This is a genomic window from Clostridium sp. KLE 1755 (assembly GCF_000466465.2).
Lineage (GTDB): Bacteria > Bacillota > Clostridia > Lachnospirales > Lachnospiraceae > Eisenbergiella > Eisenbergiella porci.
Map to the genome: position 1 here is coordinate 1 of NZ_KE992684.1, position 42,664 is coordinate 42,664.

Consider the following 42,664-nt stretch of genomic DNA (forward strand, 5'->3'; position numbering starts at 1 on the left):
GACAGCGGTGAAGCATCGGATAATGGCGGGACACCAGATGGCGGGGAAGACAACACCGGCGGCGGTTCCGGCCCTGCGGCAGATCCTGAACGGGAGCGGCTGGAGGAAGCGCTGAAGGCGGCTGAAGCCAGGAGAGAAAGCGCGGAAAGAAGAGTTAAAAGCATAGAAGAGGAGCTGGCGAAGGGAAATGTGGATACAAAGACCAAGCCGGACTATGCAAACGAAGATTCTGCATGGGAAAACTGGGAGAGTACAAAGAAAAGCCTGGAGGATTCCGTAGACAGTGCAAAGCAGAATCAGGAAAACAGCGTTTGGGATAAGCTGGACGCCATGCTTGAGGCAAAACGGAAGGTAGAGGACTCAACGCTTGCAGCGAATCCGGATCTGACTCTGGAAATGAACCAGATGGAGATTGCTTACCGGAATGAAATCCTGCAGAAGTACGTGCAGCTCCAAAAAGCAGACGGACAGGTATTCAGCGAGGATAACGGCATCGTAACCAAAATCAAAATATCCTCCGGCGAAAGAGTGCCGGACGGCGCTTCCGTGGTTCTGGCCGATCTGGATGAAAGCTTTAAATTCCGGACTACGCTCACCAGGGAGGAGAAGAAGTATGTGGATATCAATGATACGGTTTCCCTGAAGCTGGGTAACAGCGGCAGAACTGTGGAAGGACAGGTTGCCTATCTGGCGGAAAGCGAAAGCACGCCGGGCAGCTATGACGCCATAGTTTACCTGCCCCCCGGCGAAGGCGCGGTAGGACAGAGCGGAACCATGACGGCTTCCTCCCAGTCACAAAGCTATCCCCTGACTATTCCGGCAAAGGCGGTTTATACTGATAACGGCATTTCTTATGTTTTTGTACTCAGAAAACAGCAGGGAATTTTGGGGGAAGAACTTGCCGCAAGCCGCGTTAACGTAAATGTACTGGACAAGAACAATAAATTTGCCTCCATTGAAGAAGGAACAATAGATGCGGATACGGAAATTATAGTAGATACGACAAAAGCCCTTGAAGAGGGGGCGGTGGTACGTTACGGCAGCAGGAAGGAATAGCGGTTATTTTTTACTGTTAATTTGAAGGGCAACCGTCTATCAGCAGCACCTATATAATATAATCATGGCACTGCCTTGCCTGATTTGCAATATTTTCAGGAAACAAGATTAAAAAAATATGCAGAAAAAAATACGGGAAACCCTTTGACAAAGCCAAAGGCGCCTGTTATTATAGGGGCAGTGACTGAAGCTGTGTCATTCGGACATGTGTAAAGCTTCAGTTACAGAAAGAAAGAGAGGAAAATGTATGTTAATTGCAGCCAATGTGAGGAAGACAGGCGAATAGCGTGTTAAGGCAGAGACGGGGTTTTTGCGTCGTTCCCTCTGGGAGTCTGCCCTGATGAGTTCCGAACAGGTTGCGTAGACACATACTTTAAAAGTATAGAAGGCATAATCCTGATTGCGGGGTTATGTCTTTTTTTGCATTATTTTGCATTTGAAAGAATGTAAAGCAGGCATTGTCATAAGAATACTGCAGCAAAGTCAGATTTCCCACAGTAGCTGCAGGACATCCCGTCCTTTTGGCAGCCGCCAGAAAGGCGCGCCCATATGACTTGCCGTCCGCGATAATAAAGAAAAACGTCCCGGTTCAGGAACTACGTCCGTTTAGCGTCTCTCAAGTATAGTGAGCCGCCGGTGAATATGAAGGAATGAAACAGCTGCCGCTATACAACCTTGTCTTCCCACAAATCTGAAAAACAATTGAAAGAAACAAAAACAGGCGGCGGTTCAGCCGTCTGAACTGTAAGAAAAATGGGGAGAATCAATATTATGAACGAAAACAACGATATGAATGAAATGCTGGAATTTCGCAGAATAAAGGAAATGCTGGTAAAAAATGCAATGACGGAAAAGGCCGCGCAGCGGTTTGAACAAATGGAGCCTTTCCTGGATCAGGCCAGGGCGGAGGCCGCCCTGCAGGAGACGACAGAGGCCAGGAAGGTTCTGGATGCACTGGGAACCCCGCCCTTTTCGGATACGGCAGGAGTAAGGGAAGCCGCCCAGGAGGCAAAAGCGGGAAGGATGCTGACCCCGGATCAGCTGGAGAGCGTCAGGCAGTTTGCCGTACTTTCCCTGCGGCTGACCCGATACCTGGGCCGATGCAGGGATCTTGCCCCCGGTATGGCCGGATTTGCTGCCGGCTTCCAGGACTTAAGCGCGCTTCAGGAAGAGATCGAACGCTGTATCCGGGGCGGCCGTGTGGATGATTATGCCAGTAAGACACTGCGCAGCATACGTCAGAAAAAGGAACAGGCGGAGGGGCAGATCAGGACGAAGCTGGACACCATGCTCCGCAGCAGCCGGAAGTATTTTTCGGAAAGCTTTGTTTCCATGAGAAACGGCAGGTTCACATTGCCTGTAAAAAAAGAATACAAAAGCCAGGTCCCCGGAACCGTAGTGGATGCTTCGTCCACAGGCGCCACCTTTTTTATAGAGCCAACCGCGGTATCAAAGCTCCGCGAGGAGCTTGGCCTTCTTGAAACGGCGGAGGAAAACGAGGAAAAAATCATACTCTATACCCTGTCGGCCCTGGTAGGGGATAATCTGGATGCCGTTTCCGTAAATCTGGAATATATGGAGGAGCTGGATTTTATTTTTGCAAAGGGTAAGCTGAGCGCGGATATGCAGGCCAGACAGCCTTCTTTAAATACCCGGCGTGTTATCCGTATTGTGAACGGAAGGCACCCTCTTCTTACCAGCGAAAACCCGGTGCCATTGAATGTGGAGTTTGGGGGAAAGACCCAGGGCGTCATAATTACAGGACCCAATACCGGAGGAAAAACAGTGGCACTGAAAACGGTGGGACTGCTCTCCGTCATGGCCTGCTGCGGACTTCATATACCCTGTGAGGAAGCGGATTTGGCTATGAATGCGGATATTTTTTGCGATATCGGGGACGGGCAGAGCATTTCGGAAAATCTCTCCACCTTCTCCGCCCATATTAAAAATATTATACGCATCCTCCAGAAAGCCGACAGGGAAAGCCTGGTGCTGCTGGATGAGCTTGGATCCGGAACTGATCCGGCGGAAGGTATGGGAATTGCGGTGGCGGTTTTGGAAGAACTGAGAAAACGGGGCTGCCTGTTCCTGGTAACCACCCATTATCCGGAGGTAAAAGAATACGGCGAACGAACAGCGGGCGTGATCAATGCCAGAATGGCCTTTGATAAAGAAAGCCTGAAGCCGCTGTACCGGCTGGAACTGGGCGAAGCGGGAGAAAGCTGTGCTTTTTATATCGCCAGGCGCCTGGGGATGGCAGAAGAAACCCTGGAGACAGCCTGGAAGGCCGCCTATGGAAGCGGTGAAAAAAACAAACGCTCCCTGCCCGACCTCATAGAAACGTCCGGACCACAGGCGATGGAGGGCGGCAGCCTGGATAAATCAAAAAAAAGACCGCAGAAGTCCCGGATCAGGTCGAAGGAGGATGCGCAGAATTCCTGCAAAGTAAAGGCTGAAGAGATAAAAGGACGTTTCTCCATGGGAGACAGCGTCATGGTATATCCCCAGAGAAAGCTGGGAATCGTGTATGAGCCGGCGGATGATAAGGGCGATGTGGGAGTGCAGATCCAGAAGAAAAAAATGAGAATCAATTACAAAAGGCTTCAGCTGAAGGTAGCCGCGGCGGAAATGTACCCGGCGGATTACGATTTCTCCATTATTTTTGATACCGTGGAAAACCGGAAGGCCAGGCATCAGATGGACCGGAAATTCGTACCCGGCCTGGAAATAAGATATGAAAAGGAAGAGGACGGAAAATAGTACCATATATCTCACAGCAGGCCTCACCTTCCGTAGGGAAGGGAAGCCTGCCTTCTTTTTACAGCTTCTGCACAGGAAGAGAGATACATCCGCCCGTCCTGGTATCCGCGCCGAAGTTAAAGGCGGGAGCCAGCTTTGGAGCATAGCGGTACCCAAAGCGTTCCGGCTGATATGTCTCGCTTGCCTGGAAGACAAGCTCGATGGCGGTACAGTAATCCTCTTCATTTTCATAGGGAGGAGACTGGAAGTAAAGATAATCACAGGGAGGAAGCTCGATAAGGCTGCAGCCCTCAGGAATTTTGACAACCGCATCCGCATCCAGCTCCACGCCTGCGGCGGTTTCCGTACTGCCTTCCGGTATCAGGGACGGCGGAAGCGTTATCAGGGCTGCCGTCTCCAGTCGGCTGGGAATGCTGTTAAAAAGCCCCTCCCACTCACAGCCCACCTCCTCACAGAACGAAAAATAATCATGTGCTTTCTTCGCATACATTACAAGAAGCTTCCGTGCGGGCTTGCTGATAACCGTAACGGTGCAGAGGGAGGGAGACGCCTTGGTCTCATTGTTCAGATTGTTTTCATTTTCCATTTGTTTCTTCTCCTTTTGCCTCAGATAGGAGTAATAATGCTTTATGGGATATTGGATAAAGAGCGGAATCGGAGTCTGGCCGTTGCGGTAGCACGAAGGCGTGGTGCCGAACAGCTTTTCAAAGGCCCGTGTATATCCCTCATGGCTTTCATAGTCCGTATCCAGGGCGATGTCAAGAATGTTGGCATCCGTTTTAATCAGAGATTCCGCGCTTGCCGTCATCTGTACGGCCCGTACATATTCCTCCGGCGTCTTATAAAGAAGCTCCTTGAAAATACGGCAGGCGTGCCTTTTGGAATAACCGGTGGACGCATACAGCGCATCCATGCTGAAATCTTCGTCCATACAGTGTTCACGGATGTAATTCTGCATCCTGGAGGCCAGCTCTATTTTGTCCCATTGCATGTTTTGTTCTCCTTCATTTATCAGAATAACAGCGTGGCTGTTAAAAATCTTGACATGGATGGACATGGTGAAATGCTTTGCGGAAAATAATAATGTTCTTCATTAGTATATCATATCCGCTCCGTGGATATAGGCCTTAGGCGGAATTCAGTGTCTGGATTTCTGCGACCAGATTGGAGAATGGTGTGATGCTCATAATGTGGAATATATCGGCCATGTAATTGAGGACTGCGGCACTCACGCCAGGCTTGGCCTGGGAACCGGACATTTTTTCAAAGCGCTGTGGGGACAGCATATGTCCGGAATTGATGTGGTGCTGCAGCAGATCCGCCCCGGCTATGATAGGAATGAATTTTACAATATCGGGGGAAAAGGGACATATAACGGTACCTTCTTTCACTATGGCCTTGCAAAAATGGGGGCTTCTCTGGGCCATCTGGATCCGAAGAAAAAGGGAAGAACCATGTGCGAGGTTTATGGCGCCTATGGCTGGAGTGAAGGGCTGAAGCTGATGAAGTGGCTGACGGATCACATGCTCGTAAGAGGGATCAACTGGTTCGTCCCACACGCATTTACAGGCGGAGATTTCCCGGATCCGGACTGCCCGCCGCATTTTTACGCATGGGGAAATAATCCCCAGTATCCCTGGTTTTCCTGCCTTTGCAGATATATGAACCGGATGAGCCACCTGCTTAACGGAGGAAGGCATTCGGCCGGCATCGCACTGCTTTACACCGCGGAAATGGAGTGGCTGGGAGCTTATCAACCCTTTGAGGAGACCGGCCGGCTGCTGGCGGAAAACCAGCTGGATTATGAAGTAATCCCCCTGGGCCTTCTGGAAACCAGCAGAATCAGCAGCGGAAAAATGTTGGTGGGGAAGGAAGAATTTGAGACGCTGGTGATCCCGGAATGCGCATATATCCCGGAGGAACTGGCAGAATGGCTTCTTGATGCGGCTTCGGAGGGCTTCCCTGTTATTTTTGCCGGTTCTCTGCCGACAGCGGTAGAAAGCGGCTGGAGAGAGGCGGAGCGGTTTTACGGATGGAAAAACGAGGGGGCCCGGACGGATAAACAGGACAAAATGGCTGGAGAATGCCTGAAAAAAGGGTCTGCCGCAGAATGGAACCATCTGGTGAAGGTGGAGGAAGCGCATATGTCCGATGATTCCGGCAGCTTTTATTCCTGCGCCTGCGGTGAGGAAAGCAGGCTGCTCGCTTATCTGGATGCGGTGATGGAACGGGATATTTTCTGTGAAAATACGTCCCCTTATTTGAGATATTACCATTATAAACACCAGAATGGGGATTTTATTTTCTTTTTTAATGAAGCGCCGTTTCTTTCCGTGGAAAGCGTCATAACCCTGAAGGGATATGCGCCGGGAACGGAGAATGCCTGCTGGTATGATGCGTTTGACAACCGTCTGGGGCCGGTACAGAGGGATAACGACGGAAAAATTATGCTGCGGCTTGCGCCCGGCGAAGCGTCGGTGCTTTATCTGGGAGAGCCGCAGGAGCATCTGCCGGCGCTGCTTCCGGCAGGCTGTACAATATCACAGCAGCGGAAGGCATGGAGGAATTTGCGGGAACAATCAGATATGAGGCGGATTTTATGTGGGATCCGGATCGCGATGGGGAAATGCTTTCGATTGATTTCGGAGCTGTCTATGAAACGCTGGAGGTATGGCTGAACGGCGAAAAGAAGGCCGTACGTATTGCGCCGCCCTACAGCTGCAGCATCACCGGAGTCGTGAAGGGCAAAAACCGGCTGACAGTATATGTCACCAATACGCTCGTACACAAATACCACGATTTCTTCTCCGTGACCATGCCTGTGGAAGGAAGCGGCCTGCTGGGACCGGTCCGCGCGGAAGGATATTGGGAGTAAAATATCCCTCCGCCGATCCAGAAAGCATACGGGCTTTATACCCTTCTGTAAAGCCCGTTTTCGGTCAGTTCATAAACTGCCGACACCACTTCCCCAATATATTTCCGGTCGTGGGAAATACTGATTATCGCGCCGTCGAAGCTTTTGAGCACCTGACGGATTACCGGACCGGAAAGCGGGGAAAAATTCCGTGTAGGTTCATCCAGTATCAATACATTGCAGCCGTCCAGACTCATTTTCAGGAACAAAAGCTTTGCTTTCTGCCCGCCGGAAAGCTCCCGGATACAATGGGACATTTCATCTGCCGTATACCGCATGCTGCCCAGATAGGTGCGGATCATGGTCTGCTCCGCCTTATCGCCCTTATCGGAAAGAAATTCCACGGGATTCTGATCCATATTTAAAAGCTCTTCATAATCCTGGGGCATATAGGCGGCTTTTAAATCCGGACGGGACAGAAGCAGGGAGGCTATCTGTTTCAAAAGCGTTGTTTTTCCCGCGCCGTTTCTTCCTACAATACATATTTTTTCGGGGCCTGCAATCCGGAGTGAAATGTGGGAGGCAAGAACCCGGCCGCCCGCAGACAGCGTTTCCTGCGTATAATCCAGTACAATTTTACCGTTAGGTATCCTGGTTTCCGGCGTTATTTTTACAAAAATCGCCTTTTCCATATCAGGAGCCTGCGTCATATCCTCTTTTTCCCGTTCAAAACGATGCTCCTGGGATTTGACAGCCTTCATTTTTTTCTTAAGCAGGCGGCCGCCATGGGGATCCTGGCGGCTGATTCCGTTCTGCATTGCTTCCACGCGCTGCTCGATCTGGCGGAAGCGTTCCATTTGCTTATGGTATTCCCGGCGTTCATTCTGCGCCAGCTGCTCCTGGCGCTCAAATGCCGCTTCGCGGCTGCTGATGTATTTCCGGTAGGGCATTCTGACAATGGTATGGCGTGGCTTGGTCTTACGCATGATCTGCTCCAGGTGTATGATAACGTTGGCGGTATTTTCAATCAGAGTCTCATCGTGGGAGACAAAAAGCACCGGTTTTCCGCAGCTGTTGATGAAATGCTCCAGCCATTCCAGCGTTTCAATATCAATATCGTTTGAAGGCTCGTCCAGAAGATAGATATCAGGACTGCCCATCTGCAGCGCAGCAATCTGCAGCTTAACCTTTTCTCCGCCGGAAAGCGTTCCGCAAAGCTGGTCAGAGTAAAAAAAGTCAGCGGGAAGCATAAGCTGTGAAGCGATAGCTGCCAGCTCCTTCGGGGATAAATCAGTAAAGGCAGGCGTTCCGACACAATAGCTGTATATGGTTTCTTTTTTCCAGGCATCGGGAAATTCCTGGGGAAGATATCCAAGCAGTGTTCCCTGGGTGAGTATCTGGCCGGTATATTCCACATAGTCAGAGACAAGTGAGGCATCATAAATCAGCTTCAGCAAGGTGGATTTTCCGTTGCCCTCCTCACTGATAATTACCGCCCTGTCCCCCGTGTTCAGTGTAAAATTAAAATCCTCCAGAAGAGGACGGAGGTCCTTTTTGTGTGTGATTGTCAGATTCTTTATCTGCAGCATTCAGCATCAGCTCCTTTTCAACGCAGTATGTAAATTTACCGGGAAAATACGCCTGCTGAAAGGATATAAAAAAATCCACGTTCCGTCTGCCGCCGGATGTGGATTTTAATGTTATTTACATAATGGACAACGCTGCCGGTGCCACAAAAAAACACCGCCCGGCCTTCCGGAACACACGGAAAGGGCCTGGATTATGCGCTGAAATCTATTATGAAAATGCTGAAAATCCGAAAATGGCAACAAACGAAAGCAGGCGCGTTCGTGTCTAAAACCTCTGTAATCCCGCGTCTCACTATTGTTTACTGTTAACCTGGTTTTATAACCAGTTACCTGGAGTATGTTTGAAAATTCATTCCTGCAGTCCGCCGCCTGCGATAGCAGGCTCTCTGCTTTACGTGGCAGGTCCCCCTGGTTAATCCCCCAGGCTTGCTGCGCTTCATGGATAGCAGGCTAATACCTCATGAATGGTACTGCTCATCCTGCAGAAAGCAATTTCAAAATACACTCCCATACCAAATTCAGATTATTTCCGCATTTCTTCTCCTGTCTGCCTGTTATGTCAGGCTGTCAATTCAAAACACTGCTAAATGATGATGGTTATTCTTCAGCCGTTGTCTTTTTCTCTTTTTTGAACTCAGCAACGCTGATTCCCCATCAATATAACATGTTCATTTCGCTTTGTCCAGCCCTAAAATGACAGGCCTGAATGCGGATCAGCTGTCAGCTCAGGCCTGTTATTTTAGAGTTGGACAAAGCGCGGCCTCAGATAATGCCAAACCTGACAAGCTGGATGCGGAGCGCCTCAGCTTCCTCTGCGACCCTGGGAACGATTGGATACACATGGGCATCGTGATAATGCATCAGCTCTGTGAATAATTCATAGAAGCAGTTTTTTAATGCAAAGTTTTCACTGAGCCGTACTCTTTGACTGTATTGCTCCAGCAGCCCGTAATCCCTGCCGTTGGCATTGTCCAGCTGGTACAGATCCATCTCGGCATCGGCAAAGCAGCAGTTAAAGGGATCAATCACCCCGGACACCCGGGAAAGATCCTCGCTGAGGAGCAGGTTCCAGGTATTGTAATCCCCATGAATCAGGGATGCCTTTGTGACAGGAAGGTAAAAAATGTCATCTATCCTCTCATAGGCCCTGTCCATCAGGGAAAATACATCCTTTTCCAGCTTTCCGCTTCGGTAAAGGATCTCTGCCTTTTTCAAATCCTCCCCGGCCTTCCTGCGGTAACAGGACAACCAGTCCTTCTCAGGGGAGGGGGCATTGATCTTCCCAAAACCTTCGGGATTGCAGGTATTGTGCCAGGTGATAAGGTTATCAATCATCACGGCACCCAGTTTTTTCATATCCTCTTTGGAAAGCCTTATTTCACCTCCCGCATTGATTCCCTCCAGGAACTCCATGGCAAGTGCGTCATAGGGGATGAGGCTGTCATTTACACGGACAAAATAGACCTTCGGCATGGGCAGAAGTGCGGTGCGGTGCAGCAGATTCAGCTGCGTTTCCTCCTGCAGGGCCAGCCCGGGATAAAGATAGAGCTTAATTACCACCCGAAACGGAGCTTCAGGCAGCACTGCCAGAAAGACCCTTCCATAAAACCCGCCGCCGAGGGCTCTGACGGAGAGGGGCAGAGTGTGATAATGTTCTTCGATTACTGCACTTACATAAGCTTCCATTTGAATTCTCCTGTCTGTATATGCGTCTGCATATGCCCGGACTGCATATGAAAATTGACTTAAAAATATAAAGTAATATAAACAAAAATATTAAAAAATGAAGAAAAATATCGAAAATATCCGATTATTTTCCTGGATCTATCTGTTAACTACCTTCTCAGCTGCTGTCATCATCCACCCAGAATTGTCTTTGGAAATGGATTCTTCCAGCTCTGTTTTCTCTGCTTATGGCCGGCGCATTAAATGTTCAGCTGTGCTGAAAATGGGGAAACATTACCCCGGATGCCTGTCATCAGAAAAACCATGCTGTGGGAAGTAAAAACAGATAAGGGGCGGTAAATACGGCAAGGGAAAGCGCAAGCTTCTTCCGTATGGCCGTATCCGGCACAGCCTTCTTCAACGCCAGCCTGAAGTTCAACTGATAAATGCAGATACCGCTGATAAGGATACAGGCCGCCGTCCACAGGAATGCGGGCAGAGTTTCAAAAGGATCAAGCGCCACGGCATTTGTCATATTTTCGTACCACCATGCCCCCAGCGGAGACTGGTAATCCAGGAAGGAATCTATGAGTACAGCACAAATCATCACTACGGTGCCGATAAAATCAGAAACAAACCCGGAAACCCATACTTTCAGAACAGCCTTTTTGGCGATTTCCTTTCTGCCGTCCAGCTTAAGGCAGCGCATGGTCAGTGAAAGGACAAGCAGATCAATCAACAGGTTCGCCGGAAGCACCACGATCCAGGTCACGGGAAAAATCCACAGCAGCCACAGAGGGAAAATCATATTATGAAGAACTATGCCATGTTTTTTCTTCGGACAGCAATTCTTTAAATTATTAAGAAAATCTACAAGATATGTTTTCATTTTTAATAATTTTCTCCATTTCTACAAAAAATACAAATAAATTTAAAATATACCTGCAACTGCATCAAACACTGCAGCAAAGAGCAAGGCCGGCAGCATGTTTCCTACGCGGAATTTTTTGCCGAAGGCAAGATTCACGCCCACACAGAAAATCAGCACATTTCCGGTAAAGGAAAGATCGGAAACAATTTGCGGTGTGAGGACAGGTTCCAGAAACCCGGCAAAAATTGTGATGCCGCCCTGCCACAGTCCCACCGGAAGTGCGGAAAATACCGCGCCCTTTCCATAGGAAGAGGCAAAAACCATTACGATTACCGCATCCAAAACCGCCTTGGCGGCAAGCATGGAGTAGTCGCCCCGCATACCATCCTCCAAAGCGCCCACAATGGCCATGGCTCCTACGCAGATGACAAGGGAAGCGGAAACAAAGCCTTCCACAAACTGGCTGTCATTTTTTCCGCCCACCTTTTCACGAAGCCATTCGCCGAAACGATCCATCCATTTTTCTATCTGAATCCATTCCCCGAGAAGAGAACCTGTCACCAGGGACGCGATGAGAAGCATGGTGCCCGTAGTTTCCAGTGTGCCGTTCTCCACGCGGAGCATGCCCTTCAACGCTCCTGATATGCCGATAAAAATGGTGCATACCCCAAGGGCCTGCATGAGTATCTGTTGAAAACGTTCCTTCAGCCCTCCCTTCAAAAGCATGCCAAGGCCGCCGCCTAATATGACGGCCGCCACATTGATAATTGTACCTAAACCCCTCATGTCTGTCTCCTGTAATAAATATTTGCCGGTAAGGGCATTTGCGAAGCATATCCATTTACCGCCCGCCCTGTCAGCTGCTGCGGTGCAGCCGGATTAGTTCTGGAGCGGTATTGAAAATTGCCCTAGAAATACTTTATCATACCGGAAGCAATTCTTCTATTATAAATAGATATAAATAGAAATAAAATGAACCGGAATGCCGCAGAAAAAGAGCAGGCCGTATGAAACGACCTGCCCGATAAAATCTGTCAGAATTTTATTGCTACTTTGAAATCCCCATGCTTTCCCGATGCGTATTCAAATGCGGTTTCCCACTCCTCAAGCGGGAACATGCTGGATACAACACCGTCCGTTTTCAGGTTTCCATTACTGATGTTCTCAATGACAAACGGATAGCAGTAGGGGCTTAAATGTGAGCCCAATAGATCCAGCTCCTTTCTGTCTCCGATAATAGACCAGTCTGCAGTAGTGGGCTCACCGAAAACACTGAATTCCACAAAACGTCCCAGCTTTCTTATCATTTTCAGTCCCTGGATAACACTGGAGGGATGGCCGGTTGCTTCAATGTAAATGTCGCAGCCATATCCGTCGGTCAGATCCAGAACCTTCTGCACCACATCCTCTTTGCCGGGATTGAGCGTCAGATCCGCACCGAATTCCTTCGCCTTTTCCAGGCGGTTATCCGCCATATCCAGGGAAATCAGCCTGGCGGGATTTTTCATTCTGGCGTAGGTAATCATACCCAGACCCAGGGTGCCGGCTCCGGAGATGACAACCACATCTTCGTTCCCTATCTGCGCCCGATCCACGGCATGCTTGGAGCAGCCATAGGGCTCTATCAGCAGCGCCTTATCCAGTGGCAGAGCCTCAGGAACTCTGGAGATGACGGAGGTCTTCGGATACCTTACATATTCCGCCATACCGCCGTTGTTGGTTCCCTGGAAGCCGAAAATGGAGTGGGGCTGGCACATCCAGTACCTTCCGCTTCTGCAGAAACGGCATTCCCCGCAGGGAACGATCTGATCTGCTGTAATACGTTCGCCGAGGCTGAAATTATTCACGTTTGCCCCCAGCTTTACAATATGTCCTAAAAATTCGTGGCCGGGAATAAACGGCGGTTTTACCCAGGGCGCTTCTTTTTCATCGCCCCAGAACATGGCTGCACCATGCTGGCATTTCAAATCCCCTGCACAGATACCACAGGCTTCTGTTTTAATAATAATATCATCCTCCCCGCATTCGGGAACGGGAAAGTCGGTTTCCAGACGGTAGTCGCCTTTAGCGTAAGCGACCAGGGCCTTCATTGTTTTGGGTAAATCAGACATGGTCTATTCTCCTTTTTACTGTACAAAGCCTTTAAGCATAGCTGCTCCGTTTGTTTACAGTCATTATTAATCGTTCAATATGACGTCTACGGAATCACTGAAGGTTTTCAAGGATTCATCAATATCCTGATTATCAAGCATAATAGCCTGGATACAGGTTCTGAATTCTGCTATAACGGGAGTCAGGTTGGCAATACGATAGCTGTCGTCACCATCTGCAAGCGCATCATAAGCAATTTTATAATTGTCGCTTTCCTTCCAGAGCTGCTGAATAGCGTCAGACTGTGCCATGGTTTTGGTAAAAGGAAGATAACCGGAGCCGATTACGAAGGCAAGACCACCCTTTTCATCCTCAATAAACCATTTTACGAATTTCCAGGCCGCTTCCTGTTCCTTGCTGGCAGCCAGGATGCCGAAGCCGTTTCCGCCGGTAGGCATGGAAGCTATTTTGCCCTTTACAAGAGGGGCTACTACATATTCAAAGGAATCACCAATGGTATCCCGTCTTGAAGTAATGGCGCCTGAGGAATTGATGGTCATGGCCGCCATGCCTGAGGTAAACATCTGATTGTCCTGGTCATTGGCCGGATCGTTGTAATACAGCGCGCCGGAATCCTGTAAATCCTTCATGAAGCTGAAGGCTTCCTTAGCGGTTCCATCATCGATACATCCAAGGGCAGTTGCATCCTCGTTGAAAAACTTGCCGCCCGCCTGCTGGATCAGGGCAAAGAACTCCCACTGATCAAAGGGAACGGATAAGCCGTAACGTTTGGTTTCCCCATTTTCAATAACGGTACATTTATTGGCAACATCCTTCAGCTCTTCCCATGTGGTAGGAATTTCACAACCCATCTCATCCAGTACTGTCTTGTTGATGTGGAGAATCTGGGCCGAACGGCCAAAAGGCACAACCACCAGTTTGCCATCATAATAAGCATCGTTTACAAAAGCGTCCACAAAATCCTTATCATCAAAGCCGTCCTTCTGCATAAATGGAAGGAGATCAGCAAATGCGCCGTTTACAGCAAGTCTCCCCACGTTATCCTGGGCAACCTGAAGAATGTCAGGAGCATTTCCGGCAAAAATGGCCTGCTCCGCTTTGGCTGCCGCTTCTGCATAGCTTCCCTGGAAGGTAGCGACCACCTCAACCTCATCCTGTGAACTGTTGAAATCAGATACCATCTGATTGATTAAATCACCATTGGTTCCGGACATACAATGCCAGAACTGTACAGTCGTTTTTCCGCCGCCGGAAGTCTGCTGCGCAGTCTCCGCAGGCGTTGACTCGGCAGATGCGGCGGGTGTCTCGGCCGCAGGAGCGGCTGGAGCGCTTTCCGTTGATGCAGGCTTCTGCCCGCAGCCTGCCAATGTGGCAGCGAGAACAGATACTCCAATTAAAATACTTAACATTTTCTTTTTCATAAAAAAACCCCTTTCCCTTTTCTTGGTTTATTTGATTCCTGAGTATGCAAAGGACTTCATGATTTGCTTTGAGGCAAACAGGTATACAAGCAGTACAGGGAGGACAAGTATTGCATTTCCTGCCATTACGATCTGCCAGTTTGCCATACCCTCCATTTCCTTCAGCTGGGCAATTGCGATGGGAAGCGTTCTGTACATGTCCGAATTTGTCATAACCAGCGGCCAGAAATATTCATTCCACTGTCCGACAAAGCTGAACAGAACAATAGATGCGATTGCCGGCTTGGACATTGGCATCATTATTTGTAATATCACCCTCCATTCCGATGCACCGTCCAGTTTTGCAGCCTCTATCAGTTCATCCTCTACCTGCATAAAATATTGCCTGAGTAAAAAGATGGCAAATGCATTTGTGATAAACGGCAGTATCTGAGGAAGTAGGGAATTAATCAGTCCCCATTTTGACATCATCAGATATACGGGAAGAAATGTGATCTGTGTGGGCATCATCAAGGCGATCAAAATGCTGCCAAACATAATTTTCTTTCCCTTAAATTCATATTTTGCAAATGCATAGGATGCAGGCACCACCACAAGTATCTGCAGCAGTATAACGCTGACAACTACAATCAACGAGTTTTTCAGGTAAATCCACATGCTTCCGTCCGGCCCGGAATGCCAGGCGTCCAGGTAGTTATGGAACTGCAGGACTGCGGGAAAAAACGTGGGAGTAACACGGTTTACTTCATCAATCGTCTGCAGTGAAGTGGAAAGCATCCAGAAAAATGGCCAGCCGAATATAAACAACAGCAGTAATTTCATAAATATGCCGCCGGCTTTTATCAGTCTTTTTTTCGTTTTCATAATTCCCCTCCCGCACCTATTGGTAATGTACCTTCCTGGAGAAGCCCCAGAAATATATAATGGTAAGAATGCTTACAATAATCAGCAGAATCACTCCAATGGCCGCGCTGTAACCGATGCGCAAATTCAGCAGGGCTTCGGTATAGATGCTGTATACAAGGGTGGTGGTAGCATTGTTCGGGCCGCCCTGTGTCAGGATCCGTACCGTGTCAAAGACCTTAAAGGAGCTGATGGTACGTATAATCAGCGTAAAAAACAGCTGCGGGGATATCATGGGAAGCGTGATTTTGAAAAACATAACCGTTTTGTTGGCGTGATCCAGCCTGGCGGCCTCATAAAGAGAAACGGGAACGCCCTGCAGGGCGGCCAGGAAAATCAGCGTATCATAGCCGACGGCTTTCCAGACCGACACGAGAATTACGGAAGGCATGGCGGTGGAGGAGCCTGACAGCCAGGAGCAAGTAGGAAGGCCTACTTTCTTAAGTACAAAGTTGAACAGACCGAAATTCGGTTCCATCATCCACAGCCAAATCAAAGCGATGGAGACGATGGATACTACATGAGGGCAGAAAACGGCGGCCTGAACCACCCGGTTCAGCCAGGTATCCTTCTCGTGCAGCCATACAGCAAGAAGAAGTGCTATCACCGTTATCAGGAGCACTACCGCGATGGTATAAACGACGGTGTTGCTCAGTGATTTCTGGAAATCGGGCCTGCTAAGAACCTTTCTGTAATTGTCCAGCCCAATAAATCTGCTTTGTGACGGATTGAGCATGTTAGTATTCATAAGGCTTAACTGAACCAGCTTGATGACCGGATAAATCGTAAAAAGAATGATTCCGGCAAGGGCCGGGGCCGTCATAATGTAAGGCCTTATTTTCGCTGCAAATTTTTTCTTATTCATTCGGATATCACCTCTTTGGAACAGTAAATTTCTTTGCCCTGCACAACATTTACCCCTCTGTCTCTCAGCTGCTCCACAAAATCCTTCGGAGTCCGCCAATCCGTGACAATACCGTCCAAATCGGAAATGGAAGCGATGAGCCCAAGGGAATCATCGCCGAATTTGCTGTAATCCAGGGCGATGTAATGCTCCTTGCACGATGCCATCATGAGCCTTTTCATCCGCGCCTCCTGAAGGTCCGGAGTGGTGAAACCGTGTTCCAGGGTAAGATGGTTCCCGCTGATGAAACCTTTGTCAAAGAAAAGGTTTTTCATCATATCCTCGGCATAGGCGCCTACGCAGGAAAGGATTCTGTGCCGGAAATTACCACCAATAACAATGACGGAAATATCCTCGGCCTCGGAAAGCTCCATGGCGATATTGATTGCATTGGTTCCTACAAGAATTTTCCGTTTTGATCCGCTGCGGATAACTCTCGCAAGCTGTGTGGTGGTGGTTCCACAGTCCAGGAATACGGCGTCCCCGTCACTGATGCATTCATAAGCGGCATACGCGATGGAAAGTTTTTCTTCCGTATGCTTCCACTCCTTTTCCTTATGGGAAAATTCATTCAGGGAACCGTAAGCGCTGATGGCGCCGCCCCACGTACGTTTTACCAGTCCTTCCTGTTCCATGGCGGCCAGAAGCTTCCGGACGGACACATCCGATATCCTGAAGATTTCGCTGAGCTGTGAAACTGTGACAGAGGAATGAGTATCGAGCATGTTGATTATCAGGTTTTTCTTTTCTTGTGTTGTCATTTTGCGTTCTCCTGAAAATGAAACATAAATCATAAATAAGTTACGATTTTCGTAAGAATTTATTTTGATTTTAGCATCAGCGTGTTTCAATGTCAATTATTTACATGTAAAATATTATTTTCGTAAATATTTAATATATTTTTACCTATAAAACTGTTACTATTTTCGATTGACTTACAAAATAATCCACAATATACTTGTCTTATAATTCTGAATATCAGTAAAAACGTTAAGGATTTGGTTTCGAATTTAATGCTTAAAACGAAACACCATTCGTAATATAATGAAAAGGAGAAGAAACATGATTCCGTATGACATCAAGGTGCTGGCTTTTGATCTGGATGGAACGCTTACACAGCATAAGTCTCCATTATCATCAGAATACAAACAGCTTCTTACACAGCTGAAAACAAGATACACATTGCTTATGGTAGGAGCCGGCTCCTGCGCCCGTATATTTTCTCAGATGCGCCGCTTCCCAATTGAAATCATAGGAAACTACGGTATGCAGTATGCACGGGCGAAAGAGACGGGAGACCGGATAAAGCTGGAACTGTGCAGGGATGACAGGGCGGAGGTGGATGTACCTCTGGCAATCCGCAGAGCGGATGAGCTGAGAAAAAAGCTGGGGTATACTTCGTTTGAAGGGGATACTTTAGAAATACATGAAAGCGGGATGCTTACCTTTCCCATATTGGGAACGCAGGCTCCTATACAGGACAAGCTTTCCTATGATCCGGACCGTTCCAAAAGACGGGCGGTTTATACTCAGGTTGTGGAAATGTTTCCGGAGTATAAGGTATATATCGGAGGCTCATCATCCTTTGATATTGTACCCCATCCCTATGCGAAGCTGTATGCGCTTGATTTGTACTGCGCGGGATTTGGGCTGAAGCATGAGGAAATTCTGTATTTCGGGGATGACTACGGAATCGGGGGAAATGATGAAGATGTTTTTTTATCAGACATTCCATTTCAATGCATTGATGATTACCGGACTATTCCACGGTATTTGGTACCCTTGCTGACTGACGATAGAACAGGAGAGGAGAAGCGCTATGAGCTGGAATCAATCGGAAAATAATATCTGGGTGGCGGGCCACAGAGGAAATCCCCAGGAATGCCCCCAAAATACTATGGCTTCTTTTAAAAGCGCCATGGAGGCAGGCGTGGACATGATTGAACTGGATATCCAGATGTCTGCGGACGGCGAACTTGTCATCATGCATAATTTTACCGTTGATGAGACAACGGATGGAAGCGGCAGAATCAGGGATATGACACTGAAGGAAATCCGTTCCCTGGATGCGGGAAGCTGGTTTGATAAGAAATTCCGGGGAGAGAGGGTTCCCTTATTTGAAGAATTTTTGGATCTGGGAAAAGAATATCCTAATATGTATTACGATTTTGAATTGAAGGAATATCCGGAAAATGGAAACGAAAGCAGGGCCTATGAAACCGCCGACAGGGTAATTGCCATGATTGAAGAATGCAAGCTGGCCGATAAATGCGTCCTGAATGCCTTCAGTGCCCGTCTGCTCTGGTACATTCATGATAAATACGAAGGCAGATATAAGCTTCACGGCTATTATCCCAAGAACCTGCTGGGAGAATATGATCGGGATCCCTATGATATTTTGTACTGTGCATGTGTATGCGAAGATTTTACCAGGGAAAATTTTGAACGGTTGAAGCAGAGGGGAATCGACACATGGGCGGGGACACGCTTCCGTACAAGGGAAATGATTGAAACAGCAAGGGAATGCGGCGCTACGCTGATTACCTGCGACAATCCCCGGGAGGTAATGCAGATTCTGAGGGATATGGGGCTTCACAGGTAAAAGTATATGTGAAAGTAAGATAAGAAGACAGAAATAGAAGAAAGCTTTACGCAGAAGCAGAGAAACGATGCCTTATGCGTAAAGTTTTTTTATTTTCATATTATTGCATTTATTTAATATAAACATTCCAATGTAAAGTAAAAAAATATTGCATTGCACCCGCTAATACACTATAATTAAAATACTTTTAAAAAGTAATAAACAATATTGGGAGGGAAACAGGATGGCAAGTACGCTTACCGTTAAGGATATGAACCAGGAAATTGTGAGAGACTGCATGAAAGGGCTGGGACCCGTGAGCAAAAGCGTTCTCTCCCGGAAAACAGGCCTGAGTTTTCCCACAGTCAGTAAAACCGTGGATCTTCTCTGTGAAACCGGAGAGGTGGAGGAAGCCGGAACGGAGAAATCAGGCGGCGGCAGATGTGCCGCACTGTACAGACTGAATCCGGTATTTTCCCTTTATCTGCTCCTTACTGTGGAAAACGATACAATCCACTGGTCGTTGAAGGATCTGGAGGGAAACAGCCTGAAGGAGGAAACCTCCGAAGAAAATTTTCCCATTCTTACTGCCATGGAAGCAAAAGTAGAAAGCATCCGAACGCAGTTTCCCTGTCTGAAGGGGATTGTAATCGGAGCGGCGGGCATGGTTTCCGGAGGGAAGGTTGTTCTCACCGCGGGAGGAAGTGAACTGACAGGGGTAAACCTGCAGGAGCATTTTTCAAGGAAATTCGGAATTCCCGTAAGAGCGGTAAATGATATGAATGCTGTGGCGGCGGGCAGATGGAGCCTGGCCGGCCGCAGCGACGGCTGCTGTGTCTGTATTTATCTGGGCAAAAACGGCATGGGGGCCGGCATAGTAATCAATGGAAAGGTATGGCAGGGCGCCAGCGATTTTGCAGGGGAACTGGGCTTCCTGCCGGATATGCCCGGAAAGCTCAGGCCCGCAGACAAGAATTTTGCCCCGTCCCGCATGCTGGAAATATACTGTAAAATCATACAAATCTATGCCTCGGTGCTCAATCCGGAAAGAGTGGTGCTGTACAGAAACCCATTCCTGGACGGTGCGCTGGAGGAGTTGTACCGGGAATGTGAAAAAGTAATTCCCGAACACTCCATGCCCCTGCTGGAGATTTCAGACTCCTATGAAACAGACTACGAACAGGGCCTCATGGTAATTGCCAATATGCTGAAAGAAAGGGATATATAGCCTATGAAAAAACATGTGATTTTTGATATCGACGGAACACTGCTCGACTCTGAGGAATCAGTGCTTCTTTCCCTGCAGGAAACAGTGCTGATGAAAAAAGGAAAACATATGGAAACGGAAGAACTGAAATTTGCGCTGGGGATTCCCAGTGAAGCCGCGCTTCGCAGACTGGGCTTCGCGGAGGAAGAGCTTGCGGAAACCGTACAGTTCTGGGGAACTCTGACACCGTCCTATCATAAATATATGCGTATATTCCCGGGAATCCGTGAAACACTTACGGCGCTTAAGGAAAAAGGGATCCGTCTCGGAATCGTCACCTCCAGGAACCGGCCGGAATATGAAAAGGATTTTCTTCCGTTTGGGCTGGAGCCATTTTTTGATACCGTCATCTGTGCGGATGACACCATCCGCCACAAGCCGGACGGCGAACCTGTCAGGGAATATCTGCGCAGGCAGAAGGCACAGCCGGAAGAAGCGGTATATATTGGTGATACGGCCTATGATATGGCATGCGCCGCCGACGCAGGCGTGGAAAGCGCGCTGGCGCTGTGGGGCTGCGCTTCGCCCGAGCATATCAGAGCAGATTTTTATCTTGCGCATCCCGGAGAAATCCCATCCGTATTTGTTCGGAAGGAAGATCCCCGAAAGAACCGCAGATGGCTGAAATGGGCCATGGAACTGCAGTTCATCGCCCAGGCCGGCCTTACCTATTCAAAGGATCGCTTTGATCTGGAACGTTTTGGAAGAATACGCGAAATAGCGGCGGAAATCGTAAGCTGTAACACGGATTTATCCTTTGAACAGGTACATGATCTTTTCTGCCTGGAAAGCGGATACCAGACGCCCAAGCTTGACAGCCGGGCAGCCATCATCAGGGATGGAAAAATTCTTCTTGTCCAGGAAATGACTGGCCGCTGGTCCATGCCCGGAGGCTGGGTGGATATGGATCAGACCATCCGTGAAAATACGGTAAAGGAGGCCAGGGAAGAGGCGGGCATGCTTGTCGCACCGGTAAAAATCGTAGCGGTGCAGGACCGGAACCGGCATAATCTGCCGCCTCAAGCATATAATATCTGCAAGGTATTTATTCTTTGCGAACCCATAGAAGGAAAATTCGAAAGAAATATTGAAACCGTCCAAAGCGGCTGGTTCCCCCCTGACAGGCTTCCCCAAATGGATGCGGACAAAACAACGGAGGAACAGGTTGCCATGTGCTTTGCGGCGGCAGAAAATGAAAACTGGAAGGTGCTGTTTGATTAAAAGTATGCATAAACACTATTTTAAGATTATCGTAAAACCGTATTAGAATGGCAAAAGAAGCTTATATTTACGGGCATTTGGCTTTGACAAGACATTGCACCTATGGTAAACTTAAATGATAAAAAAAGTGGGTAATTATGCCTAATCAGGATTACGGTAGAGGTGGCACCTTGGATAAATATGAGTACAAAATACGGGCAGAGGAAATTAAGACACTGATCTCGCAGAAGAAGTATGTGGAAGCTGCGAAGGTCGCGGATACCATTGACTGGACAAGAGTGAAGAGCGTGATGATGCTCTGCACAGTCAGTGATCTTTATAAGGTAAACAGAAGATTTGACGATGCGAAGCTGCTTCTGGAAATGGCGAACGAACGCCACCCCGCAGGGAGAATGATTATTTATTCTCTCTGTGATCTTTCTATCAAGATGGGAGAAGTGGTACAGGCTATCGAGTATTATAAGGATTTTGTCCAGATAGCCCCCAATGACAGCGGCAGATATGTGCTCCAGTACAAGCTGTACGAAGCGCAGGACGTGGGGCTGGAGGAACGGATTGCAGTCCTTGAGGAACTCAAAAAGAGGGATTACAGGGAAAAATGGGCCTATGAGCTGGCATACCTTTATCACAGGGTAGGTCTGGCAACTAAATGTGTGGAGGAATGCGACGAACTTATTCTCTGGTTCGGCGAAGGGAAATATGTAATTAAGGCCATGGAGCTGAAAATGCTTCATCAGCCCCTTTCACCGGCGCAGCAGCAGAAATTCGAAGCCTACATGATGCGTAAGCAGGGACTGCGCGTCCCGGAACCGGAGGAGAAACAGAAGGGCCGGAACGCGGCTGCGAAGAACGGCGCGGCAGCTGAGGACGACATCCATGTAAAGCCCATGGACGTGGGGCAGTATAATACCATCAACCTTCAGAAAGAACTGGCCAAGAGCATGGAAGAACTCATGCTTAACGGAAAGCCCGCAGGCGAACCGGTTTCCCTTCAGGCATATAAGGAACAGCTGATCGCCCAGGAACAGGCCTACGCCGACCAGACCTTTGCGGATCAGTCCTATGATATTTCTTCTGATACAGGGGAGATGAATGAACAGAACTTCGCCGGACAGCAGTACGGCGGCGAACAGTATGAACAATATGAATATGAAGGGGGACGGCCGGAGGGAGAGCAGTATCCGGCCGAAGCGGCGCAGGGGTATCAGCAGGAGACTCCCGCGCAGGAATACCAGCCGGAAGCCAATCAGTATAGTTATCAGCCGGAGGCATCCGCACAGGGATACATGCCTCAGAACAGTGTGCAGGAGCAGCCTGCGCCCTATACGGCGGAGGCACAGCCTGTTTATACTCAGGTTCAGCAGCCGGAGGTTCCGGCTGAGGACCGTTATGTAAGCAGTGAACCCAAAATGAACAGTTATTTATCCCAGGAATATGACGGTCAGATCGGTCTGGTTATGCCGGAAGAGCAGCAAATCGAAAGACAAATCACCGGACAGATGAATATTGAAGACATCATGAAGGAATGGGAGAAAATGAAGCATGAGAACGAGGAGAAGCGCCGTAAGCAGCTGCAGCAGCGGGTTATGGAGCAGACCGGTTCTCTTTTCCGTGACTTTGATGAGACTGCCAGAAAGGGTGTGCTGGAACGTCTCCAGAAGGAAGAAAGAATTCCCGTGGAGCGCAAACGTCATGCCGATACGAGTGTAATATCCGCACATACCAAGATATGGGCGGCTGAAGAAGTGGAAAACGCCATAAAGCGTGCCGGGGAACCGGTTAGTGCGGCATTGCAGGGAAGTGTTCCCGTAAATGCAGTGCCTGCAGCAGGAGCCGGTGTACCATCAGCCGCAGTCACTGCGCCGGAGTCCGGCATGAAAGAGCTTTCGCCCGTTCAGGCTCCCATACAGCAGAAGCCTGGTGCAGGAGCCGCTGCAGTACCCCAGCCGGTGCAGCCGGCACCGGAAGTGCAGTCCGTTCCGGAAGCCCAGGCTATCCTGGAAACCCAGGCCGTCCCGGAAACCCAGTATCATCCGGCGCCTCAATCCTTACCTGAGTCTCAGCCGGCACAGACCGGGTCCTCCGCAGAAGTACATACGCAGCCGGAGGTTCAGCCTGCAGTAATGCCGGAGGAACAGGCACAGCCAGTCCGTACTGACTATAATACACAGCCCGCTCAGCAATATTCTCAGCCTCAGCAGGAGACTGCGCCGCAGGCTCCCGCATATCCCGAACCGGAAGCCTCATACGGGCCGGAGGAACGAAATGATTCCGCGGCATATGTACAGCAGCCCTATGAAGGAGCTGCAGCAGAGGAAGAGGCGGTTAACGAAGAGGAATATCCGGAGGAGGAAGTCAGCCAGGAAGAAGAAGAACGCCGGGAGAATGAACGCCTGGAACAGGAAATCCGTTCCATGAGCCGGGAAGAAAAACAGCTATTTGCCTCCTTTGTACCCACGAAGGGCGCGATGAAGAGACTGGTCCGTGCGCTGGACAGGCTGAGCCTTGCCGCATATACAGGAAACCTGATTATTACCGGGGACCCGGGCTCAGACACGATGAGCCTGACGAAGAATATTGTCAGGGACTTCCGGGCAAAGGATCATAATTTCTCCGGAAAGCTTGCAAAAATAGACGGAGATGCCTTCAGCAAAAAGAATCCGGCGGAACTGATTGAAAAGCTGGCAGGAGGCGCCCTTGTCATAGACTCGGCAGAGGACATCGCCGATGAAAGCATGGGAAGCCTTCTGGATGCTCTGAACCAGGAGCGGACAGGCATCCTGGTAATTCTGGTAGATACGAAGAGAAATATAAAGAAACTGATTTCCGCCAATCCGGAAATGGAGCCCTTCTTTAATGCGAGATTTGACATCGAAGCGCTGGATAACGGTACGCTTGTAGCCTATGGCTGTCAGTACGCAAAAATGCATGAATACGCAATCGATGAGCTGGGAAGGCTGGCCCTTCATACCCGCATTGAAGATATGCAGACAAGCGATCATATCGTAACGGTAAACGACGTCAGGGATATTGTGGACGAAGCGATTGATCACGCCAACCGCAAGACGCCGAAGCATTTTATGGATGTACTGCTGGCAAAACGGTACGATGATGATGATATGATTATTCTGCATGAGGGGGATTTCATATAGAAAGAATCTAAGCCGCCTATGGCGGCGGAAGAGAGGTAGAGATGGCAGGTGTAGCAAAGACAAAAAAAGCACCGGAGGTTTTTATCTCCGAGGCCGATGAGTATCTGTTTGCACAGGGGACACATTATGACATCTACAAAAAACTGGGGGCCCACCCTTCCGTGGAGAACGGAAAGAAGGGAATGTTTTTTGCTGTCTGGGCGCCGCATGCGCTGCAGGTACATGTTTTCGGTACCTTCAACGGATGGGAGGAAACCCAATACCCAATGAAAAAAAAGGGGCCGGGAGGAATTTATGAGCTTTTTATTCCCGGAGTAGGCACGGGAGAGATGTATAAGTTTCTGATTACCGCGCCTGACGGCCGTAAGCTTTATAAAGCGGACCCGTTTGCCAACTATGCGGAAAAAAGGCCTGGCACAGCTTCCATTACCACGGATATTACCCATTTTAAATGGACAGATTCTGTATGGATGGAGGAACGTGCGGGAAAGGATATGAACAGGGAACCGCTGGCTGTCTATGAATGTCATATCGGCTCCTGGATGAAACATCCGGACGGGACGGAGGACGGTTTTTATAATTACAGGGAGTTTGCGGATCGTCTTGTCAGCTATCTTAAGGAAGTGAAATTTACCCATGTGGAGCTGATGGGTGTTGCAGAGCATCCCTTTGACGGTTCCTGGGGGTATCAGGTGACAGGATATTATGCGCCTACCTCCCGCTATGGGACGCCGGAGGATTTTGCATACCTGATTAATACCCTTCACCGCAATAAAATCGGTGTGATCCTTGACTGGGTGCCCGCGCATTTTCCCAAGGATGCCCACGGACTCGCGGAGTTTGACGGGGAACCGCTTTTTGAACATCCCGATCCAAGATTGGGAGAGCATCCTGACTGGGGCACCAAGATTTTCAATTATGGCAAAAACGAGGTAAAAAATTTCCTGATTGCCAATGCTCTTTTCTGGATTAAGGAATTCCATATTGACGGCCTGCGTGTGGATGCCGTGGCTTCCATGCTTTATCTGGACTATGGCAAAAAAGACGGCGAATGGGTGCCCAATAAATTCGGCGGCAACAAGAATCTGGAGGCCATAGAATTTTTCAAGCATTTTAACTCCGTCATCAGAGGGACCTTCCCCGGAGTTATGACAATTGCGGAGGAATCCACCGCATGGCCGCTCGTTACAGGGCCTATTGACAAAGGCGGCCTGGACTTCAGCTTTAAGTGGAATATGGGATGGATGCATGATTTCTGTGAGTACATGAAGCTGGATCCCTATTTCCGTAAAAATGATCATTACGCCATGACCTTTGCCATGAGCTACAACAGTTCGGAAAATTATATCCTTCCGCTGTCTCATGATGAGGTGGTGCATTTGAAATGCTCCATGGTAAATAAAATGCCTGGCCTGAGAGCTGATAAGTATGCGAACCTGAGAGCCGGATATGCGTATATGTTCGGGCACGAGGGGAAGAAGCTTCTGTTCATGGGACAGGAATTTGCCCAGGAAAGAGAATGGAGCGAGGCCAGGGAGCTTGACTGGTATATGCTCCAGGATGAACTCAACAGCGGCATGCTGGAATATGTAAAAACGCTTCTGAACCTTTACCGTAAATATCCGTGCCTGCATGAAATCGACAATGACTGGAACGGCTTCGAATGGGTGAATGCGGACGATGCGGAACGCAGTACATACAGCTTTATCCGCAGATCCTCAGATGGCAAAAACAGCCTCCTTTTCGTGCTGAACATGACCCCTGTGGAAAGAAAAGACTACAGTGTGGGCGTGCCCAAAAAGAAGAGCTACAAGCTTATTCTGAACAGCGATGATAAAGCATTCGGCGGAAATGGGGCACAGATACCTGCATCCATCCGGGCAACAGCGGAGCCATGTGACTATAAGCCCTACCGGATTACCTTTGACCTTCCTGCATCAAGCGCAGCAGTATTTATGTTCTGATAATTCAAAATAAAAGCACAGCCTTCCCAAAGGAGGCTGTGCTTTTAAATCAGGCAGAAGTCAAGGGGGAAAAACTCTGCCTGCATAAGCTTGCGGCGGCAGATCGAAAAGAGCCGGTGTTATCCGCTTACCGTCTGTTCTGAGGCCTTTAAGCTTGCCGCTTTCTGCAAAAGGTATTTGTATCTTTTCATGACTGCATTCTGTTCATAAATATAGCAGTCAATCAGATCGGGATCTGTAACATAATCAAAACCCGCGTAGGCATTTTCCAATTCACATCTTGTCTTCTGTATGTCCAGCATCAGACTTTCCTGATAGGTAAGGGGCCTGTCCGCTTTATTCACAGAGCCCTGGCTGAAATGGAATTTCATGAATCCTCCTCCTCTGCCTGATTTTGCCAATAAGTACTTTGTAAATAAGTATATACAGAAAAAAGGTAAAATATGCATGTTATATTTTCTTATTTTTCACATATGGTGTAGAAAGGACAGACCGATCTGTTTTGGAGGGATGAAATGTGAATAACCCTGCCGAAATATGCCGGGACCGGAGGATAAATGGAAAATATGAACGGAGCCTTGATGATAGGCATCGCTTTTGCGCTTGTACTTCTGATTGCAGCCATGCGTAGCAAAACGGAGCTGTTGATTAATTTTATTATGCGCGCCGTACTGGGGACGCTGGCAATTTATTTTATCAATATGTTTTTGCAGTCACAGGGCTTTTCCTGGCGTGTGGGAATCGGACCCTTCAGTATTATTGCGTCAGGACTGCTCGGGCTGCCGGGGGTGGCGCTGCTGTATGGGATCAATGTGGTTTCTATGCTGTAGGAGGTTTTTTGACACCTGGAAACTCAGTGTTTTCCAGGTGTTTTCGGCTTTTTTATTTTTTTTATTGTGACACCTTTGGAACATTTTAACAAAAATGATTTAATTTACGTAACCCTATTTACAAAATGGAAACCATGTTTTATACTTCATTTTACCAATCGGAAATATCTAATTTTCTTTTGCGGTATCTGTTTTCAGGCAGAACCGTGTATCAATTTCTGGCTGTTGAATCAGCATTTTCATTTTTCCATCATTTTTATTTTATTCAGGGGAACAACGGAGAGTGGGATTTTACTGCGTATTTTATGAAAATACCCTTTCCATGTGAACCGGGAGGTGTTATTGAAAAAGAATATTTTGGCAGTATGTGACAGAGAGCAGGAATTCGCCTGTCATCTCACGGATTATCTCAGCCTGCTGACGGCAAAGGACGGATTTCCCTTTGAAGTGCAGGTCTTTACCAGCCCGGACAAGCTGAAGCAATTCTGTAAAGACAGCCGCGTTTCCTTTCTGCTGATTACAGAATCCGTATATCGCTTGGAAACGGACTGGGAGGCGGATCAGATTCTGATACTTGAGGAATGCGGGGAGGGGCCGCCTGGCCTGGACACCGTGAACAAGTATCAGTCCATGGACAATATTGTCCGCAGAATTATGGAAATAGCCGCAGACAGAGGAATTCTTCCTCCGGCTACACGTTCTCAGAGGCTGGGGAACGTACAGCTCATCGGAATCTACACACCGGTAAGACGGTGTCTCCAAACCACATTTTCTTTCACTCTTGGGCAGCTTCTCGCCCGCAGACACAAAGTGCTTTATCTGAATTTTGAAAGCTATTCCGGGCTGGCGCGTATGCTGCAGCGGGAGTTTCGAACCGATTTGTCGGATCTGATTTATTTCCTGCATAACGGTGACGGCAGATTTCCTTACAGGCTGGAAGGAATGGTACAGAAGGTGAACGGACTTGACTTCATCCCCCCTGTTTTTTCCTGCATGGACTTGCAGAGAGTGGAAAAAGAGGAGTGGCTGCAGCTTTTTGAAGAACTGGAATTGACAGGAAGATATGAATATATTCTTCTTGATTTATCGGAAGCCATACAGGGGCTTTTCGATATCCTGAAGCTGTGTACCAGGGTCTATACCATTACCAGGGATGATGGTTTTGCCGCGGCAAAACAGGAGCAGTATGAAGAGCTGCTGCGCTGTCTTGACTGCGAGGAAATACTGGAAAAGACGAGGAAATGCAGACTGCCTCTGTTCCGTCAGCTGCCGGCGGGGTTGGAGAATATGACCCGGGGCGAACTGGCCGTACTGGTACAGGAACTGATAAGAGAGGACTGGAAGGAAGAATAGATGCGTCACAGCCATATGTATTTCAGACAGATGAATGACTGCAGGTTCGCACGGATAAGAGCAGGCAGAAGGGAGGGTACCGGCAGATGGAACAGGAAAAATATCTGGCAGTAAGGGATGGGATTAAGCGGGAGCTTCTTTCAGACATGGACTTTACCAGGGAGATGTCGGATGAAGAGATACAGGATGCCATAGCTGACCGGCTGCGGGCAAGAGAATTCGCCGGCAGGCTCAATGTATATGAACGGGCCAGGATGGGAAAGGAGCTGTTTTTCACCATTCGGGGTCTGGATGTGCTGCAGGAGCTGATTGAGGATGAACAGGTAACAGAGATAATGATCAACGGGATGGAAGGAATCTTTGTGGAGAGAGCAGGCAGGCTTTTTGCCTGGCCCTGCGGCTTTGAATCAGGAGAGAAGCTGCAGGATGTCATACAGCAGATCGTGGCAGGCTGCAACAGGGTGGTGAACGAAACCTCCCCAATCGTGGATGCCAGGCTGGAAAATGGTTCCAGAGTCAATGTAGTGCTGGGTCCCATTGCTCTTAACGGGCCGGTGGTAACCATAAGACGTTTCCCGGAACAGCCTATTGGTATGAGAGAGCTGCTGGCAATCGGATCCATCAGCGAGGAAGCATGCAGCTTTCTGGAGAAGCTGGTAAAGGCCAGATACAATATTTTTATCAGCGGGGGCACAGGAAGCGGCAAGACCACATTCCTGAATGCACTGGCAGGTTTTATTCCTGCAGATGAACGGCTGATAACCATTGAAGACAGTGCGGAGCTGCAAATCCGGGGGATTCCCAATCTGGTCCGGATGGAAACAAGGAATGCCAATGTGGAAGGCTGCCAGCCCATTACTATCAGAGATCTGATTAAAACCTCTTTGAGGATGCGGCCGGACAGAATTATTGTCGGTGAGGTCAGAGGGGGAGAAGCGGTGGATCTGATTGCCAGCGCCCTGAACTGCGGACATGACGGATCGATGTCAACCGGCCATGCCAACAGCGCCCAGGATATGCTGATGCGGCTGGAAACCATGATGCTGATGGGAATGGAAATTCCGCTTCCCGCAATACGCAGGCAGATAGCTTCCGGCGTGGATATTATTGTACACCTGGGAAGGCTGCGTGACAAAACAAGAAAAGTGCTGCAGATAGCAGAGGTTACAGGCATTGAAGACGGGGAAATCCGGCTGTCTTCCCTGTTTTCCTTTGAGGAAGAGGGAGAGACGTCCGGCAGTGTACAGGGAAGACTGATAAGAAAGGAGAAGCTGCTGCATGAAGATAAACTTAAAATGGCGGGTTTTGGATCTGCATAACCGGAAAAAAGAAGAGAAGGAAAAGGAGCATGCGCCGGATTATCGGAAATATACCTTTTCAAGGAAGGAAATTCTTCTTTACGGCGCACAGGGAGTCGGTATCGCCGCATTGCTTGCATGGTTTTTCTATCATTCCTTCTGGGCTGTGCTGCCGCTGTCGCCTCTGATTCTGTTCACATTTAAAGAAACGGAAAAAACGCTCATTCGCAGACAGAGACAACGGCTGGCAGATCAATTCAAAGACACAATTTTGTCTGTCGCAGCAGGGCTGCAGGCCGGATACTCCATTGAAAATGCCTTCCTTGAAGCGGGAAAAGATATGGAACGTCTTTATGGTGATGACAGTCTGATGGCAAAAGAGCTTCGCTTTTTCAGGAAGGGACTCAGAAATCATGTGCCGCTGGAGCTTTTGCTGGCGGATTTGGGAATCAGAAGCGGGGAGCCGGATATTGAGGATTTTGCAGAGGTCTTTTCCATAGCAAAGAGAAGCGGAGGCAATCTGAATGATATTATACGCCGCAGCGCAGCCGTAACAGGGGAAAAGATTGAGGTTAAACAGGAAATTCAGACGCTGCTGTCATCCAGAAGATATGAACAGAAAATTATGAATATGGTACCGTTTTTAATCATGGCTTATCTGCAGCTGACTTCCAGAGGCTTCTTTGACTGTCTTTACTTTAACGCTGCCGGCATTCTTATTATGACCGGCTGTCTGGCGGTATATCTGGCCGCATTTTATTTATCCAGGAAAATAATAGAAATAGAGGTGTGACATATGTGGGTTATTTATGCAGGCATCATTGCAGGAATTATTGTGCTGCTTCTGATAAGCAGGAGTACTAAAGCGGATGCGGATGCCGATATGCCGGCGCCCTGCCGCCTGTTTCTGAAGCCCGCTGCATGGCTGGAGGAACGTCTGCTGAGGCTGAGGCAGCATCTGAAAATGGAAAAGGAACCGGCATCGAGGCTGCAGCTGAAGGAGGATATGGAAATCCTGTATCCCCGTAAAGCGAAGGAACGGCTGAAAAGCTACAATACGGGTAAGCTGAGTACCGTTCTGTTCCTCATATCCATAGGGGCTTTGCTGTCAATGGCATTTTACCTGTCCGCATTTATGAATAAGAAGCTGTCGGAGGATGGCTGGCTGCAGAGGAATTCCTATGGAAAAGGAAGTCTCCGGGTAGAATTGGAAGCGTGGGAGGGAAAAAAGAAGGAAGAACTTCAGCTGGAGGTCCAGGAGAGAGAATATACCAGTAAGCAGCTGGAAGAAATGCTTCCGGAGGTCAGGAAAGCTCTTGAAAATGAGGTGAGAGGTGATAATTCCACACTGAATGAGGTATCAAAAGACCTTAATTTTCCTTCCTCACTTCCTGGATACCCTTTTCAGATTACCTGGGAGTGCGGTAATTATGAGCTGATTCACAGTGACGGAAAGGTAACAACAAAGCAGCTTGGCGAAAAGGGAGAAATTACGGAGCTTCGGGCGATCCTTACCTGCGGGGAGGAACAATGGGAAGAGATATTTGCCGTCAGAGTATGCCCTCCTGCACTCACAGAGGAGGAGCGGTTCCGAAAGCTTCTTGAAGAAACTGCGGTTAAGAGGGAAAAGGCATCCAGGCAGGAGGAAGGCTTTCTGCTTCCTGAAAGGGTGGAAATGCGGCAGATTTCCTGGAAGGAAAAAATTACGGATAACAGCATTCTTCTTTTTGCATTGTTTGTCGCTGCCGGGTGCATATTATATCGCCTTCAGGATCGGGATTTAAAGAAAAAACTGGAACAAAGAGAGGAACAGCTTCTGCTTTCCTATCCTGAGTTCATAAGTAAGCTGGCGCTTCTGATGGGAGCGGGGCTTCCCATCCGCTCCGCTTTTCAGAGAATGGCCGCGGATTATCAAAACAGAAAAACAAGAAAGCAGGAGCTTATATACGTATACGAAGAACTCACCCTGACCTGCCGGGAAATGGAGAGCGGAATAACGGAAGCACAGGCTTACGAACATTTTGGGCAGAGATGCCGCCTGACTCAGTACAGAAAATGTGCCGCGCTGCTTTCCCAGAATCTTAAAAAGGGAGCTTCGGGATTGCTGCAGGCTTTGCAGCAGGAGGCAGAACACGCTTTTGAAGAACGCAAAAGAAATGCGAGGGAACTGGGAGAAAAGGCGGGAACCAGACTGCTTCTTCCCATGATGCTGATGCTTGTGGTGGTAATGGTACTGATTATGGTGCCGGCATGCTTTTCCTTTGCGGGTATGTAGGAAATAAGGAATTATGAAAGGAGCTGCCTAAAAGGCAGAATGGAGGAATAAATCTATGAAGAAAATTTATTTGCATGCTGTAAATGGTTTTGCGGAAATAAAATCACGAATCAGGAATGTCCTGAGCGGGGAAGAAGGTATGGGTACGGTTGAAGTAATTCTTATCATACTGGTTCTGATCGGACTTGTAATAATCTTTAAGAATCAGCTGACAAGCCTTGTGCAAACCATATTTTCGAAAATAACAAGTCAGGCCGGCAGTATATAGCCGGAAAGGGGAAAGCTGTGCGGAAAGGTTATATTACGGTTTATCTTTCCCTGGTTACGGGAATTCTTCTTTCCCTGCTGCTCACCGTCATAGAAGGTGTACGGATGCATACCATCCGTACACAAACGGAATGTGTGATGGATATAGCCATGGATTCGGCTCTGGCAGAATATCACCGGGAAATGCTGGAACAATATGAACTGTTTTTTATAGATATGTCCTATGGCGGCACTTCGCCGGCCTTTTCCAATACGGAGGAGCATATCAGAAATTATATGAACATGAATTTTCGCCCTTATGAGCTGTTTGAAATTCCGGTCGGGAAGGATCTGACAGGACTTTCTGCAGACGGAGTTGATTTACAGCAGGCGGCAATTGCATCAGATGAAAAGGGAGCGGTACTGAAAAAGCAGGCGATTACGTATATGAAGGATAAATGGGGGCTGGGATTCCTGGAACAGGCGGCCGTAAATGCGGGATTGATACAGACGGGAGGTTTTCTGGGAACAGATGTGGAGCTGCGCAGAAATGAAACCGAAAAACAGGTAAAAGAAGCTATTTTAAATAAAGAAGAACAGGAAGCCGAGGACTGGGAAGGAAAAAATGTGGAGCTGCCCTCAGATGTGGTAAATGAAGCAAGAGGTGAGGGAATCCTGAAGCTGGCTGTTGAAAACAGCGCTTCTCTGTCCAGGGAATCTATTCCGAAGGCGGCGCTTTATACCGGGCGAAGCAATAAAATGGAAGGTACCGGGCTGCCATCAGGAGTAGAACTGCCGTCAGGAGTCTCGGATACATGTCTGTTTCTGAAATATGTTATGGATAAATGCGGTTATTATAATCAGATAAAAGACGGCTCCTCATTTTCCTATCAGGTGGAGTATATCCTGCAGGGAAAGGGAAATGACCTGGATAATTTGCGCGGCATGGCGAATCAGATCCTGCTGGTTAGAGAAGCTGCCAATGTGGCTTATCTGTTCAGTGACGGACAGAAAAAATCAGAGGCCAGAGGAGCTGCACTGCTGATTACAGGGGTTTTGGGTATGCCTGAACTGGAAGAACCCGTAACCCAGCTGATCCTTTTTGCCTGGGGTTATGCGGAGAGCGTAAAGGACTTAAGAATGCTTTTTGATGGTGAAAAGGTGCCTATTATCAAGGACTCAGGAAGCTGGAATACACCTTTCAGCCAGCTTCTGACCTTTCGGGGACATTTATCTGAATATCCGAGGGGGCAGAAGGGACTTGGCTATGGAGATTATCTGCAGGCATTCCTGTTTCTGGAATCCCAGGAGAAGGTAACGGAAAGGCTGATGGATGTTATGGAAGCGGATATCAGACAGACAAAGGGAAACAGCTGTTTTCGGATAGATGGCTGTATGGATGCGATGACGGCAGAGGCCTCCGTATCAAGCGGATATGGATATCAGTATAGTATAAAAAGAGCATATGGATACGATTAAGAAGGGAAGGAGGTGAACAGGGATGCCCCTTTTGTACGGACGCAAAGCAATAAGTAACTGTAAACTAAAAACAACAAAAGTCATGCACTTCCGAACACAGCTTCCTCACACATCAAAAGAACTTCACACATTGCCATATCCCCAGATAAGTCCGGCAAGAGGGGTGTCCCCGTTCACCTCCTTCCCGGACAGGCAGAAAATGAAGGGCTCCATGACAGTGGAGGCATCCCTTGCTGTACCGTTGTTTCTGTTTTTTATAATGAACATATTATCCATCACCTTATTTTTTCACACCTTTGCGACGAATCTGGAGACACTTCATCAACAGGGCAGGCAGCTGTCTATGCTGGCTTATACTGTGGGAGCTGAGGATGAGATGATAAAACTTATCCGTCCGGCACGGGTAAAGCCGGCGGTTCCCATTCTGGCTTATCCGGGAACCACGATAGTAAGCTGTTGCTATATGAGGGCATGGACCGGCTATGATGTGGAGCGGAACGCAGGGGGATCTGAATCAGAGGAGTATGTATATATAACGGAAACCGGAACCGTTTATCACCGGGAAAGGAATTGTACGCATCTTACGCTGTCCATCGAACTGGCGGGAAAGGATGAGGTGGAACAGCTGCGTAATGAATCAGGAGCAAAATATTATCCATGCGAGAAGTGTGGAGGTGATGGTAGCGGGCTGGTTTATCTTACCAGAGAAGGAAACAGATATCATAATACAATTGAGTGCAGCGGACTGAAGAGAACCGTCAGATGTATTCCGTTATCGGAAGCCGGAGGAAGGCCGCCCTGTTCCAGATGCGGATAAAAAGGAGGACAATATGGCAGAAAACATGATATTATGCAGCTTTTTGGGAATCTGCAGCTGTTATGACTGTAAAAAAAGAACGATACCCGGATGGCTTTTATACACTGGCATTCTTCTGGGATTAATTTATGCGGCAATGCTGCTGATTTTGGGACAATACAGCTGGTCTGCTATTCTGACCGGGGTACTTCCGGGAACCTTTATGCTTCTTCTGTGCCATATAACGGAAGGAAAACTGGGAAGCGCTGATGGTATGATGGTAATTCCCATTGGTTTGATGCATCAGTGGCAGAGGTGTACCGCAGAAGTGATTGGAGCATGTCTGCTTACCTTTTTTCTGGCAGCAGTATTGATAATAAGCAGAAAAGGCAACCGGAATACGCAGATCCCTTTTGCACCATTTCTTTGTACAGCCGTGGTTTTGGTGTGGATAATTGAATTGTGTGCGGGAATAGGTGTGGATAACTGAAGTATCCGGAGGAACGGGGAAATTATATGACAAAAGGAAATTGGGAAAAAGATGGGTATATGACTCTGGAGGCCAGTTTTATCATGCCGATTACAGTAATTCTTATTACCGCGCTTATGTATCTTTCTTTCTACCTGTATACCATAGCTTTTCTGAATCAGGCTGCTTATATTGCGGCATTCAGAGCCAGCTTGTGTGACGAGGGGAATGCGGAAGCCGAGGCGGCGGCAGCCAGGGAGCTGGATAAACTGCTTAAGGAAAGCGTACTTCCGATTAAAGGCCTGGAAAAACAAATCAATGTTTCTGCAGTTTCCGTCGGTGTTTCATTGCAGGCCAATCTTGCGCTTCCGGCGCCCGGGCTGCAGCTTATAAGCCAAAAGGAATGGGACATAACAGCAGAGAAGAAGGCGCTGATACGGGATGCCGCCGCTTTTATCCGGGCAGCCAGACGGATTGGTGATTTTATAGAATAATATGTAACAATTCAGGACAGCAGATATATTCAAGAAGATGTGCTGTCCGAATTGATACAATAATACAAAATGGCGGAAGGGAGAAGAAAAATGGTTAAGCCGGTTTACAAGAGAGAATTAAGTCACAGTTATCTGGTTATTGAAGGAATACCCAAAGAAAAGACGGACAGCTATCAGTATAGAATGATATTGAACAACAAAATATCGGGTCTGCTTGAAGCCACTGAACGATATGTGGATGGTAAGGTATGTCTGTATTATGACATCAGTTCACGTCAGTCTCTGGAACAGATGTATGAGTCAGGGAAAATGACCTGTCAGGAGATTTTGGATGTGGTGGACAGCATGTCAGGGTTATTGGGAGGTATGGCCGGATACCTTCTTGAAGAAAGGTTCCTTTTGCTTGAACCGGAATGTATATATATGGATTTGGAAACAGAACGGCTTTGTTTCCTTTACTATCCCTTTGCAGAGAAGGAGAAACCGATCGGCAGCATTTATATGCCGATAGCGGAATTTTTTCTGGAGCATGTGGATCACAGAGAGGAAAAAGCAGTAAGCGCCGCTTATCAGTTTTATAAGATGTCGAAGGCAGAGAGTTTCACTATAGAAAGTTTCCGTGCGCTCCTGGAAAAAGGAGGCGTGGACAGATCGGATACAAAACTGGAAAACAGGTCGGAAAGCGGGCTGGAGATAGGACTGGGGTACAGTCCCGTACGGAGCAGAAGGGGCGAGGCGGCAGCAGAAAAAGGGTACCTTCAGTGGCCGGAGGATGGCTGGGAGAGCCAGATGAGTTTCTATGAAGAACCGGCAGTTTATGAATATGGCAGGACAGCGGGCCCTACAGCGTACGAGGGAACACTGTATAAAGAAAAAAGTATACACTGTACCAGTAATACAGAAACGGAAGCGGACAAAGGTAATACTGGTGAAGAGAGAACACAGGAAAGGAAGAATGGTAAAAGAAATCTGATTGGTTTGGTGGCAGCAGTTCTTATATTTGGGATTATCTGTGGTATTATCTGGTATTTGCAGCCGGAAGGCTCGCTTAAGGCGGTATTCTTTGGAGGTCTTGCCGCAGATGGCATAATTCTTCTTCTGTTTTTATGGAAACTGACTGCGGTAAAGGATGAAAAAAAGGGAAAGGCAGACGTAGAAAGAAAGCAGGAAAAAACGTGGGACAGTTATGCTTGCTGTGAGAAGGAGGTGTACTTTGATGACACTATATTTTCTGCAAACAACATAGGAAGCGTTTATAGCATGAGCGATATACCCGGCAATAGGACCAGAAGTCCCAGACTAACGGGAAAACTGGGGGAACAGGAAATCCGTTTTGCCCTGGACAGTCTTCCGGTAACTGCAGGCAAGATGAAAGGCAGGGTGCAGCTTCTGCTGCCGGATGCTTCTGTTAGCCGTATTCATGCCCGATTCGTAGAAAAGGAAGGCAGGACGGCGCTGATGGATCTGAATTCTACAAATGGCACATTTATCAACGGGATAGGCCTGGAACAAAATGAAACAATGGTTTTGGAAGCGGGAGATGAGGTCCGGCTGGGAAGCGTCATACTACATTACGAGGAATAATATATTCTGGGATTAGGAGTTGGAAATACAGGTGAAAACTATCAAAAACGGTTTATTGACAAGGCTGTACGGAAGTGTTACCCTTTTGGTATTGAGGAATATTTTGGTGAAGAATTAGCAGTATCTGCAGGTTTTATGTCCGTAAGGGACGCAGTAAATACCATAAAACTGGGGGTAACGGGGGTGTATATGGTAAAACGGCAGACTTATCGGTACCAGGATCAGAAATACAAGGATATTCCATGGTGCAGCGCAGTGCTTACAGCTATAAATGTCGTTATTTTTTTGATATGCGAATTCACGGGTGACTGGCTGTATGATGAAGGACAGTTCAGCGTTTTGTATCTGACTCACAGCAGGGAATATTACCGTCTTGTGACATCCATGTTTCTTCATGCTGATATTGGCCATCTGGTTAATAATATGATATTATTGTACTTTGGCGGAGAGATTGTGGAGAAGACAATCGGCAGTTTCAGATACCTTGCCCTGTTTTTTATATCTGGAATCTGCGGAAATCTTCTGTCAGCTGTATATGAGCTGACTACAGGCAACTTTTATTACTCCTTTGGGGCGAGCGGGGCTGTTTTCGGATTGATAGGCGGACTGCTTTACCTGGTCATTACAAAGAAGGGACGGGCGGCTCAGATTTCCATTCAGAGAATGCTTCTTATGATTATATTTTCTCTTTATTCCGGTTTCCGCAGTGTTATGGTGAATAATGCAGCTCATTTAGGCGGGCTGATCAGCGGTTTCCTGCTGACCTTTCTTCTGTGCCATATTGGGAGGAGCATAGGGCATGGCGGCGGAGGCTATGGATATTGAGAAATGGTATTAAGACGGACTGAGGAAACAGGCTTTTGCTTAAAGAGCATAAAAACAGAGAGGATGCCTGCGGGCAGGAAGGAGAATTGTTATGAAGGATGATAACTGTATTTTTTGTAAATTAGCTAATGGAGATATTCCAACGAATACTATTTATGAGGATGAAAAGTACCGGGTAATTCTGGATTTGGGCCCTGCTACAAGAGGACATGCATTAATCCTGCCCAAGGATCATTATTGTGATCTTTATGAGCTTCCGGATGAGGTATGCGGAGAAGTTATGAAGCTGGCTAAAAGAATGGCGGCCAGGATGACCGAAAGGCTGCAGTGCAGCGGGTTTAATCTGGTTCAGAACAATGGAGAGTCCGCAGGACAGACGGTACGTCACTTTCATCTGCATTTGATTCCCAGATATGATGATGATAAGCAGAACATCAACTGGATACCTCAAGAACCCTCACAGGAAGAGCTTGAAAATATCCGTAAGACAATTTGCGGTGAATAAAAGCGGTCCGCCGGGGAAGCTTCATTATCTTCCCCGGCAGGCCGCAATCCTATTTGCCTTTTCCTGCCTTATTTTCTTCTACAATTCCATCCAGCAATTCTGTAATTGTTTTGGTCGCATTCATCTGCTGGCTTTTTCCCATTGCATTAATATAGGTCTGACGGTTAAAGTAAAGTTCCTGTACTTTCTCAACCAGAAGATCAGGGCTTAAATAGTCTTCATCTATAACCATACTGTATCCCTGAGTTTCAAAGGAGCGGGCATTCAGTATCTGATCTCCACGGCTGCTTCCTGCGGAAAGCGGAATCAGAAGATTAGGCTTTTTCAGGGCGAGAAGTTCACAGATAGCATTTGCTCCGGCTCTGGATACCACTACATCAGCCATGGCAAACACATCCTTCAGCTCAGCTTTCAAATATTCAAATTGTGCATATCCGGATTGGTTGAGCAGCAAGTTGTCAATTTTCTCATGACCGCAGATGTGCACTATCTGAAAATCATTGAGCAGCTTTGGCAGAGCCTCACGAACAGCCTGATTGATGGAAGCAGCGCCAAGGGAACCGCCTATTACCATAAGTACAGGCTTATTGGCAGTAAAATGACACAGCTCCAGTGCGGCAAGCTTATTTCCTTTGGATAGTTCATCACGGATAGGAGAGCCTGTAAGTACAGCTTTTTCCGTGGGAAGATTGTGCAGCGTTTCGGGAAAATTGCAGCATACCTTTGTAGCAACCGGGATACAGAGCTTATTAGCGAGTCCCGGTGTCATATCTGATTCGTGGATAACACAGGGAATCTTCAGGGAGGATGCTGCGCGGACTACAGGGACGGATACAAAACCGCCTTTGGAAAATACAATGTCCGGGCGGATTTCCTTCAAATATTTTCTTGCCTCTCCATATCCCTTTATAACGCGAAAGGGATCCGTAAAGTTCTTTAAGTCAAAATAGCGCCGGAATTTTCCGGTGGATATTCCGTAGTAGGGGATGTCATAATCCTCTATCAGTTTTTTCTCCATTCCATTGTAGGAACCGATGTAGGAAATTTCATAACCGAGCTGTGACAGCCTTGGCAGCAGGGCAATATTTGGCGTAATATGACCGGCGGTGCCACCGCCGGTAAGAACGATTTTCTTTGACATGAATTAGCCCCCTAGCTGAATTATTAATTTGCGGTTCCCACAATGGATTCCAGTGCCACAGCCAGCTGATCAGGGCAGGATGTGGGCTTGAAGCCGCATTTGATTCCTTTCAGACGGGAAATTGCCTCTTTTGCGGGCATTCCTTCCACCAGGCGGGAAATACCCTGGAGATTACCATTGCAGCCTCCCGTAAAATGTACAGATTTGATGATTCCATTATCCAGTTCAATGTCTATTGCGCTGGAGCAAGTGCCTTTTGTTCTGTATTTCATAATATGCCTCCAAATTAAACAATATAAATTCAATATCCGAATTATATCAAAAATCCTCCTTTGTTACCAGTATTTTCACAATAAATCCGCGATTATGGCAGATTGAGGCGTAATTCTCCGATCGATTCCCGGCCTGTCCGTATTGTGGCAGGCGGTTCAATCTCCTATAATACTATTCACAAAGGAACCAAAAAAGGCTGGTCTCACAGCTGCAGAAGCAGAACAGGGGACGGGAGGCTGTCTGATACGGACAGCAGATTGGAGGAGAGTATGACTTCGTTTGTGGAAAATAAAGAACTGGTGGCTATGACAATTATATTGCTATTATTGAGCATATTATGCAAGTTTATAACAGGAATTTTTCTGAATACGCTGATAAGGGAGGCTGAAAACATGTCCTCAACGGAAAACAAGGTGCTTAAGCAGTGTAAGATTAAATTCCGTAACTGTTACAAGCTCAATGACGGAGTTCCCAACATACCGGTTTTTGTGGACAAGTTTTTAAATCGGATTCAAATATGGAAATTTTCCATGGACGGGCTGTCCCATTTTGCCGGGCAGCTTATGATGCTTTCGGTATTTTTTGCAGGGGCGGGGGCGTGTAAGGGGATTATTGACGGAAAAACACTGGGGGAAATCCTTCCGTTCTATCTTATGAGCTTTCTGGGATTGTATTTGTATTTCAGCGTTTCAGGCCTGGTGGATGTACATGGGAAAAAGGCTGCGCTTAAGACCAGTCTGACAGACTATCTGGAAAATCATATGGCGGCCAGGCTTTCATTACTGGATGAGTCGGAATGGCTGGCCGGAGCCGAAGTCAGGAGCGTATCGGCCGGAGGTGCCATACTCCGGGAAATGGAGAGTATAGGGGAAGAACAGGATAAAATACAAGCGGAAGCAGAGCAGACAACAGTAAAACAATCGGCGGGAAAACTGATAGCTGCGGAGCTAAAGGAAAAAATACGGCCGGAAAGAGTGGAGACAATGGAAAAGAGCCCGGCGGAAACTCAGATGGAGGAACAGATTTTTACCAAGAATCAGGAAAAAGAACTGGAAGAGCTTCTGAAGGAGTTTTTTGCATAATACAGTACTGCTGGCAACAGCAGAAAAAACGCAGAATTCAGAAAACCGTATTCTTAATAAAAAAGGAAAAAACGAGGAAAAACAAGGCTTCTTATAAAAACTCTTGAAAATAAAAACCAACTTTGCTACACTAAGAACGGAAATTGAGCGAAATTGCAGGTTTTCTGCGATGGCTGCGGTTATATCTATTTGTTTGCTGCCAAGTGCAGCAGAATTGGAGGATAAGCAGATGAGCAAAGTGACTTTTGATTATTCAAAAGCAGCACCTTTTATCGGTGCGCATGAAGTAGATTTTATGAAAAAACAGGTGATGGATGCCAGGGAACTTCTGGTTTCCAAGACCGGTGCGGGAAATGATTTTCTTGGCTGGATCGATCTGCCGGTTGATTATGATAAGGAAGAGTTTGACAGAATTAAAAAAGCAGCGGCTAAAATCCAGAGTGATTCAGAAGTGCTTCTGGTTATCGGAATTGGTGGTTCTTATCTGGGAGCAAGAGCTGCAATTGAATTTTTAAGACACAGCTTCTATAACAGTGTAAGCAAGGAGATTAGAAAAACTCCTGAAATTTATTTCGTTGGAAATTCCATCAGCTCTACATATATCAGGCATTTGATTGATGTGATTGGGGACAGAGACTTTTCTATTAATATGATCTCTAAGTCCGGTACTACTACAGAGCCCGCAATTGCATTCCGTGTATTCAAGGAAATGATGGAAAAGAAATACGGCAAGAAAGAAGCTGCCGGAAGAATTTATGCAACCACAGACCGTGCGAAGGGCTCCCTGAAGGGACTGGCAACGGAAGAAGGTTACGAAAGCTTTGTTGTTCCGGATGATGTGGGAGGACGTTTTTCCGTTCTGACTGCAGTAGGTCTGCTTCCTATCGCAGTAAGCGGTGCGGACATTGACAAGTTAATGGAAGGTGCAGCTGATGGACGCAAGAAAGCGCTGGAGGCTGAATACGAAGATAATGACGCACTGAAGTATGCGGCTGTCCGCAATATCCTTCACAGAAAAGGAAAATCAGTGGAAATCCTGGCTAACTATGAGCCCAGTGTTCACTATGTATCCGAGTGGTGGAAGCAGCTGTACGGTGAAAGCGAAGGAAAGGACCAGAAGGGTATTTTCCCGGCAAGCGTTGACCTGACGACAGATCTGCATTCTATGGGACAGTTTATTCAGGACGGTTCCCGTATTATGTTTGAGACGGTTATCAATGTAGAGACATCCAGAGAAGAAATCACCATCAATGAAGAGCCTGTGGATCTTGACGGATTGAATTATCTGGCAGGGAAGAGTGTTGATTTCGTTAACAAGAGCGCGATGAACGGAACCATCCTGGCTCATACGGATGGTCAGGTTCCTAACCTGATGATCGACGTGCCTGAGGTGAACGAGTTCTATCTGGGCCAGCTGTTCTACTTCTTTGAGTTTGCATGCGGAGTCAGCGGATATCTGCTTGGCGTAAACCCGTTTAACCAGCCTGGCGTAGAAAGCTATAAGAAAAATATGTTTGCGCTGCTTGGAAAACCGGGATATGAAGCGCAGAGAGAAGAGCTTCTGAAGAGACTGTAAAAAACAGCCCGTTTCGGAGCAGAAAAATAAATAAGAAGCCGTAAAAAGGTATTAAGCTGCGAAAGGGTGTGCAAATTATTCAAATCACGCCCTTTCGTTTTTTTAGCCATATTATTTT

Annotated in this window: 39 protein-coding genes; 25 read left to right on the forward strand and 14 right to left on the reverse strand. The window is 47.7% G+C overall.

Translation table 11 applies throughout. From position 1 onward, the window contains the following. A partial coding sequence (locus HMPREF1548_RS29900) for an efflux RND transporter periplasmic adaptor subunit (protein ID WP_021635526.1) occupies window positions 1-1,056 on the forward strand: 1,056 nt, incomplete at its 5' end. A gap of 771 nt (window positions 1,057-1,827) precedes the next feature. Further along, complete coding sequence (locus tag HMPREF1548_RS08345) at window positions 1,828-3,816, forward strand: endonuclease MutS2 (protein WP_276945334.1); 1,989 nt, start codon at window positions 1,828-1,830, stop codon at window positions 3,814-3,816. Window positions 3,817-3,874: 58 nt separating this feature from the next. Here HMPREF1548_RS08345 and HMPREF1548_RS08350 read toward each other — a convergent pair whose 3' ends face one another. After that, complete coding sequence (locus tag HMPREF1548_RS08350) at window positions 3,875-4,807, reverse strand: helix-turn-helix domain-containing protein (RefSeq protein ID WP_035321593.1); 933 nt, start codon at window positions 4,805-4,807, stop codon at window positions 3,875-3,877. 199 nt (window positions 4,808-5,006) lie between these two features. On the opposite strand from HMPREF1548_RS08350, the gene HMPREF1548_RS08355 reads away from it, so the two are divergent. Next, window positions 5,007-6,494, forward strand: coding sequence for a hypothetical protein (locus HMPREF1548_RS08355; protein WP_051358347.1), 1,488 nt, complete (start codon window positions 5,007-5,009; stop codon window positions 6,492-6,494). Next, a complete protein-coding gene (locus tag HMPREF1548_RS08360) occupies window positions 6,416-6,691 on the forward strand; it encodes a hypothetical protein (protein ID WP_157065649.1) in 276 nt (91 codons plus the stop codon). The genes HMPREF1548_RS08355 and HMPREF1548_RS08360 overlap by 79 nt, the downstream gene beginning before the upstream one ends. A 35-nt stretch (window positions 6,692-6,726) precedes the next feature. Here the strand turns inward: HMPREF1548_RS08360 and HMPREF1548_RS08365 are convergent, their stop codons facing one another. From HMPREF1548_RS08365 to HMPREF1548_RS08405, 9 genes are all read right to left on the reverse strand, one after another. Next, window positions 6,727-8,259, reverse strand: a complete 1,533-nt coding sequence (locus HMPREF1548_RS08365) for an ATP-binding cassette domain-containing protein (protein ID WP_021635534.1) — start codon at window positions 8,257-8,259, stop codon at window positions 6,727-6,729. A gap of 762 nt (window positions 8,260-9,021) precedes the next feature. Further along, a complete protein-coding gene (locus HMPREF1548_RS08370; protein ID WP_021635538.1) occupies window positions 9,022-9,945 on the reverse strand; it encodes a phosphotransferase family protein in 924 nt (307 codons plus the stop codon). A 292-nt stretch (window positions 9,946-10,237) separates the two neighbouring features. Then, window positions 10,238-10,813, reverse strand: coding sequence for a hypothetical protein (locus HMPREF1548_RS08375; protein WP_021635540.1), 576 nt, complete (start codon window positions 10,811-10,813; stop codon window positions 10,238-10,240). A 42-nt stretch (window positions 10,814-10,855) separates the two neighbouring features. Further along, window positions 10,856-11,581: a DUF554 domain-containing protein gene (locus HMPREF1548_RS08380; protein WP_021635541.1), complete on the reverse strand. Its 726-nt coding sequence runs from the start codon at window positions 11,579-11,581 to the stop codon at window positions 10,856-10,858. Between the two features lie 248 nt (window positions 11,582-11,829). After that, window positions 11,830-12,906, reverse strand: a complete 1,077-nt coding sequence (locus tag HMPREF1548_RS08385) for an alcohol dehydrogenase catalytic domain-containing protein (RefSeq protein WP_021635543.1) — start codon at window positions 12,904-12,906, stop codon at window positions 11,830-11,832. A 66-nt stretch (window positions 12,907-12,972) separates the two neighbouring features. Next, window positions 12,973-14,328, reverse strand: coding sequence for an ABC transporter substrate-binding protein (locus HMPREF1548_RS08390; RefSeq protein WP_021635544.1), 1,356 nt, complete (start codon window positions 14,326-14,328; stop codon window positions 12,973-12,975). A 27-nt stretch (window positions 14,329-14,355) separates the two neighbouring features. After that, on the reverse strand, window positions 14,356-15,192 hold the full coding sequence (locus HMPREF1548_RS08395) for a carbohydrate ABC transporter permease (RefSeq protein WP_021635545.1): 837 nt from the start codon (window positions 15,190-15,192) through the stop codon (window positions 14,356-14,358). A gap of 16 nt (window positions 15,193-15,208) precedes the next feature. Beyond that, window positions 15,209-16,096 carry a carbohydrate ABC transporter permease gene (locus tag HMPREF1548_RS08400; protein WP_021635546.1) on the reverse strand — a complete coding sequence of 296 codons (888 nt, stop codon included), beginning with the start codon at window positions 16,094-16,096 and terminating at the stop codon, window positions 15,209-15,211. Further along, window positions 16,093-16,896, reverse strand: coding sequence for a DeoR/GlpR family DNA-binding transcription regulator (locus HMPREF1548_RS08405; RefSeq protein ID WP_035321594.1), 804 nt, complete (start codon window positions 16,894-16,896; stop codon window positions 16,093-16,095). The genes HMPREF1548_RS08400 and HMPREF1548_RS08405 overlap by 4 nt, the downstream gene beginning before the upstream one ends. Before the next feature lie 301 nt (window positions 16,897-17,197). Between HMPREF1548_RS08405 and HMPREF1548_RS08410 the strand changes: the two genes are divergently transcribed. The 6 genes from HMPREF1548_RS08410 to glgB all read left to right on the forward strand — a co-directional run bounded on the left by HMPREF1548_RS08410 (window position 17,198) and on the right by glgB (window position 26,320). Then, complete coding sequence (locus HMPREF1548_RS08410; protein WP_083492948.1) at window positions 17,198-17,980, forward strand: HAD family hydrolase; 783 nt, start codon at window positions 17,198-17,200, stop codon at window positions 17,978-17,980. Further along, window positions 17,955-18,737, forward strand: coding sequence for a glycerophosphodiester phosphodiesterase (locus HMPREF1548_RS08415; protein WP_021635549.1), 783 nt, complete (start codon window positions 17,955-17,957; stop codon window positions 18,735-18,737). The genes HMPREF1548_RS08410 and HMPREF1548_RS08415 overlap by 26 nt, the downstream gene beginning before the upstream one ends. 223 nt (window positions 18,738-18,960) lie before the next feature. Then, the gene (locus HMPREF1548_RS08420) at window positions 18,961-19,944 is read left to right on the forward strand and encodes an ROK family protein (RefSeq protein ID WP_021635550.1); all 984 of its coding nucleotides are present in this window, start codon (window positions 18,961-18,963) and stop codon (window positions 19,942-19,944) included. A gap of 3 nt (window positions 19,945-19,947) precedes the next feature. After that, a complete protein-coding gene (locus HMPREF1548_RS28855; RefSeq protein ID WP_021635551.1) occupies window positions 19,948-21,204 on the forward strand; it encodes an NUDIX hydrolase in 1,257 nt (418 codons plus the stop codon). A gap of 170 nt (window positions 21,205-21,374) precedes the next feature. Continuing rightward, on the forward strand, window positions 21,375-24,356 hold the full coding sequence (locus HMPREF1548_RS08430; protein WP_035321595.1) for a hypothetical protein: 2,982 nt from the start codon (window positions 21,375-21,377) through the stop codon (window positions 24,354-24,356). Window positions 24,357-24,397: 41 nt separating this feature from the next. Continuing rightward, window positions 24,398-26,320, forward strand: a complete 1,923-nt coding sequence (glgB, locus tag HMPREF1548_RS08435; protein WP_021635553.1) for a 1,4-alpha-glucan branching protein GlgB — start codon at window positions 24,398-24,400, stop codon at window positions 26,318-26,320. Window positions 26,321-26,439: 119 nt separating this feature from the next. Here glgB and HMPREF1548_RS08440 read toward each other — a convergent pair whose 3' ends face one another. Further along, window positions 26,440-26,691 carry a DUF2508 family protein gene (locus HMPREF1548_RS08440; RefSeq protein ID WP_025488087.1) on the reverse strand — a complete coding sequence of 84 codons (252 nt, stop codon included), beginning with the start codon at window positions 26,689-26,691 and terminating at the stop codon, window positions 26,440-26,442. Window positions 26,692-26,877: 186 nt separating this feature from the next. Here HMPREF1548_RS08440 and HMPREF1548_RS08445 point away from each other — a divergent pair, with 186 nt between their 5' ends. The 7 genes from HMPREF1548_RS08445 to HMPREF1548_RS08480 all read left to right on the forward strand — a co-directional run bounded on the left by HMPREF1548_RS08445 (window position 26,878) and on the right by HMPREF1548_RS08480 (window position 33,801). Continuing rightward, window positions 26,878-27,150: a pro-sigmaK processing inhibitor BofA family protein gene (locus tag HMPREF1548_RS08445; protein WP_021635555.1), complete on the forward strand. Its 273-nt coding sequence runs from the start codon at window positions 26,878-26,880 to the stop codon at window positions 27,148-27,150. Between the two features lie 342 nt (window positions 27,151-27,492). Next, window positions 27,493-28,503, forward strand: coding sequence for a P-loop NTPase family protein (locus HMPREF1548_RS08455; RefSeq protein WP_035321596.1), 1,011 nt, complete (start codon window positions 27,493-27,495; stop codon window positions 28,501-28,503). An 86-nt stretch (window positions 28,504-28,589) separates the two neighbouring features. After that, the gene (locus tag HMPREF1548_RS08460) at window positions 28,590-29,822 is read left to right on the forward strand and encodes a TadA family conjugal transfer-associated ATPase (protein WP_021635558.1); all 1,233 of its coding nucleotides are present in this window, start codon (window positions 28,590-28,592) and stop codon (window positions 29,820-29,822) included. Then, window positions 29,782-30,594 (forward strand): type II secretion system F family protein, encoded by an 813-nt coding sequence (locus HMPREF1548_RS08465; protein WP_021635559.1) that lies wholly within the window; start codon window positions 29,782-29,784, stop codon window positions 30,592-30,594. The genes HMPREF1548_RS08460 and HMPREF1548_RS08465 overlap by 41 nt, the downstream gene beginning before the upstream one ends. A 3-nt stretch (window positions 30,595-30,597) precedes the next feature. Continuing rightward, entirely contained in the window at window positions 30,598-32,076 is a 1,479-nt protein-coding gene (locus HMPREF1548_RS08470) for a type II secretion system F family protein (RefSeq protein ID WP_021635560.1), read from the forward strand. Window positions 32,077-32,131: 55 nt separating this feature from the next. Continuing rightward, window positions 32,132-32,344 (forward strand): Flp1 family type IVb pilin, encoded by a 213-nt coding sequence (locus tag HMPREF1548_RS08475; protein ID WP_021635561.1) that lies wholly within the window; start codon window positions 32,132-32,134, stop codon window positions 32,342-32,344. A 17-nt stretch (window positions 32,345-32,361) separates the two neighbouring features. Next, window positions 32,362-33,801 carry a DUF5702 domain-containing protein gene (locus HMPREF1548_RS08480; protein WP_035321597.1) on the forward strand — a complete coding sequence of 480 codons (1,440 nt, stop codon included), beginning with the start codon at window positions 32,362-32,364 and terminating at the stop codon, window positions 33,799-33,801. A 123-nt stretch (window positions 33,802-33,924) separates the two neighbouring features. Here HMPREF1548_RS08480 and HMPREF1548_RS29420 read toward each other — a convergent pair whose 3' ends face one another. Next, window positions 33,925-34,068, reverse strand: a complete 144-nt coding sequence (locus tag HMPREF1548_RS29420) for a hypothetical protein (protein WP_154465326.1) — start codon at window positions 34,066-34,068, stop codon at window positions 33,925-33,927. Between the two features lie 76 nt (window positions 34,069-34,144). Between HMPREF1548_RS29420 and HMPREF1548_RS08485 the strand changes: the two genes are divergently transcribed. The 6 genes from HMPREF1548_RS08485 (at window position 34,145) to HMPREF1548_RS08510 (ending at window position 38,474) form a co-directional block, all read left to right on the forward strand. Further along, window positions 34,145-34,618 carry a hypothetical protein gene (locus HMPREF1548_RS08485; RefSeq protein ID WP_117530825.1) on the forward strand — a complete coding sequence of 158 codons (474 nt, stop codon included), beginning with the start codon at window positions 34,145-34,147 and terminating at the stop codon, window positions 34,616-34,618. Between the two features lie 13 nt (window positions 34,619-34,631). After that, the gene (locus HMPREF1548_RS08490) at window positions 34,632-35,087 is read left to right on the forward strand and encodes a prepilin peptidase (RefSeq protein ID WP_021635564.1); all 456 of its coding nucleotides are present in this window, start codon (window positions 34,632-34,634) and stop codon (window positions 35,085-35,087) included. Between the two features lie 26 nt (window positions 35,088-35,113). Continuing rightward, window positions 35,114-35,560 carry a TadE family protein gene (locus HMPREF1548_RS08495; RefSeq protein WP_021635565.1) on the forward strand — a complete coding sequence of 149 codons (447 nt, stop codon included), beginning with the start codon at window positions 35,114-35,116 and terminating at the stop codon, window positions 35,558-35,560. A 90-nt stretch (window positions 35,561-35,650) separates the two neighbouring features. Then, entirely contained in the window at window positions 35,651-37,144 is a 1,494-nt protein-coding gene (locus HMPREF1548_RS08500; RefSeq protein ID WP_035321598.1) for a DUF6382 domain-containing protein, read from the forward strand. A gap of 189 nt (window positions 37,145-37,333) precedes the next feature. Continuing rightward, entirely contained in the window at window positions 37,334-37,969 is a 636-nt protein-coding gene (locus HMPREF1548_RS08505) for a rhomboid family intramembrane serine protease (protein WP_044914428.1), read from the forward strand. 85 nt (window positions 37,970-38,054) lie between these two features. Beyond that, window positions 38,055-38,474: an HIT domain-containing protein gene (locus HMPREF1548_RS08510; protein ID WP_331491288.1), complete on the forward strand. Its 420-nt coding sequence runs from the start codon at window positions 38,055-38,057 to the stop codon at window positions 38,472-38,474. 49 nt (window positions 38,475-38,523) lie between these two features. Here HMPREF1548_RS08510 and murG read toward each other — a convergent pair whose 3' ends face one another. Together murG and HMPREF1548_RS08520 are read right to left on the reverse strand one after the other, a co-directional pair. Further along, complete coding sequence (murG, locus tag HMPREF1548_RS08515; protein WP_021635569.1) at window positions 38,524-39,615, reverse strand: undecaprenyldiphospho-muramoylpentapeptide beta-N-acetylglucosaminyltransferase; 1,092 nt, start codon at window positions 39,613-39,615, stop codon at window positions 38,524-38,526. Between the two features lie 23 nt (window positions 39,616-39,638). Continuing rightward, window positions 39,639-39,887, reverse strand: coding sequence for a TIGR03905 family TSCPD domain-containing protein (locus HMPREF1548_RS08520; protein WP_021635570.1), 249 nt, complete (start codon window positions 39,885-39,887; stop codon window positions 39,639-39,641). Window positions 39,888-40,157: 270 nt separating this feature from the next. Between HMPREF1548_RS08520 and HMPREF1548_RS08525 the strand changes: the two genes are divergently transcribed. After that, entirely contained in the window at window positions 40,158-40,970 is an 813-nt protein-coding gene (locus HMPREF1548_RS08525; RefSeq protein WP_021635572.1) for a hypothetical protein, read from the forward strand. Between the two features lie 229 nt (window positions 40,971-41,199). Continuing rightward, window positions 41,200-42,546, forward strand: a complete 1,347-nt coding sequence (locus tag HMPREF1548_RS08530) for a glucose-6-phosphate isomerase (RefSeq protein WP_035321600.1) — start codon at window positions 41,200-41,202, stop codon at window positions 42,544-42,546. The last annotated feature ends 118 nt before the right edge of the window (window positions 42,547-42,664 follow it).

What these genes read in the sequence shown, in the direction of transcription:
- HMPREF1548_RS08345 (WP_276945334.1), top strand. Translation starts at nt 1,828, where the DNA reads ATGAACGAAAACAACGATATGAATGAAATGCTGGAATTTCGCAGAATA.
- HMPREF1548_RS08350 (WP_035321593.1), bottom strand. Translation starts at nt 4,807, where the DNA reads ATGCAATGGGACAAAATAGAGCTGGCCTCCAGGATGCAGAATTACATC.
- HMPREF1548_RS08360 (WP_157065649.1), top strand. Translation starts at nt 6,416, where the DNA reads ATGTGGGATCCGGATCGCGATGGGGAAATGCTTTCGATTGATTTCGGA.
- HMPREF1548_RS08365 (WP_021635534.1), bottom strand. Translation starts at nt 8,259, where the DNA reads ATGCTGCAGATAAAGAATCTGACAATCACACACAAAAAGGACCTCCGT.
- HMPREF1548_RS08370 (WP_021635538.1), bottom strand. Translation starts at nt 9,945, where the DNA reads ATGGAAGCTTATGTAAGTGCAGTAATCGAAGAACATTATCACACTCTG.
- HMPREF1548_RS08375 (WP_021635540.1), bottom strand. Translation starts at nt 10,813, where the DNA reads ATGAAAACATATCTTGTAGATTTTCTTAATAATTTAAAGAATTGCTGT.
- HMPREF1548_RS08380 (WP_021635541.1), bottom strand. Translation starts at nt 11,581, where the DNA reads ATGAGGGGTTTAGGTACAATTATCAATGTGGCGGCCGTCATATTAGGC.
- HMPREF1548_RS08385 (WP_021635543.1), bottom strand. Translation starts at nt 12,906, where the DNA reads ATGTCTGATTTACCCAAAACAATGAAGGCCCTGGTCGCTTACGCTAAA.
- HMPREF1548_RS08390 (WP_021635544.1), bottom strand. Translation starts at nt 14,328, where the DNA reads ATGAAAAAGAAAATGTTAAGTATTTTAATTGGAGTATCTGTTCTCGCT.
- HMPREF1548_RS08395 (WP_021635545.1), bottom strand. Translation starts at nt 15,192, where the DNA reads ATGAAAACGAAAAAAAGACTGATAAAAGCCGGCGGCATATTTATGAAA.
- HMPREF1548_RS08400 (WP_021635546.1), bottom strand. Translation starts at nt 16,096, where the DNA reads ATGAATAAGAAAAAATTTGCAGCGAAAATAAGGCCTTACATTATGACG.
- HMPREF1548_RS08405 (WP_035321594.1), bottom strand. Translation starts at nt 16,896, where the DNA reads ATGACAACACAAGAAAAGAAAAACCTGATAATCAACATGCTCGATACT.
- HMPREF1548_RS08410 (WP_083492948.1), top strand. Translation starts at nt 17,198, where the DNA reads ATGATTCCGTATGACATCAAGGTGCTGGCTTTTGATCTGGATGGAACG.
- HMPREF1548_RS08415 (WP_021635549.1), top strand. Translation starts at nt 17,955, where the DNA reads ATGAGCTGGAATCAATCGGAAAATAATATCTGGGTGGCGGGCCACAGA.
- HMPREF1548_RS08420 (WP_021635550.1), top strand. Translation starts at nt 18,961, where the DNA reads ATGGCAAGTACGCTTACCGTTAAGGATATGAACCAGGAAATTGTGAGA.
- HMPREF1548_RS28855 (WP_021635551.1), top strand. Translation starts at nt 19,948, where the DNA reads ATGAAAAAACATGTGATTTTTGATATCGACGGAACACTGCTCGACTCT.
- glgB (WP_021635553.1), top strand. Translation starts at nt 24,398, where the DNA reads ATGGCAGGTGTAGCAAAGACAAAAAAAGCACCGGAGGTTTTTATCTCC.
- HMPREF1548_RS08440 (WP_025488087.1), bottom strand. Translation starts at nt 26,691, where the DNA reads ATGAAATTCCATTTCAGCCAGGGCTCTGTGAATAAAGCGGACAGGCCC.
- HMPREF1548_RS08445 (WP_021635555.1), top strand. Translation starts at nt 26,878, where the DNA reads ATGGAAAATATGAACGGAGCCTTGATGATAGGCATCGCTTTTGCGCTT.
- HMPREF1548_RS08460 (WP_021635558.1), top strand. Translation starts at nt 28,590, where the DNA reads ATGGAACAGGAAAAATATCTGGCAGTAAGGGATGGGATTAAGCGGGAG.
- HMPREF1548_RS08465 (WP_021635559.1), top strand. Translation starts at nt 29,782, where the DNA reads ATGAAGATAAACTTAAAATGGCGGGTTTTGGATCTGCATAACCGGAAA.
- HMPREF1548_RS08470 (WP_021635560.1), top strand. Translation starts at nt 30,598, where the DNA reads ATGTGGGTTATTTATGCAGGCATCATTGCAGGAATTATTGTGCTGCTT.
- HMPREF1548_RS08475 (WP_021635561.1), top strand. Translation starts at nt 32,132, where the DNA reads ATGAAGAAAATTTATTTGCATGCTGTAAATGGTTTTGCGGAAATAAAA.
- HMPREF1548_RS29420 (WP_154465326.1), bottom strand. Translation starts at nt 34,068, where the DNA reads ATGTTCATTATAAAAAACAGAAACAACGGTACAGCAAGGGATGCCTCC.
- HMPREF1548_RS08485 (WP_117530825.1), top strand. Translation starts at nt 34,145, where the DNA reads ATGCTGGCTTATACTGTGGGAGCTGAGGATGAGATGATAAAACTTATC.
- HMPREF1548_RS08490 (WP_021635564.1), top strand. Translation starts at nt 34,632, where the DNA reads ATGGCAGAAAACATGATATTATGCAGCTTTTTGGGAATCTGCAGCTGT.
- HMPREF1548_RS08495 (WP_021635565.1), top strand. Translation starts at nt 35,114, where the DNA reads ATGACAAAAGGAAATTGGGAAAAAGATGGGTATATGACTCTGGAGGCC.
- HMPREF1548_RS08500 (WP_035321598.1), top strand. Translation starts at nt 35,651, where the DNA reads ATGGTTAAGCCGGTTTACAAGAGAGAATTAAGTCACAGTTATCTGGTT.
- HMPREF1548_RS08505 (WP_044914428.1), top strand. Translation starts at nt 37,334, where the DNA reads ATGGTAAAACGGCAGACTTATCGGTACCAGGATCAGAAATACAAGGAT.
- murG (WP_021635569.1), bottom strand. Translation starts at nt 39,615, where the DNA reads ATGTCAAAGAAAATCGTTCTTACCGGCGGTGGCACCGCCGGTCATATT.
- HMPREF1548_RS08520 (WP_021635570.1), bottom strand. Translation starts at nt 39,887, where the DNA reads ATGAAATACAGAACAAAAGGCACTTGCTCCAGCGCAATAGACATTGAA.
- HMPREF1548_RS08525 (WP_021635572.1), top strand. Translation starts at nt 40,158, where the DNA reads ATGACTTCGTTTGTGGAAAATAAAGAACTGGTGGCTATGACAATTATA.
- HMPREF1548_RS08530 (WP_035321600.1), top strand. Translation starts at nt 41,200, where the DNA reads ATGAGCAAAGTGACTTTTGATTATTCAAAAGCAGCACCTTTTATCGGT.